General features: G+C 65.6%; 52 protein-coding genes and 1 tRNA gene (2 of these 53 cut by a window edge). 29 read left to right on the top strand and 24 right to left on the bottom strand.

The features are described 5' to 3' along the window. The 7 genes from HALO32_RS16485 to HALO32_RS16515 form a co-directional block, all read right to left on the bottom strand. Window positions 1–696 carry the 5' portion of an MFS transporter gene (locus HALO32_RS16485; protein ID WP_407646893.1) on the bottom strand. It extends 528 nt beyond the left edge of the window, so 696 of the gene's 1224 nt are visible here — the first part of the coding sequence; its start codon is at window positions 694–696; its stop codon lies off the left edge, out of view. Then, window positions 680–1231, bottom strand: coding sequence for a hypothetical protein (locus tag HALO32_RS16490; RefSeq protein ID WP_151444982.1), 552 nt, complete (start codon window positions 1229–1231; stop codon window positions 680–682). Before HALO32_RS16490 ends, HALO32_RS16485 begins: the two co-directional genes overlap by 17 nt. Window positions 1232–1241: 10 nt before the next feature. After that, window positions 1242–1742, bottom strand: coding sequence for a hypothetical protein (locus tag HALO32_RS16495; protein ID WP_151444983.1), 501 nt, complete (start codon window positions 1740–1742; stop codon window positions 1242–1244). An 88-nt stretch (window positions 1743–1830) separates the two neighbouring features. Then, window positions 1831–3138: a DEAD/DEAH box helicase gene (locus tag HALO32_RS16500; protein WP_151444984.1), complete on the bottom strand. Its 1308-nt coding sequence runs from the start codon at window positions 3136–3138 to the stop codon at window positions 1831–1833. 141 nt (window positions 3139–3279) lie between these two features. Beyond that, complete coding sequence (locus tag HALO32_RS16505) at window positions 3280–3867, bottom strand: PqiC family protein (protein ID WP_151444985.1); 588 nt, start codon at window positions 3865–3867, stop codon at window positions 3280–3282. Between the two features lie 25 nt (window positions 3868–3892). Beyond that, window positions 3893–5578, bottom strand: coding sequence for an intermembrane transport protein PqiB (gene pqiB, locus HALO32_RS16510; RefSeq protein ID WP_151444986.1), 1686 nt, complete (start codon window positions 5576–5578; stop codon window positions 3893–3895). Beyond that, window positions 5575–6888: a paraquat-inducible protein A gene (locus HALO32_RS16515; RefSeq protein WP_225810116.1), complete on the bottom strand. Its 1314-nt coding sequence runs from the start codon at window positions 6886–6888 to the stop codon at window positions 5575–5577. Before HALO32_RS16515 ends, pqiB begins: the two co-directional genes overlap by 4 nt. A gap of 163 nt (window positions 6889–7051) precedes the next feature. Here HALO32_RS16515 and HALO32_RS16520 point away from each other — a divergent pair, with 163 nt between their 5' ends. The 7 genes from HALO32_RS16520 to HALO32_RS16550 all read left to right on the top strand — a co-directional run bounded on the left by HALO32_RS16520 (window position 7052) and on the right by HALO32_RS16550 (window position 17032). Beyond that, the gene (locus HALO32_RS16520; RefSeq protein ID WP_151444988.1) at window positions 7052–8038 is read left to right on the top strand and encodes a calcium/sodium antiporter; all 987 of its coding nucleotides are present in this window, start codon (window positions 7052–7054) and stop codon (window positions 8036–8038) included. 283 nt (window positions 8039–8321) lie between these two features. Further along, a complete protein-coding gene (locus HALO32_RS16525; RefSeq protein WP_151444989.1) occupies window positions 8322–9731 on the top strand; it encodes a cytochrome ubiquinol oxidase subunit I in 1410 nt (469 codons plus the stop codon). A 3-nt stretch (window positions 9732–9734) separates the two neighbouring features. After that, complete coding sequence (gene cydB / locus HALO32_RS16530; RefSeq protein ID WP_151444990.1) at window positions 9735–10736, top strand: cytochrome d ubiquinol oxidase subunit II; 1002 nt, start codon at window positions 9735–9737, stop codon at window positions 10734–10736. A gap of 4 nt (window positions 10737–10740) precedes the next feature. Beyond that, a complete protein-coding gene (cydD, locus tag HALO32_RS16535; protein WP_151444991.1) occupies window positions 10741–12441 on the top strand; it encodes a thiol reductant ABC exporter subunit CydD in 1701 nt (566 codons plus the stop codon). Continuing rightward, complete coding sequence (cydC, locus tag HALO32_RS16540; protein ID WP_151444992.1) at window positions 12425–14161, top strand: thiol reductant ABC exporter subunit CydC; 1737 nt, start codon at window positions 12425–12427, stop codon at window positions 14159–14161. The genes cydD and cydC overlap by 17 nt, the downstream gene beginning before the upstream one ends. 29 nt (window positions 14162–14190) lie before the next feature. Continuing rightward, entirely contained in the window at window positions 14191–15186 is a 996-nt protein-coding gene (locus tag HALO32_RS16545) for an adenosine deaminase (RefSeq protein WP_151444993.1), read from the top strand. Between the two features lie 157 nt (window positions 15187–15343). After that, window positions 15344–17032, top strand: a complete 1689-nt coding sequence (locus HALO32_RS16550) for a GGDEF domain-containing protein (protein WP_151444994.1) — start codon at window positions 15344–15346, stop codon at window positions 17030–17032. A 70-nt stretch (window positions 17033–17102) separates the two neighbouring features. Here the strand turns inward: HALO32_RS16550 and HALO32_RS16555 are convergent, their stop codons facing one another. From HALO32_RS16555 to xdhA, 5 genes are all read right to left on the bottom strand, one after another. Then, on the bottom strand, window positions 17103–18092 hold the full coding sequence (locus HALO32_RS16555) for a cytochrome-c peroxidase (RefSeq protein WP_151444995.1): 990 nt from the start codon (window positions 18090–18092) through the stop codon (window positions 17103–17105). Window positions 18093–18380: 288 nt separating this feature from the next. Beyond that, window positions 18381–19718, bottom strand: a complete 1338-nt coding sequence (guaD, locus tag HALO32_RS16560) for a guanine deaminase (protein ID WP_151444996.1) — start codon at window positions 19716–19718, stop codon at window positions 18381–18383. Between the two features lie 11 nt (window positions 19719–19729). After that, window positions 19730–20623, bottom strand: a complete 894-nt coding sequence (gene xdhC, locus HALO32_RS16565; RefSeq protein ID WP_151444997.1) for a xanthine dehydrogenase accessory protein XdhC — start codon at window positions 20621–20623, stop codon at window positions 19730–19732. Then, window positions 20620–23139, bottom strand: coding sequence for a xanthine dehydrogenase molybdopterin binding subunit (gene xdhB / locus HALO32_RS16570; RefSeq protein WP_151444998.1), 2520 nt, complete (start codon window positions 23137–23139; stop codon window positions 20620–20622). The genes xdhC and xdhB overlap by 4 nt, the downstream gene beginning before the upstream one ends. Beyond that, on the bottom strand, window positions 23123–24592 hold the full coding sequence (gene xdhA, locus HALO32_RS16575; RefSeq protein WP_151445170.1) for a xanthine dehydrogenase small subunit: 1470 nt from the start codon (window positions 24590–24592) through the stop codon (window positions 23123–23125). The genes xdhB and xdhA overlap by 17 nt, the downstream gene beginning before the upstream one ends. Before the next feature lie 177 nt (window positions 24593–24769). Between xdhA and HALO32_RS16580 the strand changes: the two genes are divergently transcribed. Together HALO32_RS16580 and hrpB are read left to right on the top strand one after the other, a co-directional pair. Beyond that, the gene (locus HALO32_RS16580; RefSeq protein ID WP_151444999.1) at window positions 24770–25453 is read left to right on the top strand and encodes a TetR/AcrR family transcriptional regulator; all 684 of its coding nucleotides are present in this window, start codon (window positions 24770–24772) and stop codon (window positions 25451–25453) included. Window positions 25454–25460: 7 nt separating this feature from the next. Then, complete coding sequence (hrpB, locus tag HALO32_RS16585) at window positions 25461–27890, top strand: ATP-dependent helicase HrpB (protein WP_225810117.1); 2430 nt, start codon at window positions 25461–25463, stop codon at window positions 27888–27890. A gap of 27 nt (window positions 27891–27917) precedes the next feature. On the opposite strand, the gene HALO32_RS16590 is transcribed toward hrpB, so the two are convergent. Further along, window positions 27918–30644: a cation-translocating P-type ATPase gene (locus tag HALO32_RS16590; protein WP_151445001.1), complete on the bottom strand. Its 2727-nt coding sequence runs from the start codon at window positions 30642–30644 to the stop codon at window positions 27918–27920. 104 nt (window positions 30645–30748) lie between these two features. Continuing rightward, window positions 30749–33541: a cation-translocating P-type ATPase gene (locus HALO32_RS16595; protein ID WP_151445002.1), complete on the bottom strand. Its 2793-nt coding sequence runs from the start codon at window positions 33539–33541 to the stop codon at window positions 30749–30751. A gap of 220 nt (window positions 33542–33761) precedes the next feature. Between HALO32_RS16595 and rluF the strand changes: the two genes are divergently transcribed. After that, window positions 33762–34685, top strand: coding sequence for a 23S rRNA pseudouridine(2604) synthase RluF (rluF, locus tag HALO32_RS16600; RefSeq protein WP_151445003.1), 924 nt, complete (start codon window positions 33762–33764; stop codon window positions 34683–34685). Window positions 34686–34735: 50 nt separating this feature from the next. Then, the gene (locus HALO32_RS16605) at window positions 34736–35341 is read left to right on the top strand and encodes a DUF938 domain-containing protein (protein WP_151445004.1); all 606 of its coding nucleotides are present in this window, start codon (window positions 34736–34738) and stop codon (window positions 35339–35341) included. A gap of 19 nt (window positions 35342–35360) precedes the next feature. On the opposite strand, the gene HALO32_RS16610 is transcribed toward HALO32_RS16605, so the two are convergent. The 8 genes from HALO32_RS16610 to HALO32_RS16645 all read right to left on the bottom strand — a co-directional run bounded on the left by HALO32_RS16610 (window position 35361) and on the right by HALO32_RS16645 (window position 39868). Beyond that, on the bottom strand, window positions 35361–35552 hold the full coding sequence (locus tag HALO32_RS16610) for a hypothetical protein (protein WP_151445005.1): 192 nt from the start codon (window positions 35550–35552) through the stop codon (window positions 35361–35363). 11 nt (window positions 35553–35563) lie between these two features. Continuing rightward, window positions 35564–36823: a TRAP transporter large permease gene (locus tag HALO32_RS16615; RefSeq protein WP_151445006.1), complete on the bottom strand. Its 1260-nt coding sequence runs from the start codon at window positions 36821–36823 to the stop codon at window positions 35564–35566. Then, window positions 36820–37362 (bottom strand): TRAP transporter small permease, encoded by a 543-nt coding sequence (locus HALO32_RS16620; RefSeq protein ID WP_225810118.1) that lies wholly within the window; start codon window positions 37360–37362, stop codon window positions 36820–36822. Before HALO32_RS16620 ends, HALO32_RS16615 begins: the two co-directional genes overlap by 4 nt. After that, entirely contained in the window at window positions 37363–38358 is a 996-nt protein-coding gene (locus HALO32_RS16625; protein ID WP_151445007.1) for a TRAP transporter substrate-binding protein, read from the bottom strand. It lies immediately after the preceding gene. Window positions 38359–38440: 82 nt separating this feature from the next. After that, window positions 38441–38929 carry a GNAT family N-acetyltransferase gene (locus tag HALO32_RS16630; protein WP_151445008.1) on the bottom strand — a complete coding sequence of 163 codons (489 nt, stop codon included), beginning with the start codon at window positions 38927–38929 and terminating at the stop codon, window positions 38441–38443. An 88-nt stretch (window positions 38930–39017) separates the two neighbouring features. After that, window positions 39018–39218 (bottom strand): DUF2188 domain-containing protein, encoded by a 201-nt coding sequence (locus HALO32_RS16635; protein ID WP_151445009.1) that lies wholly within the window; start codon window positions 39216–39218, stop codon window positions 39018–39020. Window positions 39219–39383: 165 nt separating this feature from the next. Next, the gene (locus HALO32_RS16640; protein ID WP_151445010.1) at window positions 39384–39632 is read right to left on the bottom strand and encodes a hypothetical protein; all 249 of its coding nucleotides are present in this window, start codon (window positions 39630–39632) and stop codon (window positions 39384–39386) included. A gap of 159 nt (window positions 39633–39791) precedes the next feature. Further along, window positions 39792–39868 (bottom strand) — tRNA-Pro (locus HALO32_RS16645). Between the two features lie 211 nt (window positions 39869–40079). On the opposite strand from HALO32_RS16645, the gene HALO32_RS16650 reads away from it, so the two are divergent. After that, window positions 40080–40457, top strand: a complete 378-nt coding sequence (locus HALO32_RS16650; protein ID WP_151445011.1) for a CidA/LrgA family protein — start codon at window positions 40080–40082, stop codon at window positions 40455–40457. Next, window positions 40454–41185 carry an LrgB family protein gene (locus tag HALO32_RS16655; RefSeq protein WP_151445012.1) on the top strand — a complete coding sequence of 244 codons (732 nt, stop codon included), beginning with the start codon at window positions 40454–40456 and terminating at the stop codon, window positions 41183–41185. The genes HALO32_RS16650 and HALO32_RS16655 overlap by 4 nt, the downstream gene beginning before the upstream one ends. 136 nt (window positions 41186–41321) lie before the next feature. Here the strand turns inward: HALO32_RS16655 and HALO32_RS16660 are convergent, their stop codons facing one another. After that, window positions 41322–41678 (bottom strand): hypothetical protein, encoded by a 357-nt coding sequence (locus HALO32_RS16660; protein WP_151445013.1) that lies wholly within the window; start codon window positions 41676–41678, stop codon window positions 41322–41324. Window positions 41679–41907: 229 nt separating this feature from the next. Here HALO32_RS16660 and HALO32_RS16665 point away from each other — a divergent pair, with 229 nt between their 5' ends. The 5 genes from HALO32_RS16665 to HALO32_RS16685 all read left to right on the top strand — a co-directional run bounded on the left by HALO32_RS16665 (window position 41908) and on the right by HALO32_RS16685 (window position 46489). Then, on the top strand, window positions 41908–42081 hold the full coding sequence (locus tag HALO32_RS16665) for a DUF2970 domain-containing protein (protein WP_151445014.1): 174 nt from the start codon (window positions 41908–41910) through the stop codon (window positions 42079–42081). A gap of 123 nt (window positions 42082–42204) precedes the next feature. Further along, window positions 42205–43329, top strand: a complete 1125-nt coding sequence (coxB, locus tag HALO32_RS16670) for a cytochrome c oxidase subunit II (RefSeq protein WP_151445015.1) — start codon at window positions 42205–42207, stop codon at window positions 43327–43329. A gap of 47 nt (window positions 43330–43376) precedes the next feature. Continuing rightward, entirely contained in the window at window positions 43377–45008 is a 1632-nt protein-coding gene (ctaD, locus tag HALO32_RS16675; RefSeq protein ID WP_151445016.1) for a cytochrome c oxidase subunit I, read from the top strand. A gap of 30 nt (window positions 45009–45038) precedes the next feature. After that, window positions 45039–45629, top strand: coding sequence for a cytochrome c oxidase assembly protein (locus HALO32_RS16680; RefSeq protein ID WP_151445017.1), 591 nt, complete (start codon window positions 45039–45041; stop codon window positions 45627–45629). Beyond that, window positions 45626–46489: a cytochrome c oxidase subunit 3 gene (locus HALO32_RS16685; protein WP_151445018.1), complete on the top strand. Its 864-nt coding sequence runs from the start codon at window positions 45626–45628 to the stop codon at window positions 46487–46489. Before HALO32_RS16680 ends, HALO32_RS16685 begins: the two co-directional genes overlap by 4 nt. A 25-nt stretch (window positions 46490–46514) precedes the next feature. Here HALO32_RS16685 and HALO32_RS16690 read toward each other — a convergent pair whose 3' ends face one another. Next, window positions 46515–46709, bottom strand: a complete 195-nt coding sequence (locus HALO32_RS16690; RefSeq protein ID WP_151445019.1) for a DUF2909 family protein — start codon at window positions 46707–46709, stop codon at window positions 46515–46517. Between HALO32_RS16690 and HALO32_RS16695 the strand changes: the two genes are divergently transcribed. The 11 genes from HALO32_RS16695 to pheS form a co-directional block, all read left to right on the top strand. After that, complete coding sequence (locus HALO32_RS16695) at window positions 46699–47454, top strand: SURF1 family protein (protein WP_325063462.1); 756 nt, start codon at window positions 46699–46701, stop codon at window positions 47452–47454. The two genes, HALO32_RS16690 and HALO32_RS16695, sit on opposite strands and share 11 nt — an antisense overlap. Next, complete coding sequence (locus HALO32_RS16700; RefSeq protein WP_151445021.1) at window positions 47451–48011, top strand: hypothetical protein; 561 nt, start codon at window positions 47451–47453, stop codon at window positions 48009–48011. Before HALO32_RS16695 ends, HALO32_RS16700 begins: the two co-directional genes overlap by 4 nt. Then, window positions 48001–49083, top strand: coding sequence for a COX15/CtaA family protein (locus HALO32_RS16705; protein WP_151445022.1), 1083 nt, complete (start codon window positions 48001–48003; stop codon window positions 49081–49083). The genes HALO32_RS16700 and HALO32_RS16705 overlap by 11 nt, the downstream gene beginning before the upstream one ends. Next, window positions 49076–49996 carry a heme o synthase gene (locus HALO32_RS16710; protein WP_151445023.1) on the top strand — a complete coding sequence of 307 codons (921 nt, stop codon included), beginning with the start codon at window positions 49076–49078 and terminating at the stop codon, window positions 49994–49996. The genes HALO32_RS16705 and HALO32_RS16710 overlap by 8 nt, the downstream gene beginning before the upstream one ends. Window positions 49997–50278: 282 nt before the next feature. After that, window positions 50279–50746: a DUF2489 domain-containing protein gene (locus tag HALO32_RS16715; protein ID WP_151445024.1), complete on the top strand. Its 468-nt coding sequence runs from the start codon at window positions 50279–50281 to the stop codon at window positions 50744–50746. A 298-nt stretch (window positions 50747–51044) separates the two neighbouring features. Continuing rightward, window positions 51045–51845, top strand: a complete 801-nt coding sequence (locus HALO32_RS16720) for an OmpA family protein (protein WP_151445025.1) — start codon at window positions 51045–51047, stop codon at window positions 51843–51845. A gap of 218 nt (window positions 51846–52063) precedes the next feature. Continuing rightward, window positions 52064–53965 (top strand): threonine--tRNA ligase, encoded by a 1902-nt coding sequence (thrS, locus tag HALO32_RS16725; RefSeq protein WP_151445026.1) that lies wholly within the window; start codon window positions 52064–52066, stop codon window positions 53963–53965. A gap of 34 nt (window positions 53966–53999) precedes the next feature. After that, a complete protein-coding gene (gene infC, locus HALO32_RS16730; protein WP_267902502.1) occupies window positions 54000–54542 on the top strand; it encodes a translation initiation factor IF-3 in 543 nt (180 codons plus the stop codon). Between the two features lie 105 nt (window positions 54543–54647). Continuing rightward, window positions 54648–54842 carry a 50S ribosomal protein L35 gene (gene rpmI / locus HALO32_RS16735; protein WP_132041111.1) on the top strand — a complete coding sequence of 65 codons (195 nt, stop codon included), beginning with the start codon at window positions 54648–54650 and terminating at the stop codon, window positions 54840–54842. Between the two features lie 37 nt (window positions 54843–54879). Further along, the gene (gene rplT / locus HALO32_RS16740; RefSeq protein ID WP_021817421.1) at window positions 54880–55233 is read left to right on the top strand and encodes a 50S ribosomal protein L20; all 354 of its coding nucleotides are present in this window, start codon (window positions 54880–54882) and stop codon (window positions 55231–55233) included. 125 nt (window positions 55234–55358) lie between these two features. Then, on the top strand, window positions 55359–56301 hold the 5' portion of the coding sequence (pheS, locus tag HALO32_RS16745) for a phenylalanine--tRNA ligase subunit alpha (protein WP_151445028.1). The gene runs 77 nt beyond the window's last position; the window shows 943 of its 1020 coding nt (coding positions 1–943); it begins with the start codon at window positions 55359–55361; the stop codon falls past the right edge of the window.

Raw genomic sequence — 56301 nt, forward strand, 5'->3', positions numbered from 1 at the left:
GATGTAGGCCAACGACGACTGGCTGCCCATGAACAGCATCACTTGCCAGGCCAGTGGCTGGCTCAGCAGCTCCCGGGTGGACCCGCCACCTTCGGGCAGGTGGGTGGCGGTATCATGGCGTGGCATCAGCCACTGCCAGGCCACCAGGGCGATCAGCGCCAGCAGGGACCAGCTGGCCAGCCCGGCAGGCCAGCCGCCCAGGGTGTCGGCCAGGGGGATGCTCAGGCCCGCCCCCAGGGCGCCGCCGAGGCAGAGTGCCATGGTGTAGACCCCGGTCATCAGGTCGGCACCGGCAGGCAGCTCGCGTTTGACCAGCGCCGGGAGCAGGGTGCCGGCCACGCCGATGGCGGCGCCGACCATCAGGGTGCCGCCGAACAGCGCGATGACGGCCGGCACGCCACGCAGCAGCAGGCCGCCGGCCAGCAGCAACAGGGCGGCGGCCAGGGTGTTCTCGGGGCCGAAGCGCTTGGCCAGCCAGGGCGCCAGTGGGGCAAAAATCCCCAGACAGAGTACCGGCAGGGTGGTCAGGCCGCCGATGGCCAGTGGTGAAAGCCCCGTATCCTGCTGGATGCGAGTGAGTACCGGGGCCAGGCTGGAGAGGGCAGGGCGCAGGTTGAGCCCGACCAGCACCATCAGGCCGATAAACAGCGCCAGCTGGCGGGATGCAGGCCGAGACGCCTCAGTGCCGTTCATCATCATCGCGCCGCTCTGGTCGGGCCGTCGGTCGGATAAAGCGGCGCTCGTCCCGCTGCTTGTTGGCCGAGGGGGGCTCGAGTTCGTCGTCCGCACGGAAGGTCGTCGCGCCAGGCGGCTGCGGGGCGTGGCGGTCGACGCGGCCGCGAATGCCGGAGACATCCTCGCTGCTGACCAGGGCCGGTCCCTGGATAGTGCCCCCCGGCTGGGCGGTCAGTCTGCCCTCGAAGCCCCAGCAGCGCTGAGGCACCTGGGAGACCCGCCACAGATGCCCCTGCCAATACGCCTGGCCGTCATCGGTCAGCGTCAGGCCCTCCAGCGGCACCAGGGCGGCGAACAGCCTCGCGTTCAGCACCAGGCCGCCGCCGGCCATGCGTACGCCGCCCTGGAACTGGCCCTTCGCCAGGGATGCAAGCACGGCCTTGCGACTTTCCCGACTTTCGAGGATGCCCTGGCCGCAGAGGTGCAGCAGGCCATCGTCGACCTGCTTGATGACCCACGCCTCCACGGGGGACTTGCCGAACAGCTTCTTGAACATGATGAGCTGCTTACTGCATATGGCGACGCAGGTCGCCTCGCACGCTGTCCAGCAGGGTGATAAAGCGGGTGTCACGGTTGCCGTCGATGCGGTCGACACGCACCACGGTGCTCATGCCGCGGTCGAGGTTCAGCTGGTCGAAGATCTCCAGGGTAACTTTCTCCGCCGGATGGCTACCGGGCTCGATGCGGCCCTCCTCCAGGGTGAAGGTGGTCAGCAGGGTGGCACGCACGCGTGTCGAGCCGCCCTCTGCCAGCACCCGGCGCACGAACAGCCAGCCCTCGCAGGCCAGCGCCGTGTCGTCGTGGTCACGCAGGAAGAGGGTGCGATAGCTGGCGCCCTCGCTGGCGGCCTTGGCGGCCATGCTGCGGTAGGCCTCGGTCATGCGCGTCGACGATACCTTCGATTCCTCGAGCTTCTGGCGGGCGCCGTGATGTTCATGATCCAGCCGAGCCTGCTGCTGGAAGGTCAGCCAGCGTCGGTAACTGGTGACAAGATTCTTTTCATCCATGGAAGTGTCCTGCCTTGCATGGTGGAAGGAGTGCGGGGATCAGCGGGCGACATTCCCCTATTGCGATGCAGCCCGCCAATTGCGCGAATCAGGCCTGACGTGAGCCGGAGCGGCCGTCGCGCCGTCGACGCGGCGCATGGGCCTCGTCGCCACCGCTGCGTTGGCCGGCGGCCTGCCCCGGGCCTCGCTTGCCCTGGTTGCCGTTGCGTCCCCCCGCGGAGCGCTTGCCACGACCGTTCTCGATGGGCTCCGGCTTGGCATGGGGATCGGGTTCGAAGCCCGGCTCGATGCGCTTCTCCAGGTCGCGCTTGATCAGCCGCTCGATGCCCTTGAGCAGGCCGTGCTCGTCGACGCAGACCAGCGAGACCGCCTTGCCCTCGCTGCCGGCGCGGCCGGTGCGGCCGATGCGGTGGACATAGTCCTCGGCCACGTTGGGCAGCTCGAAGTTGACCACGTGGGGCAGCTCCTCGATATCGAGGCCGCGGGCGGCGATGTCGGTGGCCACCAGCACCTGGAGGTCACCGGTCTTGAAGGCGGCCAGTGCCTTGGTGCGGGCCGACTGGCTCTTGTTGCCATGGATCGCCATGGAGGGGATGTCCTGCTTGGAGAGCTGCTCGGCCAGACGGTTGGCGCCGTGCTTGGTGCGGGTAAAGACCAGCACCTGCTGCCAGTCGTGCCGGGTAATCAGGTGGGCCAGCAGGTCGCGCTTCTTCTCGCGGTCGACGCGGTAGATCGCCTGGTCGACGAGTTCGGCGGTGGTGTTGCGCCGTGCGACCTCGATCATCTCCGGCTTGTCGAGCAGCTTGCCGGCCAGCGCCTGGATCTCGTTGGAGAAGGTCGCCGAGAAAAGCAGGTTCTGGCGCTTCTCGGGCAGCGCGCGCAGGATCTTCTTGATGTCGTGGATGAAGCCCATGTCGAGCATGCGGTCGGCTTCGTCGAGTACCAGGATCTCGACCTTCGACAGATCCACGTGCTTCTGCTGGTGAAGGTCCAGCAGGCGGCCGGGGGTGGCGACCAGCACGTCCAGGCCGGCGCGGATGGCGTCCACCTGTGGCTGCTGGCCGACGCCGCCGAAGATCACGTGGGAGCGCAGGGTCAGGTGGCGGCCATAGTCGGCCACGCTCTCTCCGACCTGGGCAGCGAGCTCGCGGGTCGGCGTCAGCACCAGGGCACGGATCTGGCGCTTGGCAGGGCGCGGGCCGTCGGCCAGGCGCTGCAGCATCGGCAGGGTGAAGCCGGCGGTCTTGCCGGTACCGGTCTGGGCGCTGGCCAGCAGGTCACCTCCCTTGAGCACGGCGGGAATCGCCTTGAGCTGGATCGGGGTCGGAGTGGTATAGCCCTGTGCCTCGACGGCACTCAGCAGTTCGGCACGCAGGCCGAGATCGGAAAAGGTCATGCGGTCTCCGCAGAGACGCCCCGGTCGCGCCGCGTCGAGATACGACGTGGTCAGTCCCTGGCCAAGGCGTGTAAAAGGAATCTGGCGCGGCAGGAGGGACCAGCGATCGCCGCGTGCCGATAGTATGCCACAGTGTGCGACTTAGCGCAGCCGTCGGATTTCCGCGGCGATCTCGCCGGCCACTTGGTCCCAGCTCCGGCCCAGCGCGCGTACCAGGGCAGGATAGCCGTCGGCCTCGAGCTCTTGCTCCACGGTAAAATCCTTCAGTGCCAAGAGCTCACCGCCATCATCACGCAGCTGCCAGCGACCGGCGGCCACGGCCAGCCCGTCGGCGCGACCCTGGAAGCGGTCGATTTCCACGTGTAGCCGATAGGCAGCGGCATCGCGTTGCTCGCTTGCGGCGAGCACCACCCGGGTATCCGCCAGCCGGTCGGCGAGGCTGTCCCGCAGGCCGCGCCCGAGCTGGTCGCCCAGGGGGTCTGCCCAGCGATGCTCGCGTGCCTCGACCAGGGTGATGTCGTCAAGCTGATAGACGATACCCTCCACATCCAGAAAGCGTGCTAGCTGGGGTGGGCGAATCAGCAGCCGATGTTCGGCATCGATACCTGCGGTCCCGCTGGCCAGGTGTCCTGTCGGTAGCGCGTAGCGGCTGGCGGGAGGAGTGGGGCTGGCGCATCCGCTCAGCCACAGGATGGTGGCCAGGGCGGCGACCCAGGATGTCATCCTCATGGCGTCTCCTGTGGAGTGTTGGCGCTCATTGAGAGGCCCCTGCATTCCTGCTGGGCGCTCGGGGTATCGGGTCCCGGGTGTCTAGGCTGTCGAATAGCAGCGCCCGGGGATTCTCGTCCAGGGTACGCGCAACGGGCTGAAGGTCACGCAACAGCCGTTCCAGCTGCGCCAGGGTGGCGGTCAGGTCGCGGTAGGCGCTCGACTCGGGGGACACTCCTTCCAGTGTACCCTGCAGTGATTCCAGGGTGCTGTTCAGGTTGCCGGCGACGGCCCGGGTGTCGGGGTCGTCGATCAGAGTGCGCATGCTGGCGGTGAGTTCGCGCACTTCGGCGAGCATGGCCTCGGACGTCGCCAGGTTGCGGTCGAGCCCCTCCAGCAGGGGTTCGACTTCCAGGTCGTTGAGCTTTTCGAGCAGTGCGGTTACCTGGGCCTCGATCTGGGCGAAACCGCTCGAGCTGGTGGGGAAGACACGGCGTTCGGCAAAGGTCTCCGCGACATGCTCTCCGGCCAGGTCGCGGTTGAAGTTGATATCGACGAACATCATGCCGGTCAGGAGGTTGCCGGTCTTGAGTGAGGCGCGCAGGCCCTGATTGAAAAGCCGATCGAAGCGGTCCCGCCATTCGTCGATATTCAGGTCCTGGTTGTCGATACCCAGGCGTTGAGGCTCGATGCGCATCAGCACCGGGATGGCGAAGCTCGAGCGGGAACCCGGCTGGGGCGCGGTGAAGTTCCAGGGTACGGCCGCCACGGTGCCGATACGCACGCCACGGAACTCCACCGGGGCGCCGCGGTTCAAGTCGCGCACGGAGTCTTCCACCAGCAGCACGTATTCCAGATAGCGGTTGAAGGTACCCTGCTGCGCGCTGTCCTCGTCCGGATAGAGGTCGAAACTGGTATCCGGCCCCACGGGCTGACCACGCATCAGGTCCTCGGGGACGCCGAAGGTCGCCCCGCCGCCGAGCAGCACCTCCAGGGATTCCAGGTTGGCGCGGAAACCCCCCGAGTCCACCCGCAGATCGAAACCGCTGGCGGTCCAGAAGCGCGTATTGTCGGTCACCAGCGTATGATAGGGACTCTCGATGAAGATGCGGTGGTCCATGCGGCGCGTCTCGACATCAAAGTTGGCTTCCTCGACACGACCCACGATGAGGCCCTGGTAGGTGATCGGATCGCCCACGCTCAGGGAGTTTCCCAACTGGCTGACCAGGTTGATACGCAGCCCCTCGGCCCCTGCCGGGGAGACCGGCGGCTGGTCGCTGACCTCGAACTCCCGGGCGTCGATCTCGCTCTGGCCCGGCTCGAGCTGGATGTAGGCGCCGGAAAGCACGGTGCCAAGCCCGCTGATACCCTCACGGCCGATGCGGGGCTTGACCACCCAGAAGCGGCTGTCCTCGACCAGCATGTCGTCGCTGTCGGGGCTCATGCGGGCGGTGATCACCGCGCGGGAAAGATCCTCCGATAGCTGGACCTGTTCGACTCGTCCCACCTCGACGTTGCGCGTCTTGATCAGGGTGCTGCCGGCCTCGATGCCCTCGGCGTTGTTCATGACCAGCGTGATCTGCGGGCCGCGACTGCGATAGTTGTCGTAGACCAGCCAAGCGCCTATCAGGAGTGCCACGAGGGGCACGATCCAGATCGGCGACAAGCGTGCCTGGGGAGTGGCGCGGGCGCGGTGGCTGTCCCGTTCGGGGGTCTCGGGTGAATCGGTCATCGCGGGCTTCCTTGTCCTGTCACGGCGCTTGCGGAGCGGGACTCACGGGGCAGGGGAGGGTCCCAGAGCAGTCTCGGGTCGAAGGTCATGGCGGCGAGCATGGTGCTGATCACCACGGCACCGAAAGCCAGAGCGGCAGGCCCCGGGGTGATCGACATCAGCGCGCCTGCCCGTATCAGGGCCACCAGGATCGCCACCACGAAGATATCGACCATCGACCAGCGGCCAATGAACTCGGTGAGACGGTAAAGGCGGGTGCGGGTCGCGGCGTTGAGTTCGTCGCTGCGCTTGACCACCAGGCAGAGCCAGGCCAGCGCTACCAGCTTGCCTACCGGCACGATCACACTGGCCATGAAGATGACCGCGGCCACCGGCCAGGAGCCCATCTGGGCCAGTTCCACCACGCCGCCGATGATGGTGGAGGGGCTGGCATGACCCAGGCTGGTGGTGGTCATGATCGGGTAGAGGTTGGCCGGCACGTACATGACCGTGGCAGCGGCCAGCAGGGCCCAGGTGCGCTGCAGGCTGTGGGGTAGACGTGCATGCAGGCTCTCGCCGCAGCGTCGGCAGCGACCCTGGCCGCGGTGATCCAGGCGGTTGACCAGCCCGCAGGTGGCGCACCCGGCGAGTCCCTGCGGCGAAGCGGGCTCGCCGGTGCGGGCCCCCGCCGGCGCGAGAGGTTCTCCGGCCAGTGAGAACCACATCCAGTCGGCGTCCAGTGACTGGGTGGTAAACAGCAGCATTAGAGCGAAGGCACAGAAGGCCCAGAAGGCGATGCCCAGCTCGATATCGGCCATGCCGGCGATCTTGATCAGGCTCACCAGGGCACCGACGATGAAGACATCGGCCATCATCCAGGGGTGCAAGTGGGCCAGCGAGCGGGCGATGCTCCGGCTGGCTGGCAGTGGGGCCTGGCGCATCAGGCCGAACTGCAGCCAGATCACGCCGGCGAGATAGACGGCGGGCAGCACGGCAATGGTCAGCAGCACGGCGATGGCCACCAGCGGCTGGTCGAAACCGATCAGGGTGGTGGCGGTCTGGGAGAGCTCGATGCGGTTGCCGACTCCGCTGACGCTGAAGCTGACGAAAGGAAACGAGATCGCCAGCGCAAGTGTGACAAGAGCGGCCAGGGCCAGTGCCATGCTGCGCTGGGCCGGGCGGAAATGGCGGCTGGCCAGCGTATGGTCACAGCGCGGACAGTCGGCCTTCTCGCCGGGGTGCAGCGGTGGTAGGGCCACCAGCCAGTCGCACTCGTGACAGGCCCGCAGTCGTCGCCGTGAAGTGCGCGTCTCCGGTGGCGAGCGATCCACCAGCGGTTCTCCCCGGGGCAGCAGAGCAGGGGCACGAAAGACAGGCCTGGGCACCGCGATCGGATCTCCTTCAAGCAAAAAATGTCGGATCGCCAGTTTGGCATGTTGACGCAAGCGACACCATAAACAAACATGCGGTCCTGAATGTTCCCGAGGAGACGACATGTTACTTCCCGCCGTGGCGGTCTTGGCAGGCCTGGTCCTGCTGGTGTGGAGCGCCGAGCGCTTCGTCGACGGGGCGGCGGCAACGTCTGCCCGCCTGGGCCTGTCACCGCTGCTGATCGGCATGCTGGTGATCGGCTTCGGGACTTCCGCTCCCGAGCTGGTGGTCTCGGCTCTGGCGGCCGGGCAGGGCAACCCCGGCCTGGCGCTGGGCAACGCCTACGGCTCCAATATCGCCAACATGGGGCTGATCCTGGGGCTGGTCGCGCTGATCTCGCCGCTGGCGGTGCATTCCGGCGTCGTGCGTCGGGAGCTGCCGGTACTGGGCGGTGTGACGCTGCTCTCGGCGTTGTTGCTGTGTGGCGGCATCATCGGCCGCCTCGAGGCACTCCTGTTGCTGGTGCTGCTGGCCGTGTTCATCGGTGTCTCCATCTACCTGGGGCTCCGTGCCAACCACGATCCGCTCGCCAGCGACACTCAGGAGAGCCTGGCCGTCCATCCCATGTCGCTCAAGATGGGGCTCGTCTGGACCGGGGTCGGCCTGGTGCTGCTGGTGATCAGCTCGCGCATTCTGGTGTGGGGCGCGGTGGCCATTGCGCAGGGGTTCGGCGTCAGTGATCTGGTGATCGGGTTGACGGTGGTGGCGGTGGGCACCTCGCTGCCGGAGCTGGCCTCTTCGGTCAGTGCCCTGCGGCGTGGCGAGCATGATCTGGTCTTGGGCAACGTGGTGGGCTCCAACCTCTTCAACACCCTGGGCGTGGTGGGTCTGGCCGGCATGATCGCACCGATCGAGGTCGGTCGCGAAGTGCTGCTTCGTGACTGGAGCCTGATGATGGTCATGACAGTGATGATGACGGTCTTCGCCATGGGCTGGCGTGGCCGCCAGGGCCGTATCAACCGGGCAGAGGGCGCTGCCCTGCTGGCGATGTTCCTCGGTTATACCGTCTACATGATCAGTATGGTCATTCGATCCGGTACGGCGGGGTAAGCCCGGTGCGACACCGCGACACAGCGCGCGTGCTGGTCGTGCCCGTTCGGTGAGAGCAGGATAGGCAGCGTGCCCGCTTATAACGTCATGTTGTCTGGTGCTGGAAGAATCCACGACGGTCTCGTCATCAGGCTGGACTAGTCTGGGCATGTGCAAGGAGGAATGCGGCAAGGCGCCATGAGCATGGCGGACCCACGTACAAGAGCACCGGTGAGTGCCGTGCGCATCCCTTGATGACTCTGTCTTCGCGGAACGACGTTTCCGCCGCAATCTGGAGGGCGTGATGGAACTGGATCCCCTGCTGCTGTCGCGACTGCAATTTGCCTTCGTGGTCGCCTTTCACGCCATCTTTCCGGTGTTCACCATCGGGCTGGCGTCCTACATTGCACTGCTCAACGGCCTCTTCTTTAAGACCGAGAATTCCGCCTGGGACCGCTTGGCCCTGTTCTGGACCAAGGTCTTTGCCGTGGTATTCGGCATGGGGGTGGTGTCGGGCATCGTCATGTCCTTCCAGTTCGGTACCAACTGGAGCAACTTCTCCCTGGCGTCGTCGAACTTTCTCGGCCCGGTATTGAGCTACGAGGTGGTGACGGCCTTCTTCCTGGAGGCGGCTTTTCTCGGCGTTCTGCTGTTTGGCCGCGGCAAGGTGCCCCAGGGTGTGCATCTGTTTGCCGCCATCATGGTGGCAACGGGCACCTTCATTTCCTCGTTCTGGATCCTGTCGGCCAACAGCTGGATGCAGACCCCGGCCGGCGTGGAACTGATCGATGGTCGTTTCCACGTGACCTCCTGGAGCGAGGCGATCTTCAACCCCTCCTTCTGGTATCGCTTCTGGCACATGGTGCTGGCCTCCTTCCTGACCGGGGGGTTCGTGGTGGCGGGGGTCAGCGCCTGGTACCTGCTCATTCGGCGCGACGTCGAGGCCAATCGCAAGGCGCTCTCCATGTGCCTGTGGCTGCTGCTGGTGCTGGCGCCTGCCCAGGCCGTGCTGGGCGACTTCCATGGCCTCAATACCCTGGAGCACCAGCCGACCAAGGTCGCCGCCATGGAGGGCAACTGGGAACGGAGCGCCAATGTGCCGCTGCTGCTGTTCGCCTGGCCCGACCAGGAGGCTCAGGCGAATCGCTTCGAGGTCGGCATCCCGAGCCTCGCCAGCCTCATCCTGACCCACCAAACCGATGGGGTGGTGCCGGGCATCAGCGAGGTGCCCCCCGAGGAACAGCCCCCGGTGTGGCTGGTGTTCTGGTCCTTCCGGGTGATGGTGGGCATCGGCCTTGCCATGATCGCCGTCGCCCTGGCGGGACTCTGGCTACGCCGCGGCGGACGAGTGTACGAGCACCGCGGCTATCTGCAGCTGTTGCGGGTGATGACGGTGACGCCTTTCATCGCAGTGCTGGCGGGCTGGTTCGTCACCGAAACCGGCCGTGCCCCTTGGCTGGTCTACGGCATGATGACCCATGCCGAGGGGCTGACGCCGTCGCTTACCGGCGGGATGGCGCTGTTTACCCTCATCGGCTACATCGCCGTCTATGCCGTGGTGTTCTGGGCCGGTATCTACTATCTGACCCGGGTGGTACGCCAGGGCATGTTGCCCGAATCGCCCCATGACCACGGGGTGGAGCGGCCCAAGCGTCCGATGTCAGCCGCCCATGCGACCTTCGATGACGCCTCTCGCCAACCGGGAAGGAGCTGAGCCATGGAAGCATTCGACCTGACAGTGATCTGGGCCCTGATCATCGGCTTCGGGGTAATCATGTACGTGCTGATGGATGGCTTCGACCTGGGCGTGGGCATCCTCTTTCCCTTCGCCCCTAACGAGGAGTCGCGCGATCTGATGATGAACTCGGTGGCCCCGGTCTGGGATGGCAACGAGACCTGGCTGGTGCTCGGCGGGGCGGGACTGCTGGGGGCCTTTCCGCTGGTCTACTCGGTGTTCCTGCCGGCCCTCTACCTCGGGGTCTTCCTGATGCTGGCCGGCCTGATCTTCCGCGGCATTGCCTTCGAGTTCCGTTTCAAGTCGCAGCGTAACCGCCGCTGGTGGAATCGCGCCTTCTGCGGGGGCTCCGCCGTGGCGTCCTTCGCCCAGGGTGTGGTGGTTGGGGCCTATATCCAGGGATTTGCCGTGGAGGACTTCGTCTATGTGGGCGGCCCCCTGGACTGGCTGACACCCTTCACCGTGCTGACCGGCCTGGGCCTGATGGCAGGTTATGCCTTGCTGGGTGCCACCTGGCTGATCATGAAGACCGAGGGAGCGACCCAGGCGTGGGTCTATCGGCTCGCGCCTCGCCTGCTGTTGGCGGTGCTGGGGGTTTTCGCGATCATCAGCATCTGGACCCCCTTCGTCGATGTCGGCGTTCGCGAACGCTGGTTCGGCCACCTGCACCTGATCTGGGTCTTCCCGCTGCTGGCACTGGTCTGTGCTGCACTACTGTGGCGTGCCATCCTCCAGCGTCGCGAGGGCCAGCCCTTCATCGCCACCCTGGGTCTGTTTCTCTTCACTTACCTCGGGCTGGTGGTCAGCAAGTGGCCGGTCATCGTGCCACCCGACTACACCATCTGGGATGCCGCCTCGGATCCGGGCTCGCAGCTGTTCCTGCTGATCGGGGTGCTCTTCGTTATTCCCATCGTGCTGGCCTATACCGCCTGGACCTACTGGGTGTTCCGCGGCAAGGTCCGCCCCGGTGAGGGGTATCACTGAGCCGATGAGCTCACCCGGTGCGGCGACAGCCGACCTGACCGCGCGCCGCTACCTGACGGACCTGGCCGCCGGCGAACGCCGGCGGCTGCGTCTCGCCGTCCTGGCAGGAACCGTGGCAGGCCTGCTGACCATCGCGCAGCTGGTGCTGCTGGCCAGTTTCATCAGTGGCCTGCTCGTTGAAGGGGAATCGCTGCCTGCGCTGACACCCTTGTTCTCCGGGCTGCTGGTCGTGCTGCCACTGCGTGCCCTGGCGCTCTATCTGCAGGAAACGCTGGCACAGTCGGCAAGCCTGCGGATTCGTCAGCGCGCCCGGCGGGGACTGCTCGATCACCTGGCGCGATTGGGACCGGTGAAACTGACGTCGCGGCACAGCGCCTCCCTTGCCAGCCAGTTGGTGGAGCAGGTGGAGGCCCTGGATGGCTACTTCGCCCGGTTCCAGCCGCAACTCTGGCTGGCCGGGCTGGTGCCGCTGCCGGTGGTGATGGTGGTGCTGTGGCTGGATTGGCTGGCAGCCATCTTCCTGCTGATCTCTGCGCCGTTGATCCCGATGTTCATGGCGCTGGTGGGCATGGGGGCACAGCGGCTGAATCGAGAGCAGTTCGCCGCCGTGGCGCGGCTTTCCGGGCATTTCATCGATCGCGTGCGTGGCATCACCACCCTGCAGTTGTTCGGCCGCACGACCCAGGCCACCCACGAGGTGCATGACGCCGCCGATGATTACCGGCAGCGCAGCATGCGTACCCTGCGCCTCGCGTTTCTCTCCTCGGCGGTGCTGGAGTTCTTCGCCTCGGTGGCGATTGCCGTGGTGGCGATCTATGTGGGCTTCGGTCTGCTTGGCTACATCGACTATGGTCCCGCCGATGAGCTCACGCTCTTCAGCGGTCTGCTGGTACTGCTGCTGGCCCCGGAATTCTTCCAGCCGCTGCGCAGCCTGTCCCAGCACTATCATGACCGGGCGGCGGCGCTGGGGGCCGCGGAGGGGCTGGTGGCCCTGCTCAACGAGCCCCCCGATCCCCGGCGTCGGTCGGGCGGAGCGGTCCCCGCTTCCGCGCGCGATCTGCTGGTCGAGCTCGAGGGCGCCAGCGTCGAGCATCCCGGGCGGGGCCGCGTGCTGGAGTGCGTCGACCTGACGCTGGTCGCGGGCGACGTGGTGGCCGTCACCGGGCCCTCGGGTGTCGGCAAGTCCACCCTGCTGCAGCTGCTGGCCGGCTTCGTGGCGCCCGCCAGCGGCCGCATGCGGCTGGCCGAGGGACTGAGCCTTGCCTGGATGGACCAGCGCCCGCTGCTGATCCAGGGCAGCCTGGCGGACAACCTGCGCCTGGCGGCTCCCGACGTCGGCGAGACCGAAATGCGCGAGGCACTGGCCCGGGCCGGCCTTGGCGAGCTGCTGGCGGCGCTGCCCGACGGGCTGGAGACACGCCTCGGCGAGCGCGGTGTCGGCCTCTCCGGCGGTCAGGCACAGCGGCTCGCCCTGGCCCGGGTCTTTCTCTCTCGAGCCCAGCTGGTACTGCTTGACGAGCCCACGGCAAGCCTGGACGCGGAGACGGAGGGCGACATTGTCGAGGCGCTCCAGGCGCTGGCCGATGAGGGAAGGACCCTGGTCATCGCGACTCACCATCCCGCGCTGATGGCAATGGCGAAGCGGCGTCTGTCCCTCGAGGGCACGGCAGCATCGCGGGAGGAGAGCCATGATGCCACCTCATGATGCCTCGCTCTGGGGCAGCCTGCGGCCCTGGCTTGTCCTGCTCGGACAGCGTCGCGACCGGCTGTTCCTGGGCGCCCTGTTGATGGGTTTGACCCTGCTCTCGGCCATCGGCCTGCTGGCTCTTTCGGGGTGGTTCATCACCGCGACGGGGCTTGCGGGCCTTCTGCTGGCGGCGGGCATGGCGGCTAGCCTGGACGTCTATGTGCCAGGGGGCGGAATACGATTCTTTGCGGTGACCCGCACGGTGTCGCGCTATGTGGAGCGCCTCTACAACCATGACACCGTGTTGAGACTGCTGGCCGACCTGCGGTCACGGCTGTTTGCCGTGCTCTCCGGCCTTGATGCCCATGCCCTGTCGCGACGGCGCGCCAGCGACTGGCTGAACCGGCTGACCGCGGATATCGACACCCTGGACAGTCTCTATCTGCGCCTGCTGGCGCCGGCGCTGGTGGCCTTGCTGGTGATCCTTGGCCTGGCCGTATTCCTGGCCCTCTGGGCACCGCGGGTCGGCGTGGCGACCGGCGCGCTGCTGCTGCTTGGCTGGCTCTGGTTGACACTGGGGCAAGCCCGTCTGGGCATGACCGCCAGTCGTCGTCAGGTGGGGGATCTCGAGCAGCTCAGGGGGCGATTGATCGAGCAGCTCCAGGGCCTGGCGGAGCTGGAGGCGTATGGCAGCCTGGCGGACCATCGTGTTCGCCTGGCCGCCATCGAGGCGCGGCTCTATCGGGACCAGCGTCGTCTGGGACAGCGGGTAGCGCTGGGCAATGCGCTGGCATCGCTGGTTGTGGGGCTGGCGATGCTCCTGGCCCTGTGGCTTGCGGCCGAGGCCTGGAGCGCCGGGATACTGTCCGGGCCGCTGACGGTGATGATGCCGCTGGCGGTGCTGGCCATCAGCGAAGCGCTGGCACCCCTGCCTGTCGCCTTCACCTGGCTGGGAGCCACCTGGGGCGCCGCCGAACGTCTCAATGCGTTGGAAGCGCAGCAGGAGGAGGTGGCCACACCGCTCGCCTCTGTGCAGCTGCCAGCGGGAGCGCTCTCGGTGACACTCGAGAACGTCACCCTGACCCATGCGGATGCCCTGGTGCCGGCCCTTGCCGAGATCAGCTTCGATGTGGCGCCCGGCCAGCGGCTGGCCCTGTGCGGGGTATCCGGCGCGGGCAAGTCCAGCGTGGCCGGGCTACTGACACGACAGCTCAAGCCGGAGGCGGGCGAGGTGCGGCTGGCGGGCGTGGCGCTGGGGGCATGGCCGGCGTCGGCATTGACGACGCGCGTCGCTCTGCTGACGCAGCAGACCGATCTGTTCGACGATACCCTGGCCGCCAACCTGCGCCTGGCCGACCCCGAGGCAAGCGACGCCCGGCTGTGGCGAGCGCTGGGGATGATGGAGCTCGCCGATTGGGCCAGGGCCTTGCCCCAGGGCCTTGATACAAGAGTAGGAGAGGGCGGCCGGCGGCTGTCCGGCGGCCAGGCTAGACGCCTCGCCCTGGCCCGGCTGCTGTTGCGCGAACCGGATCTGGTGCTGCTGGACGAACCCTTCGCTGGACTCGATGCCGAGACCGCGACTCGAATCGCGACCCGCCTCGATGAGTGGCTGGCGGGCCGAACCGTCATCTACCTGGTGCACCAGCTTGGCGATACCGTCGACCCGCCCGGCATCGACCGCTGCCTGACCCTGCGTAGCGGTCGGCTTTGCACGAATGGTCAGGATGTTTCAGGATGAGACCAACGATCTCCCTGACGAGGTATGCCATGCGTGATTTCCTCAAGCGCCTGCCCAAGGCCGAACTCCATCTGCACATCGAGGGCTCGCTGGAGCCCGAGCTGATGTTTTCCCTGGCCGAGCGCAATGGCGTCAGCCTGCCCTATGCCTCCGTGGAGGAGGTCCGCGCGGCCTATGATTTCACCGACCTGCAGTCCTTCCTCGACCTCTACTACCAAGGCATGAGCGTGCTGCGCACCGCCGAGGACTTCCACGACCTGGCAATGGACTACTTCCGCCGTGCCAGCGCCGAGGGGGTGGTGCATGTGGAGATGCATTTCGATCCCCAGGCCCATCTGGTGCGTGGCATCGAGCTGCCGGTGGTGATGGAGGGGCTTTCCCTGGCGCAACGCCGGGCGCAGCGCGAGCTGGATCTGTCCTCAGCGCTGATCATGGCCTTCCTGCGCGACCGACCGGCCGAGGAGGCGGTGACGTTGATGGAGAGTGCAGCGCCCTACTGGGAGATGCTTGACGCCGTGGGGCTGGACAGCGCCGAGCAGGGCAACCCACCAGCGAAGTTCGTCGAGGTGTTCGAGCGGGCACGACAACTGGGCATCCCGCGGGTGGCCCATGCCGGTGAGGAGGGGCCCCCCGCGTACATCCGCGAGGCCCTGGACCTGCTGGATGTCTGCCGCATCGACCATGGCGTGCGCTGCCTGGAGGACCCGGAGCTGGTGGCCCGGCTACGGGACAAGGGCGTGGTACTCACTGTGTGTCCGCTCTCCAATGTGCGACTGCGTGTCGTCGAGCGGATGGCCGACCATCCCCTTCCGCAGCTGCTCGATGCTGGCCTGCGCCTGACCCTCAATTCGGATGACCCGGCCTACTTCGGCGGCGGCATGCTGGCCAACTTCGAGGCCTGTGCCGATGCCTTCGGCTGGTCGAAGGAGGTCTTCATCCAGCTGGCCGGCACGGCCATCGACGCCGCCTTCCTCAGCGAGACGCGTCGCCTCGCGCTGCATCGCCAGCTGGCGGACTGCCTCTAGGCGCCTGATGGCCACCTCGCACCGAGTGGCCGTGGTGGGCCATGCCGTCGTCGACATCCGGGCGGACCAGCGTTGATGGGTTGTCGTGCAACGGTGTGTAATATCGTGTAAAAAAAGGATTCTCATCCTGCCATCGGGCTGATCGGGGAGAGCCTTCTTGAGCCTTAAGACCCGTTTCCTGCTGCTGGCCGCTTGCCTCGTGCTCGTGGCGTCGGCGGCCGCCTGGACCGTCTTCCACCGCATTACCGAGGGCATCATCGAGCAGTGGGGCGAACGCGTCGCGGCCATCCAGGTGCAGTACGATAGCGGTCGCCTGTTACAGCCCCTGGAGCGCGAGATAGCCCTGGCGCGCCAGATGGCCGACTCCATCGTGTTGCAGCGCTGGGCAAACGCCCCGGACGATCCCGAGCTCGAGGGGCAGGCCTTTGACGAGATGGAAAGTTTTCGTCGCAATTTCCGCGACAACAGCTATTTCGTTGCGCTGAGAGGTAGCGGCGGCTATTACCACAACAATGCTGCCGGCGATTACACCAGCGAACGCCTACGCTACCGGCTGCGGCCGGATCGACCGGCTGATGCCTGGTTCTATCGCCTGATCGAGGAGGGACGGGATTTCCACCTCAACGTCAATCCCGACGTGGAGCTTGGCGTCACCAAGCTGTGGATCGATGTCCTGATGCGAGACGCCGACGGCGAGATCCTCGGGGTGGTGGGCACCGGCATGGAACTCGAGAGCTTTCTTCAGGAGATCATCGATATCCAGCAGCCCGGCATCACCACCCTGTTTGTCGACTACAACGGTGCCATCCAGCTCTACCGCGATCGACGGCTCATCGACTATGCCAGTTTCATCAAGCCCGAGGGGCAGAAGCGAACCCTGGACTTGCTGGTGGATCTGCCCCGCGATGCCGAGGCGCTCTCCGGCATCATGCAGGAGCTGCGTGACGCCCCGGACCAGCAGCCTAGCGTGCGCACCGAGTTTGTGACCGTCGAAGGCAAGCGTCACCTGGCCGGTCTGGCTTTCCTGCCGGCCCTCGGCTGGTTCGAGGTAACACTGCTCGACCTGGAAACCCTGATGCCCCTTGGCGGTTTCACGCCGGTGGCAGTGGTGTTCGTACTGACCCTGCTGGTCACCCTGCTGGTCTTCCATCTGGCGCTGCGCCGCCAGTTGTTGGCGCCCATCGCGGCACTGGAGGCCGCCATGCAGCGAGTCAAGGAGGGGGACCTGTCGGCTTCCGAGCTGCCCCGGGGCCGGGGCGAGATGGGCCGGCTGATGCACCACTTCCGTTCGATGGCCGAGGCCATCCAGCGCCATACCCGGGACCTCGAGGAGCGGGTCCGTGAACGCACCGAGGAACTCGAGGCGGTGGCCACACGTGATGTGCTGACCGGCCTCATGAATCGACGCGGCATGCAGCAGTGGCTGGAGGAGCAGATCCTGAGAGCCACCCGGGAGAGCAGCCACTTCGGGCTGCTCTGGCTGGATATCGACCGTTTCAAGGAGCTCAACGATGGTCTCGGCCATGCGGCAGGGGACAAGGCCCTGGTTCGCGTCGCCGAGGCGCTGAGTGACGGGCTGCGTCCCTACGACCGGGCCTCGCGCTGGGGCGGGGATGAATTTCTGGTGATACTGTCGCCCTGTGACGCCCCGACCCTTGCGGGGGTGGCCGAGCGCCTTCGGCACGCCGTCGCTGAAATCGAAGTGGAGGGGGTCCCGGTCACGATCAGCGTGGGGGCCTGCATGGCCAATCCCGGCGAGGATCTTGACCTCCTTCTCAAGCGGGCCGATGAGGCGCTCTATCAGGCCAAGGCCGATGGGCGCAACCAGGCCCGGGTGGCTGTCTAGTGCAGAGCGAACGAAAACCCGAGAACCCCGGCAGAGACCGGGGTTCGTGTCGTCCGAATGATGACCCGAATCAGGGCAGGGCGGGAACCTCGAACTCGGGCATCTCGCCGGTCAGGGTGTGCAGGAAGGCGGTGATGTTGTCGATCTCTTTATCCTCGAAGTCGCGGCCCAGCATCTCCTGGCCCATGATGGATACGGCTTCCTCCAGCGTCTCGGTGGCGCCGTTGTTCATGTAGGGATAGGTGACGGCCACGTTGCGCAGGGTCGGGGTACGGAACTTGTACTTATCGCTCTCCTCGCCGGTGACGACGTAACGCCCCTCGTCCTCGGAGCCCGGCACCTGGATGGCGTGGAAATTGCCATCGCTCAGGTTCGGCCCGCTGTGACAGGCGACACAACCGTTGTCCACGAAGGCCACCATGCCGTCTTTCTCCTGTTCGTCCAGGGCGTTCATGTCGCCGCGCAGGTAGCGGTCGAAGGGCGAGTTCGGGGTGTTGAGGGTGCGCTGGAAGCTGGCCAGGGCCTGGGCCAGGTTGTCGCCATTGATCGGGTTCTCGTCGTCCGGATAGGCCTCGGAAAATCTCCGCTGGTAGACATCGAAGCCTTCGAGGCGCTTCAGCGCCTGATCGAGGTCCATGGCCATCTCGACATCGGCCTCGATGGGCCCCAGTGCCTGCTCTTCCAGATCAGCAGCACGGCCATCCCAGAACTGGGAATCGAGGAAGCCCGAGTTGAGCACCGTGGGCGTGTTGCGCTCGCCGACCTGGCCGTCATGGCCGGTGGCCCGCGGAATACGGTCACTCCAGCCCAGGGCCGGGTTGTGACAGGTGGCACAGCTGATCACGCCACTCGAGGAGATGCGCGGCTCGAAGAACATCATCTTGCCCAGCTCCACCTTCTCCGGGGTCAGGGAGTTGTCCGCGGGGATAGGCGGCAGGTAGGGGAGCGGCTCGAAGCGGTCGCGGTAGTCACCCAGGCCGTCGTCGGCCATGGCGGGAATGGAGACGGCGAGAGCCGACCCCAAGGCGATGGCTGATACCAGCAGGCGTTTACGGATCATGACAGTTCCCCTTGTGGTGGTGATTCGGGTGAGTGGCGTGTGCAACCCACCAGTCACCCTCTATCAGCAGAGTAGTGCGATCACTTGACGCCAATCAACCTAGTAAAAGTGTCGGATAACGGCCACTCTTGAGCTAAATCAAGTTTTACCAATGGTTTATATTTTTGGCTGGACGCGTCGCTGTTCCACCCGTGAGGCTGGAGCTAAAGGTGCGCGCACCGGACTCGATATCGCTGCGGCAGTCATCCGGTGCCCCTTCCGCTGCACTCAGAAGAGGATGGCTGACCGTCAACCTGCCATGGGGGATTGGTTGTCGCGTCGGTGCTGGAGGCGCCCGCCGGCCCAGGTCTCGGCCACGCTGCGATCGTCGCCGAGCATCATCAGCGCGAAAAGCGTCTCGGCAAGCGAACGACTGCGGGCCGTGCGTCGTGCCAATAGCGGAGTGGCGGCTGGGTCGAGCACCACCAGGTCGGCCTCCATGCCTGGGGCGAGGCGGCCGATATGGCCGTCGAGCGACAGCGCCCGGGCGTTGCCCAGCGTCAGCCCGAAGAACCCCTGCCAGGCAGTGAGCGGCTGACCCTTGAGCTGGCCTACCTGGTAGGCGGCCTTCAGCGTCGCCAGGCCGGAGAGGTCCGTACCGCCGCCCACGTCGCTGGCATAGCTGATGTTGAGGTCCATCTCGCGGGCCGCCAGCCGGTCGAAGAGGCCGCTGCCGAGGAAGAGGTTGGAACTTGGGCAGAAGGCGAGGTTCGCCCCCCGCTCGGCCAGCCGGCCGCGCATCGCCTGGTCCAGGTGGATGCCGTGGGCGAAGGTGCTGCGCGGGCCGACGAGCCCCGACTGTTCATAGACTGCCAGGTAGTCGCGGCTGTCGGGAAAGAGCTCTGCCACCCAGTCGATCTCGCCGGTGTTCTCGGCCAGGTGGGTCTGCAGCCACAGGCTCGGGTCGTTGCGCATCAGGCCCCCGGTGGCGTCCAGCTGCGCTCGACTGGAGGTAGGGGCGAAGCGCGGGGTCAGGCTGAAGCCCAGCCGTCCCTTGCCGTGCCAGTCGGCGATCAGCCGCTCGCTGTCGCGGATGCCGCCCAGGGTGTCGTCGCAGAGCGCGTCGGGGGCGTGGCGGTCCATCAGCACCTTGCCGGCCAGCATGCGCAGCCCGCGCCGGTGGCTGGCCGAGAAGAAGGCATCGACGGAGACCGGGTGGCTCGAACAGAACACCTGGGCGGTGGTGGTGCCGACCCTCAGCATCTCGTTGAGGAAGGCTTCCGATAGCAGCTCTGCGTGTTCCTGCGCCGCGAAACGACACTCCTCGGGGAAGGTGTAGTCGCCCAGCCAGTCGAGCAGCTGTCGGCCGTACGAGGCCATGATCTCCAGCTGCACATAGTGCACATGGCTGTCGATGAAGCCGGGGACGATCAATTTCCCCCTGTGGTCGATGATGTCGATTCCTTCGGGCAACTGCGGCGCCAGGGTGGCGTAGTCCTCCACCGCGCGGATGCGGCCGTTCTCGATCCACAGGGCACCGTCCGCAAGGTGGCATACGCTGCCCTCGGCGGGCGTATCGGCCTCGCCGGGGTCGGCATCGAAGCTCAGCAGTTCGGCGCGCAGCACGCGTGAGTCGTTATGGGTCATTTCGTCAGGGCTCATCGAAATGTTGTGGGAGCGTTGTCGGTGAAGATGTGTCGCAGCTCGCGGGGGTCGAGGCCGCGCTGGTCGTCTCGCTCGCGCGACTCGACCCGCGGCAGCAGCTCGGCGAGGGTGGCCAGGGCGATGGCGTAGGGCGTCTTGTCGCCCCCGGTGCCACCGGCCGCCATGCCGATGGGGCAGCGCACTCGCGCCAGGGCCTCCTCGCCGTGACCGGCGTCGCGCAGCCGGCGGCGGAAACTGGCCCACTTGCTGCGCGAGCCGATCAGGCCCAGCGAGGCCGTGTCGCCGCGGGCGAGCAGGGCGTCCACCAGGGCCTGGTCCTCGGCGTGGTCGTGGGTCAGCACCAGGGCGTGGACGCCGGGCGGCAGGGCGGCCACGGCCTCGGCCGGGTCGGGAGCATGGCGACAGGCGAGGCGCGGCTGGTCCGACGCCCAGTCGGGGAAGGCGTTCGCCCGGCTGTCGTGCCAGCGCACTCGCCAGGGAAGCGGCGCGGCCAGGCGCACCAGCTCCCGGCCCACATGACCGGCGCCGAAGATCGCCAGCGTGGTGGCGCTGCCGGGAAAGACCTCGAGCAGCACGTTGACGAAGCCGCCGCAGCACTGGCCGCTGCGCCCGCCCAGGCTAAAGGCTTCCAGGCTCATCCCGGCCTGGCACTCGCCATCGGGGCCCGCCAGGCGCCGGCGGGCCGCTGCGATGGTCTGCCACTCGAAGGTACCGCCGCCCAGGGTGTCGTAGACCGCATCGGCGGTGATCACCATGCGTGCCCCGGGCTCCCGGGGCGTGGAACCGGCACTGGTCACCTGGGTGGCCAGAACGTGGGGCAGGCCCTCGCGCTGCAGGCGATGCAGGGCGGCATGCCAGCTCTCGGGGCGTGTATCCTCGGCCGTCATTCGGGTTCACCCGCAGCAGGTGGCCAGGGGGGGTGACGCGAGCGCAGCGCTTCGGCGGCCATCAGCACCCGCTCCGGCGTGGCCGGCGTGTCGAGGCGCGGCGCCTCTCGGTAGCCGGCCAGGCTCGAGAGGGCGTCGCGCAACGCTGCCCATACCGAGATGCCGAGCATGAAGGGCGGCTCGCCAACCGCCTTGGAGCGGTAGATGCTGGCCATGGAGTTGGGGTGGCCCTGGAGCAGTTCGACGTTGAACACCGGCGGCAGATCGCCGTAGGTGGGAATCTTGTAGGTGGCCGGACCGTCGGAGATCAGCCGGCCGGCATCGTTCCACCTGAGCTCCTCGCCGGTCAGCCAGCCCATGCCCTGGATGAAGCCACCCTCCACCTGGCCCATGTCGATGGCCGGGTTCAGGGAGTCGCCTACGTCATGCAGGATGTCGACCCGGTCGACCTGGGTCTCGCCGGTCAGGGTGTCGACGCTGACTTCGCTGACCGCCGCGCCGTGTGCGAAGTAGTAGAAGGGGCGCCCCTGGCCGGTGGTGCGGTCGTAGTGGATCAGCGGGGTGGCGTAGAAGCCCTTCTCGGAGAGCGAAACCCGGCCCAGGTAGGCGGCCTGTACCAGCTCGCCCCAGGGGATGCGCCGCTCGCTCTCGCCGGTGCCGGCCACCAGGTGACCGGTCTCCAGGCGCATGCCTTCGCGGTCCAGGGCGTAGTGCTCGCTGGCGAAGTCGAAGAGCCGTGTCTTGAGGCTGAGGCAGGCGTCGCGGGCGGCCATGCCGTTGAGGTCGGCGCCGCTGGAGGCCGCCGTGGGTGAGGTGTTGGGCACCTTGTCGGTACGGGTGGCGGTGATGCGCACCGTGTCGACGTCGAGGGCGAGTTCGCGGGCCACCACCTGGCAGATCTTGGTGTGCAGGCCCTGGCCCATCTCGGTGCCGCCGTGGTTGATCATCACGCTGCCGTCGGTATAGACCTGCAGCAGGGCACCGGCCTGGTTGAGGTGCTTGGCGGTGAAGGAGATACCGAACTTGACCGGCGTCAGCGCCAAGCCTCGCCGAATGACCGGGCTCTGCGCGTTGAACTCGGTGATTTCCTGGCGGCGTGTCCAGTAATCGGAATCGGCCTCGAGCCGCTCGACGACATGGTGCAGCAGGGCGACCTGTTCCACCGTCTGGCCGTAATGGGTGATATCCCGGCGAATGACGTCCGGCTCCGTGCGATAGAGGTTGCGCTTGCGGATCGTCAGTGTGTCCTCGCCGAGGCGTCTGGCGATGTCGTCCATTGCCGCCTCGATCACCATCATGCCCTGGGGACCGCCGAAGCCGCGGAAGGCGGTGTTGGAGGCGGTGTGGGTGCGCGCCCGGTGGCCGGTGACCCGCGCCTCCCCCAGCGAGTAGGCGTTGTCGGCGTGGAACATGGCCCGGTCGACGATGGCCTCGGAGAGATCCGGCGAGTAGCCACAGTCGCCGATCAGGGTCAGCTCGCCGCCCTGGATGACGCCCGTCTCGTCGATGCCTAGACGGTAGCGATTGTGGAAGGGATGGCGCTTGCCGGTGACCCGCATGTCCTCGGCGCGTGGCAGGCGCAGGCGGACGGTACGTCCGGTTCGCCGGGCGACCAGCGCGGCCATGCAGGCCCAGGGCGAGGCCTGGGTCTCCTTGCCCCCGAAGCCGCCGCCCATGCGACGTACCTCCACGGTCACCGCGTGGAAGGGAATGCCCAGCACCTCCGCCACCAGCTTCTGGGTCTCGCTGGGGTGCTGGTTGGAGGTATGGACGATTACCCCCTCGTCTTCGGTAGGCTGGACCAGGCAGGCCTGTCCCTCCAGGTAGAAGTGCTCCTGACCGCCGACGAACTGCTCGCCTTCGATGACATGGGCCGCGGTCGCGAGCGAGCGTTCCCAGTCGCCGCTCTGCTGAACATGGGTCGGGCGCACGAACTCGTGGCGTTCGGCGGCGACTACCGGGTCAAGGCTGGCGGGCTGCTCGTCGATTTCGACGAGCGCTTCCGCCCAGGCGGCGCTCACGGCCTCCCGGGCGGCGCGATGAGTCTCGGCCGCCACGGCGAAGAGCACCTGGCCGGCATAGCGGATCTCGTCCTCGACAAAGAGCGGGTCGCCGGGGAAGACCGGACCGATATCGGTATGCCCTGGTACGTCATCGAAACCGACCGCGTCGACCACGCCGGGCATGGCCCGGAGCGTGTCGAGATCGAGGCGGATCAGGTGGCCGTGGGCTACCGGCGAAAGCGCGAGTGCCAGGTGGAGGCAGTCTGCCGGTGCCTGGAGATCGTCGATATAGGCGGCACGTCCGGTGACGTGCTTGACCGCACTCTCATGGGCGCTGGCGCTACCGGCGCTGCCGCGCGTTCTGGTGGTCTCGATCTCGCGGAATTCCGTGTCCCGTGCCAGGGGGCCGTCGCCCTTGATGCGACCCTGCTGCTCGTCGCGCACTCGTATCGTGGCGTCATCGAGGTCGGTCGTATCCCTGGACGGAACGTCCAGTTTAGTGAGCGTACGCATGGAGCATCACCTCCCGGGGAGCATCGGTCGTTTCCTGTGCCATGACCAGGCGCAGGCGTTCGAGCAGATTGGCGGCGGAGAGCTGGCGATAATGGGCGCTGCCACGCACATCGCTCATCGGCTGGAAGTCTCTCGCGAGAGCGAGCCTGGCGGCCTGGAAGGCGGCGGTGGAGGGCGCCTGGCCCTCCAGCGCGGCCTCGGCCGCGATGGCCCGTTTGGGTGTCGCCGCCATGCCACCGAAGGCCAGGCGGACGTCGCACAGCAGGCCGTCTTCCAGGCGCCAGCCGAAGGCGCCGAGCACGGCGGAAATGTCGTCCTCACGACGCTTGGACAGCTTCCAGACCCTGAGGTGTCGGCCCGGCTCGGGGCGGGGCAGGAAGATCGCCCGGATCACCTCGCCCTCGCGCAGGTCGGTCCGCTTGTAGTCGAGGAAGAAGTCGTCGAGGGGCAGTTCGCGCTCGCCCTCCGGCCCGGCCAGCCACAGCCGGGAGCCCAGGGCCAGCAGCACCGGCGGCGTGTCGCCGATGGGCGAGGCGTTGGCGATATTGCCGCCCAGAGTGCCGCGGTTGCGGATCTGGGCGGAGCCCAGGCGGTGCAGCAGATGGGCGAAGGTCGGGTAATATTCGGCCAGCAGCGGTTCCAGGCGCGAGTAGGTCACGCCGCCGCCGATCCACCAGCCCTCGCGGCCGTCGTCCAGCGTGGCCGCTTCGATGACCTGGAGCTCGGCGACGCGCGTAATGTCGACCACCCGCGGGAAGCGGGCCAGGCGCTGGGTGACCTCGAGCCAGAGGTCGGTACCGCCGGCGACGATGGGCGCCTCGGGGTGGCGGGTGCGTTCGTCAAGCAGTTCGACCAGGCTTTCCGGCTGGACGAAGGTGCTGTCGGCATCGCGCTCGACGGGAGGTGACGTGAGCGATGCCGCGGCGTCTGTGCACTTCTCCAGCCATGCCGGACGCGCGTGGGGGTAGTCGCCCATGGAGAGCGCCGCGTCGCGGATCGGCCGATAGCCGGTGCAGCGGCAGAGGTTGCCGCCCAGCGCCGCTTCGAGACGCTGTTGTGTCAGCGGCGCCGGCGCCCGTCGCTGCTCCTCGTGCAGAGTGAAGAGCGACATGACGATACCCGGGGTACAGAAGCCGCACTGGCTGCCGTGGCACTCGACCATGGCCGCCTGGGCGGGGTGCAGGGCATCGCCCGAGGCCAGGCCTTCCACGGTGACCAACGACTGCCCCTGAAGCTGATGGGCCGGGGTGATGCAGGCGTTGGCGCTGTGATAGTGGACGTTGCCATCGGGGTCGGCTTTGCCGATGGCCACCGTGCAGGCGCCGCAGTCCCCGGAGGCGCAGCCCTCCTTGGTGCCGGTCTGGCCGAGGGAATCGCGCAGCAGCTCGAGCACGCTGGTGTCGGGCGAAGCCGCGCAGTGGCGGAGCTGCCCGTTGAGCAGGAAGTCGATCATCGCCTTGTCTCTGTTGTTGGCGTGGAAGCGCTTGTTCAGGGGTCTCACTTCTTGACCGTTCGGTCAGGATAATCTCAGCTTGGTCCAGATTCGCTCACTTTGCAAGCCCGTTTGCACCTGGCACGGGGCTGGGGCACTATCCTTGGCTTTGATCCGCCATGGGCACTGAGGTGGTCGATGACAGAGGGGAGCGCGCCCGTCGAGCGAGGGGCGAGAGAGCAAGGCGAAGCCAACGGGGTGACCCGTCGGCGCAACGAGCGCGAGATCCTGGCCGCGGCCGAACGGGTCTTTGCCCGCTACGGCTACCGGGGGGCGAGCCTCCAGGCGATTGCCGAGCAGGCCGGCCTGCCCAAGTCCAATGTCCTCTACTATATGGGCAGCAAGCGTGGTCTCTATGTCCGCTTGCTGGAGCGGATGATGGAACGCTGGAATGCCCTGCTCGACGATATCTCGGTGGAGGATGACCCCGCCGAGGTGCTGGAGGCTTTCATCCGCAGCAAGATGCAACTGTCGCGGCGTCATCCCGAGGGATCGCGCCTGTTCGCCGCGGAAATCCTCGGCGGTGCCCCCTTCCTGCAGGAGTATCTGCGCGGTGAACTGCGTGACTGGGTCCAGGCCCGGGCGCGGGTTTTCGAGCAGTGGGCCGAACGCGGGTTGATGGATCCCGTCGATCCGGTGTGGCTGATCTTCCTGATCTGGTCGGCCACTCAGCACTACGCCGACTTCGAAGCCCAGGTGCTGGGCATCACCGGCCGTGACGAGCTGAGCGATGCCGATGTCGAGGAGATCACCACCTTTCTCACCCGGGTGATCCTCAAGGGGTGCGGCGTGCGCTCACGGGATGCCGCCCCTGCCCGCTGAGCCGCCCATGACGTTGCCCATCGATTCTCGCCTCGACGCTATCCTCGATGCCCTCGAGAGGCATTCGCGCGCCCTGCTGGTGGCCGAGCCCGGTGCCGGCAAGACCACCCGCGTGCCGCTGGCGCTGCTTGACGCCCCCTGGGCCCGCGAGGGAAAACTGCTGCTGCTCGAACCTCGGCGTGTGGCGGCCCGGCTGGCTGCCGGCTTTATGGCCGATAGCCTGGGGGAAAGGGTCGGGGAGACCGTCGGCTATCGCATGCGCGGCGAAAGCCGAGCGGGGCCGGATACTCGGCTCGAGGTGGTCACCCAGGGCGTGCTGACGCGCATGCTTCAGGACGATCCCATGCTCGAGGGCGTGGCCGGGGTGATCTTCGACGAGTTCCACGAGCGAAGCCTGGAGGCGGACCTGGGCCTGGCCCTGGCGCTTGATGCCCAGCAGGGCCTGCGCGAGGACCTGCGCCTGCTGGTGATGTCGGCGACCCTGGATGTCGACGCCTTGCTCGGCGTATTGGGTGGCGCGACTCCCGTCATCGACTGTCCGGGTCGCGTCTATCCCGTCGAGACCCGCTATCGGGCGCTCAATAGCCGTGAAGAGGCTGCGGCTCAGCAGGCCAAGGCGCTACTCGAGGCCCTGCAACAGCAGGCAGGCGACGCCCTGGTGATCCTGCCCGGCGTGGGGGAGATCCGTCGACTGGCCAGAGAACTTGCGCTCCGCGTTCCAGAGCTTGTGGTGATGGAACTGCATGGTCGCCTGCCGCTCGATGCCCAGCGCCGGGCGCTGCGTCCCGACCCGAATGGGCGCCGGCGGGTGGTGCTGGCCACGGCGATTGCCGAGTCCAGCGTCACCGTGGACGGCGTGAGCCTGGTGGTGGATGCCGGCCAGGAACGGGTGCCGGTGTTCCAGCCACGCACCGGGCTCACCCGGCTGGAGACGCGTCGCGTCAATCGGGCCAGTGCCGACCAGCGCCGTGGTCGAGCCGGTCGCCAGGGGCCAGGGCTCTGCGTGAGGCTCTGGCCCGAGGAGCAACCGCTGGTGCCGCATGGCGAGCCGGAAATCCGCCAGTCGGACCTCGCGCCGCTGGCTTTCGAGCTGGCGCGCTGGGGTATCACCGATCCGCAGCGGCTGACCTGGATGACGCCCCCTCCCGACGCCGCGCTGGCGGCCGGTCGTGACCTGCTGGCCCGGTTGGGCGTGCTGGATGAGGCGTATCTCCTCACCGAACTGGGGCGTGCCTGCGTGCGATGGCCGACCCACCCGCGCCTGGCGGTGATGCTGGAACGCGCCGCCGAACGCGACGCGCAACCCCTGGCCTGTACCCTGGTGGCGCTGCTCGAGGGGCGCGGCCTGGACGAGGAGCGCGATCTCGAGCGTACACTCAAGGCGCTGCTCAAGGCTCCCCGAGAGCACCGCCAGTGGCAGCGCGATGCCGAACGGCTTGCGCGACTCGCCGGCGTGGCATTCGAGGTCGTGAACCTGGCCCCGCTGGGTGAGCTGCTGGCGCTGGCCTACCCGGAGCGAGTGGCGCAGCGGCTCGAAGCGGGCCGCTTTCGTCTGGCCGGCGGAGGGCTGGCGACCCTTGCCGAGCGCCACCCCTTGTCCCATGCCGACCTGCTGGTGGCCGCCGAACTCGACGGCGAGGCGAGCGGGGCGCGTATCTTCCGCGCCGTGGCGCTTGATCGCGACCGCCTCGAGGCCCTGTATCCCGAATGCGCCGAGTGGCGAGCGAGCCTCGAGTGGTCCGACGACCAGGGCCGGCTGGTGGGCGAGCAAGTGCGCGGCCTGGGCGCCGTGGTATTGGCGCGAAAGCCCCTCGCCAAGCTGCCACCGGAGGCGGTCAGGGAAGCGCTGCTCGAGGCGCTGCGCCGGCGCGGCTTGCCGCAAGAAGACGAACGAGAGCAGCTGCAGGGGAGGGTGGCGCTGCTGCACCGGACGCTGGGCAGCGAGTGGCCCGACTGGTCCGAGGCAACGCTGCTCGACACCCTGGCTGACTGGCTGGGTCCGCATCTCGACGGCATTACCCGGCTAGAGGCGGTCGAGCGTCTGCCGCTGGCGCGCCTGCTGCTTGACAGCCTCGACTGGCCGCTGCGCTCACGCCTCGACGCGCTGGCGCCGTCGCGCCTGGCAGTGCCCAGCGGCTCGGCCCATCGGGTGGACTATACCCCCTGCCTGGTGGGCAAGCCGCCGGTGCTGGCGGTGAAGCTGCAGGAGTGCTTCGGCTGGCAGGCCTCGCCGCGCGTCGTCGACGGTCGGGTGACGGTGCTGTTGCACCTGCTCTCGCCGGCACGCCGCCCCCTGCAGGTCACCGCCGACCTGGCGAGTTTCTGGGCCCATGGCTACCCGCAGGTGCGCCGCGAGATGCGCGGTCGTTACCCCAAGCATCCCTGGCCGGAGGACCCCATGACCGCCGAGGCCACCGCCCGTACCAAGCGCCGGTAGGGTTAAGACGCTTTTAGTCCCTTGCCGTCAGGGGCGTCTTGGCTGCCCCCGGCTACCACGGGTGCGCAGCACGCGCTTCTCGATCTCGACGATCAGGTAGATGGCCAGACTGCCGGCCAGTATCACCCCCCAGTGGCCGAGGCCCAGTCCCTCGCTGCCGAAGATCACCTGCATGAAGGGCAGGTAGGTCCAGCCCAGCTGCAGCATCACGATGATGCCGATGGAGGCCCAGACAGGGCGGCTGCCGAAGATACCTGCCAGAGAGAGGGTGCTGCGCCGCAGGTAGCGGCTGTTGATCAGGTAGGCGGCGCTGCCCATGACCAGCATGTTGACCGCCCCGGTGCGGGCCAGCATCTCGCTGCCGCCATGCTGGAGGATCCAGCTGAACATGCCGAACACACCGACAAGCAGCAGCAGGGAGACGAACACCACCCGCCACAGCAGGAAGAGATCCAGCAGCGAGGCGTCGGGGTCCCGGGGCTGGCGGGTCATGATGTCCTGCTCGGCGTGCTCGAAGGCCAGCGCCAGGCCGAGCGTGACCGCCACCACCATGTTGACCCACAGCGCCTGGAGCGGCGTCACCGGCAGAGTGGAGTTGGCCAGCACCGCCAGCATGATCGCCAGGCCCTGGCCGCCATTGGTCGGCAGGATGAAGGTGATGGTCTTGCGGATATTGTCATAGACCTTGCGGCCCTCGCGGATGGCGCCGACGATGGTGGCGAAGTTGTCGTCGGCGAGCACCATCTCGGCGGCCTCCTTGGCGGCCTCGGTGCCCTGGATGCCCATGGCCACGCCGACGTCGGCGCGCTTGAGCGCCGGACCGTCGTTGACCCCGTCGCCGGTCATGGCGCAGATGCCGCCCTTGGCCTGCATGGCCTGAACCAGGCGCAGCTTGTGCTCCGGCGCGGCGCGGGCAAAAACGTCCACCTCGAGAATGATGTTCTCGAGCTCGGCGTCCGACATCGCCTCGATCTCGCGGCCGCTGATGGCGCGTTCGGTATGGGCGAAGCCCAGCTGCCTGGCAATGGCCAGGGCCGTGACCGCATGATCGCCGGTGATCATTACCGGGCGGATACCGGCGGCCAGGCACTCCTTCACCGCCTCGATCGCTTCGTCCCGGGGCGGGTCGAGCAGGCCGACGAGCCCCAGCAGCACCAACTCCTCCTCGGCGTGTTCGTCGGCCAGCTCGTGGACGTCGCTTACCCGCTTCTCGGCCAGCGCCAGCACGCGTAGCCCACGCTCGGACAGCGCATGGATGCGCGCCTCCCACTCCTCGTGATCGACTTCGGCCTCGCCGGATTCGGTGCGCACCCGATGGCACATCTCCAGCAGCCGGTCCGGGGCGCCCTTGACCATCAGCAGCTGCTCGCCGTCGACCTTGTGAAGGGTAGCCATGTACTTGCGTTCGGATTCGAAGGGGATGGCATCATGGCGCGAGTGGTCGCCGCGAAGCTTCGCGTGCGTCAGTCCGGCCTTGGCCGCAGCCACCACCAGGGCGCCCTCCGTGGGATCGCCGTGAATCTTCCAGCGGCCCTCCTCTTCCGCTAGCTCGGCGTCGTTGCACAGCACCCCCACCTTGAGGAAGTGGCGCAGGGCGTGGTTCTCGTCCAGGTCGAGTGCCGACTGCTCGGGCTCACCCTCGCTGACGCGGTGGAAACTGCCCTCCGGGGCGAAGCCGATGCCCTCGATATGTACCTCGCCCGTTGGCAGCCAGATGGCCTGGGCGGTCATCTCGTTGCGGGTCAGGGTGCCGGTCTTGTCGGAGAAGATGGTGGAGATGGAGCCCAGGGTCTCCACCGCGGGCAGGCGGCGGATGATGGCATGGCGGCGGGCCATGGCCTGCACGCCCAGGGCCAGGCCGATGGTGACGATGGCCGGCAGGCCCTCCGGGATGGCGGCCACCGCCAGGCCGACCGCGGCCATGAACATCTCGTCCACCGGCTGGTCGTGCACCAGAGCGCCGAAGACGCCGGTGAGCACTGCGGCAGCGAGGATGAAGAACGCCAGCACCTGGCCGGCACGGTCGATCTGGCGCAGCAGCGGGGTCTTGAGCTGCTCCACGCCTCGCAGCATCTCCGAGATGCGTCCGATCTGGGTTTGGGCGCCGGTCTCCACCACCAGGCCTCGGGCATTGCCCTGGACCACGATGGTGCTGGCGTAGGCCATGCCCCTGCGGTCGCCCAGGTCGGACTCCGCCTCCACGGCCGTCGTATCCTTGTCCACCGGGGTCGACTCGCCGGTCAGCGAGGCCTCCTCGGTGCGAAAGCGTCGTGCTTCCAGCAGGCGCAGGTCGGCCGGCACCCGGTCACCGCTCTCGACCATGACGATATCCCCGGGCACCAGCTCTTCGGCGGGGATAGTTTCCCGCCGGCCCTCACGCAACACATTGGCCCGGGGAGAGAGCATCTGGCGAATGCTCTCCAGCGCCTGCTCGGCCTTGCCCTCCTGGATGAAGCCGATCAGGGCGATGATCACCACCACGCCGAAGATGGCCGCAGCGTCCAGGGTATGGCCCAGGCCGAGGCTCGCCACGGCGGCGACCAGCAGGATCAGCATCAGGATGTTGTTGAACTGCTCCAGCAGGCGCTTCCACCAGGGCCGGGACTCGGCCTGCTTGAGCTGGTTGGGGCCATGCTCGGCCAGACGACGCTCGGCCTCCGGCCTCTCCAGACCCTCGGCGCGGCTCTCGAGGCGAGCCAGGGCCTCTTTGGTGGAAAGGGCGTGCCAGTCGGTGGGCTGAGCGGGGTCGGTCATGATGCTTCTCCGGCGTGGAGCAATAGGTCAAGCTCTATCACATGCCATGCTGCGCTGCAAAAAATAAGCGCGATGACATCCCTGAAGTCAGTGGGAAGCAGGCGTCACGACACCTGGCGGGATGCACGCTCGCGGCCTGGAGCCTGCTTCCCTGACATCAGGTTGAAGTGTCGCAGTATCCATTTTTCCAGCTCCACCACCAGAAAGAGAGCAAGGCCCGTCGCAAGGATGAGACCCCAGTGAAGCGGGCTCAGCCCTTCGGCTTCGAACAGCAGCTGCATGAAGGGCAGGTAGGTCCAGCCAAGCTGGATCAGGATCACAAGGCCGATGGCGATCAAGACGGGACGACTACCGAAGATCCCCTGGAGGCTCAGGGAGCGGCCCACCAGGAAGCGGCTATTGAGCAGGTAGACGATTTCGCCCATCACCAGCATGTTCACTGCGCCCGAGCGGGCCAGCTCGAGACTGCCGCCCTGGCCGAGGATCCAGAAGAACAGACCGGCGACCGCCGCCACCAGCACTACCGAGACGAAGACGACCCGCCAGAGCATGAACAGAGACAGAAGGGGAGCATCGGGATCCCGCGGCTGGCGGCGCATGATATCGGGCTCGGACGACTCGAACACCAGCGCCATCCCCAGGGTTACGGCCGTGACCATGTTGACCCAGAGAATCTGTAACCCGCTGATGGGCAGCGTCATGCCGCCGAGCATGGCGAGGAGCACGGCCAGACTCTCGGCACCGTTGGTGGGCAGCAGGAAGGTGATGGTCTTGCGGATGTTGTCGTAGACCTTGCGTCCTTCCTCGATGGCCTTCTCGATGGTGGCGAAATTGTCGTCGGCGAGCACCATTTCCGAGGCCTCCTTGGCGGCCTCGGTGCCCTGGACGCCCATGGCCACGCCCACGTCGGCGCGCTTGAGGGCCGGGCCGTCGTTGACCCCGTCGCCGGTCATGGCGCAGATGCCGCCCTGGGCCTGCATGGCCTTGACCAGGCGCAGCTTGTGCTCGGGGGCCGCCCGGGCAAAGACATCCACCTTTCGGACGCAGTCCTGGAGCTCCTCGTTCGACATCTCTTCGATGTCGCGGCCGGCGACGGCTCTCTCGGTCTGGGCGAAGCCCAGCTTCTCGGCGATGGCCCGGGCCGTCTGGGGGTGGTCGCCGGTGATCATCACCGGGCGGATGCCGGCCTCAAGGCACTGCTTCACGGCCTCGATGGCCGCTTCTCGGGGCGGGTCGAGAAGACCTGTCATGCCCAGCAATACAAGACCCTGCTCGACATCGTCGCGGTCCAGCTCCTCGCCGTCGCCGACGCGCTTCTCGGCAATGGCCAGCACTCGCAGACCCCGTGATGAAAGCTCCTCGATGTGGTCTTCCCACGCCTCGGTATCGAGTGCCACCTCCTCACCTTCACGACGCACCCGGTCACACATTTCCAGAAGTCGATCCGGCGCGCCCTTGACCAGAATATGCTTTTCGCCATCGATCTCATTGAGAGTGGCCATGTAGCGGTATTCCGACTCGAAGGGCAGGGTGTCCAGGCGGGGATGGGCCTCGCGCAGGTTCGAGGCATCGAGATCGGCCTTGGCCGCCGCCACCACCAGCGCTCCCTCGGTGGGGTCGCCCTCGATGTGCCAGCGGTCGTCCTCGTGCTTGAGTTCCGCCTCGTTGCAGAGCACGCCGGCGAGCAGCAGATGCTCGAGGTCGGGATGGTCAGAGAGCTTGAGTGTCTCGCCTTTCTCTTCTCTTGCCTCGTGTTCCGGCTCGTCCCCGGCCTCCTCGGAGACCTCGTGGAGGCTGCCTTCAGGCGAGAAGCCCACCCCCGAGAGGCGCACTTCCTTGTCCTCGAGGCGGATGGCGCGGGCGGTCATCTCGTTGCGGGTCAGGGTGCCGGTCTTGTCGGTGAAAATGGTGGAGATCGAGCCCAGGGTCTCGACGGCCGGCAGGCGACGAATGATGGCATTGCGCCGCGCCATGGCCTGGACGCCGATGGCCAAACCGATGGTGACGATGGCCGGCAGGCCCTGCGGGATAGCGGCCACCGCCAAGGCGACGGCCGCCATGAACATCTCGGTGGCGGCCTTGCCGTGCACGAAGATACCGATGGCCGCGGAAAAGGCAGCGCCACCGACGATGAAGAGGGCGAGCATGTTGCCGGCCCGGTCCAGCTGGGCGAGAAGCGGGGTCTTCAGCTTCTCCACGTCCTGCAGCATCTCGGAGATGCGGCCGATCTGAGTGTGGCGGCCGGTTTCCACCACCAGACCCCGGGCATTGCCCTGCACGACCAACGTGCCGGCATGGGCCATGCCGCTGCGCTCGGCCAGGGGCGCCTCTTCATCGACGGCGTCGCTTGACTTGTCGACGGGCTCGGATTCGCCGGTGAGGGGCGCTTCCTGGGTGCGCAGGCGCTGGCTCTTGATCAAGCGCAGGTCGGCGGGTACCCGGTCACCGCTCTGAATCAGTACGATATCGCCGGGAACCAGCTCCGTGGCATCCAGGGTGGATCGCCTGCCGTCGCGCAGGACCTTGGCCCGTGGCGACAGCATGTTGCGGATGCTGTCCAGCGCCCGCTCGGCCTTGCCCTCCTGGAAGAAGCCGATCAACGCGATGATCACCACCACTGCGAGAATGACGGCAGCGTCCAGGCTGTGTCCGAGAAGCTGGCTCGCTACCGCGGCAACGATGAGGATCAGCATCAGGATGTTGTTGAACTGCTCCATCAGGCGTTTCCACCAGGGCCGCGATTCTGCCTGCTTGAGCTTGTTGGGGCCATGCTCGGCCAGCCGATCGTCGGCCTCCCTGCTGTCCAGTCCCTCGGCGCTGCTGTCGAGACGCTTAAGGGCCTCCTCGGTCGAAAGGGCGTGCCATTCGGCATGCCCGTTCTGGGAACGATTCGCCATGCTGTTTCTCCGGCCGGGAGCAAGAATCAAAGGGTACTGCACAGCATGTTGCACTGCAGTGATCCAGCGCAAGACTTGCTCGCCAAGTCCCTTCCACTGAGAGCCGCAGGTCGCGGAAATGGCCTGACGGACGGCTGGTCGTCGGCCAGTTCACCCCTTACACTGCCCGACACAGGGCCGTGCCAGCACGGCTTTTCCCTTCACATTCCGGACGCGTTCCATGGCCCAGACCCTCTCGAAACGGATCAACAAGTACATCAGCGAGAGCGGCCTTTGCTCCCGCCGAGAGGCAGACCGCTACATCGAACAGGGCAATGTGCATATCGACGGCAGACGCGCCACTCCCGGTGACCAGGTCTTCCCGGGGAGCGTGGTGAAGGTCAACGGCCAGATTATCGAGCCGCTGGCACTGGAAGACCAGGACCTGGTGTTCATCGCCCTCAACAAGCCGGTGGGCATCGTCAGCACCACCGATCCCGCCGAGAAGGCCAATATTGTCGATTTCGTCAAGCATGGCGCCCGCATCTTTCCCATAGGGCGGCTGGACAAGGATTCCCAGGGGCTGATCTTCCTGACCAACAACGGCGACCTGGTCAATCGCATCCTGCGGGCGAGCAACCAGCACGAGAAAGAGTATCGGGTCACCGTCGACAAGCCGATCACCGAGGACTTCATCGCCGGCATGGGGGGAGGCGTGCCGATCCTCGGCGAGGTCACCCGCAAGTGCCGCGTGGTCAGGGAGTCGCGCTTCGTCTTCAATATCACCCTGGTCCAGGGGCTCAACCGTCAGATTCGCCGCATGTGCGAGGTGTTCGGCTATGACGTCGTCAAGCTCGAGCGAATCCGCATCATGAACGTGTCGCTCAAGGGGCTGGCACCGGGGGACTGGCGGGATCTGACGCCGGCCGAGGTGGCAACGATCCTCTCCCTGACCGAACACTCCACGTCCGAGGCCCAGCCGCCCCGCCAGCGATCGGCCCGGCGCAAGGCAGGGGAGGGCGCCAGGACCGGTAGCGGCAAGCAGAAAGCGCAGAAGCCCGGCACGCCGTCCCGGGGAGGGAGAGGAAAGCCCGGCAGAAAGTCGGGAAAAGGGTCTCGCCCCAATACCGGTGGGCCATCCCGCAAGCCCAGGGGGCGGAAGTAGCCGTCTCCCGAGGAACCGGCCAGAACGCGGCACCGGCCATAAGGAGCACCATGAAGGATCCACGCCTGAAAAGCCCCGCCGTGGCGCGCAATCGCCAGCCGATCCTCGAGGTGTTGCAGGACGTGCTGCCCCAGAGGGCGCGAGTGCTGGAGGTGGCCAGCGGCAGCGGCGAGCATGCCGTGCATTTCGCCGGCGCCATGCCCGACTGGGCCTGGCAGCCCAGCGACCCCAACCCCCATGCACTGGCCTCCATCGACGCATGGCGCGTAGAGGCCGGGTTGCGCAACCTGGCCGCGCCGTTCCGGCTCGACGTATCCGTTCCCGGCGACTGGCCCGAGGGCCCCTTCGAGGCGGTCGTGGCCATCAACCTGCTGCATATCTCGCTCTGGACGGTTACCGAGGCGCTGATGGCAGGTGCCGGGACTTCCCTGGTGCCGGGTGGGGCGCTCTACCTCTACGGGCCGTTCAGGCGCGAGGGGCGCCATACGGCCCCTAGCAATGCAACCTTCGATCTGGACCTCCAGGCCCGCGACCCGCGCTGGGGCATCCGGGACCTGGACGCCGTGACGTCCGAAGCCGAACGACGCGGCCTCGACCTCGAACGGGTGGTGGCCATGCCGGCCAATAATCTCAGCGTGGTGTTACGCAGGCCATAGGAGCGGAACAGGGCTGTCGTCACTCGGGGATCTCGCCGGGTTGGCGGTACTGAACGCCCTCGGCCTGGCGCTCCTCTCGGGTCCTGGTCTCATCCTCGGCGGGAACACCCCATACGGTTTCTCGGCGGCCATCCTCCCAGGTGTAGGTGGTGCAACCAGCGAGCAAGGCCAGCACGAGCATGCCGGCGGCAGGCGTTATCGATCGATGCATCACTAATTCTCCTAGCCGGAAAGCCCCATCAGTATCGGGACATAGACCACCAGCAGCAGCACACTGATCAATCCCAGCAGGTAGGGAATGATGGCGCGGGTGATACGTTCCAGCGGCAGTTGGGTGACCGAGGAGGCCACATAGAGGTTGATCGCCACCGGCGGTGTGATCATGCCGATGGCCAGCCCGACCACGATGATGAGACCGAAGTGGATGGGGTCGATACCCAGCTGGGTCACCAGCGGCAGCAGCACCGGGGTCAGGATGATCAGGGCACTGGCCGTCTCGATGAACACGCCGGTGAGCAGGATCACCGCCACCACCAGCAGCATGATCACGAACGGGTTGGTGGAGAGCGACAGCACTGCCTGGGCGATGGCGCCGGGGACCTGCCAGCTGGAAAGGGTCCAGCTGAGGACCGCCGAGGTGGCGATCACCAGCATGATCACCGAGGTGGTGATCGCCGAGCGGATCAGGACCCGGTAGACGTCGGCCAGGCTCAGGTCACGGTAGACGAACAGTGACACCATCAGCGCGTAGTTGACGGCTACCACGGCTGCCTCGCTGGGAGTGAACACCCCCGAGAAGATGCCGCCGAGGATGATCACCGGCGTTGCGAGCCCCCAGCTGGCGCTTTGGAATGTGCGCCAGATGGTGGCCGGCGAAAAGGCGGTACCGCGCGGATAGTTGCGCCGATAGGCCTGGACGATGGCGATGGTGGCCAGCCCCAGGCCCATGGCGATACCCGGCAGGATACCGTTCAGGAAGAGTTTCGAGACCGACTGCTGGGCGATCACCGCGTAGATGATCATGGGTACCGAGGGGGGAATCACCACGCCGATGGTGCCGCTGGCGGCGATCAGACTGGCCGCCGAGGCCGGCTCGTAGCCCTTCTTGCGCAGTTCCGGCACCAGGCTCGAGCCCACCGCGGCGGTAGTCGCGGCCCCGGAGCCGGAGATGGCGGCAAAGAACATGCCGGCTCCCACCGAGACGATGGAGAGCCCGCCCTTGAGGAAGCCGAACAGCGAGTCGGCGAAGTCCACCAGTTTCTCGCTCACCTTGCCCTGGGCCATCAGGTCGCCGGCCAGGATGAACATGGGTACTGCCACCAGGGCGAAGGAGTTGATGCCCTGGAACATCTGCTGGGTGACCACCATCAGCGGGACACCCTGGGCATTGAGGGCCAGCAGGGTGCTGGCGCCGATGGCCAGGGCGATGGGCACGCCCAGCAGCATGAAGAGGAAGAACAGTACGAACAGCAGGCCCGTCATGTGGGGGGCCCCTGGGTGTTGCCGCTGTCATCGTTATCGCTGGCCGCTCCCTCGATGATCAGTTCCAGCAGGTCGACCAGCGCACACCACGCCATGATCGCCGCGGAGAGCGGAATCACCAGATAGATCCAGGTCATGGAGATGCGCAGCGAGGCAGATTTCTGGAAGCTCTGGACCTGCATGTATTCCCAGCCGATAGCCACCAGGGCGGCCAGAAAGCCCAGTGCCACCAGTAACGCAGCGATGCGCGCCAGGCGGCGCGGCCGGCCGGGCAGGGCATCGACGACGAACGTCACGGCGATATGCCGGCCCCGGCGAAAGGCCAGGGTTGCGCCGAGGAAGGTGATCCACACCAGCAGGAAACGGGCCACCTCCTCGGTCCAGCCCACGGCAGTAAAGAATACCCGCGAGACGACCTGCAGGGTGATCACTGCAATCAACGCCGCCATCGCCGTGAAGACCACGGGGGCGATGACGGCGTCCAGGGCGCGCTCACTCCACCGCAGCGGTCGCAGCAGGGAATGGGCGAGGTCAGGCACTTACTTCAGCGCCTCCTGGATGCGCGGCAGATAGTCGCCGAACTGCTCTCCGTATTTCTCGTAGACCGGGGCCACGGCTTCCTGGAAGGCCGCGATATCAGGCTCCTCGACGATCTGCATGCCCGCCTCGCGCAGTTCCGCCAGCTGCTCGGCTTCCATCTCGGCGTTGACCCGGCGCTCGTGCTCGGCGGCTTCCTGGGCGGCCTCCTCCATCACCACCTGGGCGGCCTCGGGCAAAGCGTTCCAGACCGGCATGCCCATCACGAAGATCGCCGGCGCATAGGTGTGGCGTGACAGCGTCATGTGGTCCTGGGTCTCGTAGAGCTTGAAGGAGTGGATGACGTTGACCGGGTTCTCCTGGCCATCGATGGTGCCCTGCTGCATGGCGGTCAGCGCCTCGGTCCAGGCCATGGGCACGGCGTTGGCCCCCAGTTCGCGGAAGGTGTCGACGTAGACCGGGTTCTCCATCACGCGGATGCGCAGGCCGTCGATATCCGCGGGGCTTTGCACCGGCCGCTCGCTGTTGGTCAGGTTGCGAAAACCGCGCTCGGCGTAGGCCAGACCCTTGAGATTGACTTCACTGAGCCTATCCAAGAGCTCCTGGCCGATCTCGCCGTCGAGGACGTCGTAGGCTGCCTCGGGAGAGGGGAACAGGAAGGGCAGTTCGAACACCGCCATCGGCTCGAGGAAGTTGGCCACCGGGCCGTTGGTGATCACGCCCATGTCGATGGTGCCGATCTGCATGCCCTCGAGCAGGGTGCGTTCGTCACCCAGGCTGGCGTTGGGGTAGAGCTCGATATCGACCTTCTCCTCGGTGCGCTCCTCGACCAGTTCCTCGAATTTCTCGGCGGCGATATGGAAGCCGTCCTGCTCATTGACCACGTGGGCCAGGCGCAGGGTCACGGGGTCCATGTCAGAAAACTCGCTGGCCTGGGCGCCGGCGGCCACTGCCAGTGAGATGGAGAGTGCCAGCGTGCAGCGTGCAAAACCTTTCATTGTGATTTTCCTTCGGTGAGTCAGGTACTTGGTGAGCATGCCCGAACCCGACGCTGGCGGTCAATCAGCGCATGGGCATGGTTCACAGCAACCGGTACATCACATGGGCATCCGTCAGGCCCTGCGAAGGGTGGCGGAAGGCCCCGGGGAGGGTACCGATGATCGAGAAACCCTGCTTCAGCCATTGCCGGATAGCCGCTTCGTTGCTGGCCACCACCAGGTTGTACTGCATGGCAAGGAAACCCATCTCCCGGGCCAGTGTCAGGGAATGCCGGCACATATCCCCGGCGAGGCCCTGACCTCTGGCCCATTCGGCGACCACATAGCCGCAGTTGGCCACATGGTCACCGGGGCCGGCCTGGTTGGCCTTGAGAAAATAGGTGCCCAGCAACTCGCCGGCGTCATCGACGGCCACGCGTACGGCACGGGGCAGCTCGATCCACATCCGATGGGCGTCCTGCTCACTGATGTCGCGGGGCACCGCATAGGTCTCGCCGGCGCGGAAGACCGGTTCGAGAATGGCCCACAGGGACGGCCAGTCCTCGGGCTGGTAGGGGCGGATGTGGATCATTCGGTAGCTCCCGGGCCGTGACATGCCCTCGGGCGATGATCTCATCAGCAGCGCTGCCGAGCCAGGCCTCTGTTGTGGGTGGTCGGGGCTAATCCTGGACGTTGCAGGAAGGCGAACTCCCGTCATCGCGATGAATCACCAGCACGGTCTTCTGGTTGAAACTGACCTGCCGGCCATAGGCCTCGGCGGCCTTCTTGGTAGCGAAATGCCGACAGTTTCGAGAGCCGCCTCTGCGTACGTTCCAGCCTCCCTTGGCATTCGGTACTACGTGATGCGTCGTCCGGTTCATGGTGTTGTCCCTCCTGTGCGGTGGGCGCTGCCGGGATGGGGATGGACTCTATCGAATTATAGCCTTCTCGCCGAGGGGGCAGTTGATTTCGCCGCCTCTGCATGATTCAGATCATGCAGAGGCGGCGATCCAAGAAAGCGGGCCACCGCGGCGTACGGTAATCCCTCATACGAAGTCAGGATCTTCCGTCCTGACGGTAATCGCCTCCTCCTCCCCGGGCACCATCACCGCGAACTCGCCACCCCCGAGATGGGTGACCGAGTGGCCCTCCCGGGTTCGAAAGGAGGAGGGCCCGTCGCTGATGGCCCCGGTGTGTTGCAGGTCACTGAGATCCCTGACGCTGACGAACATGTCGATGAAGTACTCGTTGCCGGCCGGGTCGAAGGCCAGGATGGTTTTCTCGCTGTGGGGCATGGGGGCACCTCGGGTAGGAAAGCCTGCTGATCATTCTAGCCATCGCCTTCGAGAGTCTTCCAACATCTTCGGCCATGGCCGCTGATAGCTCTGATGGAAACACAACGAAAAACCGCCACCCGGTTATGATCCGTAAGTGGCGGTTTTTCCTGATATTTCTGGTCGGAGCGACAGGATTCGAACCTGCGACCTTTGCAACCCCATTGCAACGCGCTACCAAGCTGCGCCACGCTCCGATGCGGCTTTCGGGCTGCCCGGCCTGTGGCCCCTGGCTCCCGAGAACGTGGCGTATACTAGCGCGTTGCAGGGCAAATGAAAAGTCTCTTTTGCGCTTCCTTTTCAAATGCTTGAGGGGTTGACTCGGCGAGGCCCCGGATCCTGCCGCTTCTGTCACACTGATGGTGTCGAGAATCTGCTTGTCGATGAACTGCCTAGAGGAGGGCGGTTATGCCATTGATCATGGGAATGTGTGTGCTCTTGGCGTGCCAGTTTGCCGGAGAGCTGGTGGCAAGGGGGCTTACGCTGCCGATACCGGGGCCGGTGATCGGTATGGTGATCCTCTTGGTGGCGTTGATGATCCGCGGCAGGGTGCCGGCGAGCCTGCGCCTGACGGGGGAGGGGCTGCTGCGCTATTTGACGCTGCTGTTCGTGCCGGCCGGGGTTGGGCTGATGGTTCACTTCGAGTTGATCGGTGCCGATCTCTGGCCAATCGCGGTGACCCTGGTGGCGTCCACGGCATTGACCCTGGGAGTGACGGCCTGGGTGCTGCAGCGCCTGCAGCATGGCCATGCCCGACGCAACGGTCGGCCAGGAGACAAGGCATGAATGTCGCCTCCCTCGATCAGCTGTGGGTCTATCTCTCGGGTAATCCGCTTCTTTCGCTGCTGATGACCCTGCTGATCTTTGCCTTGGCGGTGAAGATCAATCGCGCCATGGGTGGCACCCCGTTGCTTCACCCGGTCACGCTCTCCATCGCCATGCTGATCGCCTTGCTGCTGCTGGCGGACATGGAGTACCGCACCTACTTCGAGGGGGCTCAGTTCATCCATTTCCTGCTGGGGCCGGCCACGGTGGCCTTGGCGATCCCCCTGTATGATCATCGCGAGCGGGTACGCCGTCTGCTGTGGCCGCTGCTTCTGGCGTGCGGCGTGGGAATCGTCACGGCGGTTGTTTCCACCCTGGGCTTGGCCATGCTGCTCGGTGCGCGCACCGAAACGCTGCTTTCCCTGGCGCCGCGCTCCGTGACCTCGCCGATCGCCATGGGCATCGCCGAGCAGATAGGCGGTATACCCTCGTTGGCCGCCGGCCTGGTGTTGTTGACCGGCTCGATCGGCTGCGCCCTGGGTCCCTGGATCTTTCGTCTGCTGGGGATCAGGGACCCGGAGGTACAGGGCTTCACTCTCGGGCTGGCGGCCCACGGTTTCGGCACCGCTCACGCCTTTGCTCGTCTGGGGGCCGTGGCCGGTGCCTTTTCCGGCCTGGCCATGGGGTTGACGGGCCTGCTGACGGCCTTCCTGTTGCCGCTGATCACTCGGCTCTTCGGGTTCGGCTGAGCTTGGCGGTCCGGTTTTCCGCGGACTGGCTCGGGGTATGTGCTACCCGGCCAGACCGAACGGGACGGCAGGTTCGCTTCTGCCGCCCCTTGCTTGTTCCGGATTCCCTTGGGTTCTGGTTTCCCTCGAGGCCGTTTCAGACCTCTTCCCAGACGCGGCGGCGGAAATCATTGGAGAGCTCAGTGGCCTTCTTCATGCGCTCCATCTGGGCTTCAGTGAGATCGGAGACAAGCTGCTGGTAACGTTCCTGCATCTCGGCCGGTGTCTGTGGGGTATCGCCGCTCAGGGATTCAGCCATCTTCTGGCCGCTCTCCGCCAGTGCCCGGAGGAATTGCGCCTCGAATTGCATGGTATCGGCCATGCTTTGCATCCAGGCCAGTTGCATGCGGGTCATCGGAGTGGTCCCCTGAGTGAACTGACTCTGCCACCACTCCATCATTGGTGCGGCCGCAGTCAGGGCGGGGTTGGCGGTAGTGTCTTTTTGCTTGGTCATGGTCGGTCTCCTTCGGTTTCCGTTCAGGATTCCAGGCGGGACGCTGGAACCTGCTCAACTCTCACTTTGAGTATAGAAGATGAATGCAGCTTAATGCGTTGCAGCGAAAGTGGTATCTCATCCCTCGGCAAGCGTGGAATGCCTCTACGGACCGATCCGGGTGGCATGGTCTAGAGTCCACAAGCTAGGGTCGAAAGCAGTCGATGGCAATACAAGGAGGTGAGCCGAGATGTGGCAAGCGATCAAATCGGTGCTGGCGGCCTTTCTGGGGGTGCAGAAAGATTCGCGGCGTCGCGAGGATTTCGCCTCCAATCGGCCGGGGATCTTCATTGCGGCGGGGTTGCTTGTGGGGCTGGTGTTCGTGGTGCTGGTGGCGCTCGTGGCGGTACTCGCCGCACGATGAGCGAAGAGCGTTGATTTCCCCGTTTACCTGCCCGCAGGTGGCAGGGGTGACGATCTGTCGCGCATCCCTATAATATTCACTGCTAAGAACCCGCTAATACAACAATGACCCGAGGAGGCGCCGATGCGCACGTTGCTCGTGTGGATGGCGGGGGGGCTGGCCAGCGCCGCCTTGACCCCGGTTGCGCTGGCCAATGGCTGGAACATGCCCGTCGGTGTCACGGCGCTCAGCCGTGACATCTACTCCCTGCACATGATCATCTTCTGGATCTGCGTGATCATCGGGGTCATCGTCTTCGGTGCGATGTTCTATTCGCTCTTTCGCTATCGTCATTCCAAGGGCGCCAAGGCCGCCACCTTCCACGAACATACCAGCGTGGAAGTGATCTGGACGGCGATCCCCTTGCTGATCCTGGTCGGCATGGCGGTTCCTGCCACCGCCACTCTCAAAAACATGTACGACACCTCCGAGGCCGATCTCGACGTCATGGTCACCGGCCAGCAGTGGCGCTGGCGCTACGAGTATCTCGGTGAGGATGTCGCCTTCACCTCCAACCTGGGCACGCCTCGCGAGCAGATCGATGGCACTGGTGAGAAAGGGGAGCACTACCTGCTCGAGGTCGACAAGCCGCTGGTGCTGCCGGTGGGGCAGAAGGTCCGTTTGCTGCTGACCTCCGATGATGTCATCCATTCCTGGTGGGTTCCCGATCTGGCCGTCAAGCAGGACGCCATCCCCGGTTTCGTCAACGAGAACTGGGTACGCATCGAGGAGCCCGGTATCTACCGCGGTCAGTGCGCTGAGCTTTGCGGCAAGGACCACGCCTTCATGCCGGTGGTGGTCGAGGCCGTCGAGCAGGAACGCTTCGATGAGTGGCTGGCCGAGCGCCAGCAGGCCGCGGAGGAGGAGGCGTCCAGTGCTGACCGAGAGTGGTCAATGGACGAGCTGATGGCGCGTGGCGAACAGACTTATGGTGCGGTGTGCGCCTCCTGCCACCAGGCGGATGGTCAAGGAGCCGGCAATTTCCCGGCACTGGCCGGCAACGAGGCAATGCTCGAGGATATCGACTGGCATATTGACCGAGTCGTCAACGGCGTCTCGGGAACCGCCATGGCATCCTTCCGCAACACCCTCAGCGCAGTGGAGATCGCCGCCGTGGTCACCTACGAACGCAATGCCTGGGGCAACGATTCAGGCGATAGCGTGCAACCGTCGGAAATCGCCGAGCAACTCGCCGAGCAGGGTGAGTGACCGGCCTTTCCGTTTCTCTTTCGTGATGGCTAACAGGGAGATTTCCGATGGCTTTCCACTTGCCACCCAAGCCGACCCCGCAGCACAGCACGGCCACCGCCGGTGGCGTGGCCGAGCCCGGTCATGCCAAGCCCCACTGGTTGATGCGCTGGCTGCTAACGACCAACCACAAGGAGATCGGCAGCCTCTACCTGATCTTCTCACTGACGATGTTCTTCATCGGGGGGATCTTCGCCCTGGTGGTGCGCGCCGAGCTGTTCCAGCCCGGCCTGCAATTGGTGAGACCCGAGTTCTTCAACCAGATGACCACCATGCATGGCCTGATCATGGTGTTCGGGGCGATCATGCCCGCCTTCGTGGGGTTGGCCAACTGGATGGTGCCGCTGCAGATCGGCGCGCCGGACATGGCCCTCCCGCGCTTGAACAACTTCAGTTTCTGGCTGTTGCCGGTGGCCTTTGGCCTGCTGCTCAGTACCCTGCTGATGCCGGGGGGTGGGCCGAACTTCGGCTGGACCTTCTATGCGCCGCTCTCGACCACCTATGCGCCGCCGTCGACCACCTTCTTTATCCTTTCGCTGCATATCGCCGGCATCAGCTCGATCCTCGGCGCCATCAACATCATTGCCACCATCCTCAATCTGCGCGCCCCGGGGATGCGCATGATGGACATGCCGCTGTTCGTCTGGACCTGGCTGATTACCGCCTTCCTGCTGATCGCGGTGATGCCGGTGCTGGCGGGGGTGATCACCATGATGTTGATGGATATCAACTTCGGCACCAGTTTCTTCAATGCGGCCGGCGGCGGTGATCCGGTGCTGTTCCAGCACCTGTTCTGGTTCTTCGGGCATCCCGAGGTCTACATCATGATCCTGCCGGCCTTCGGCATCGTCTCCGCGATCATCCCGACCTTCTCCCGCAAGCGGCTTTTCGGCTACGCCTCCATGGTCTATGCCACGGCAGCCATTGCCCTGCTGTCGTTCCTGGTCTGGGCGCACCACATGTTCGTGGTCGGTCTGCCACTGGTGGCGGAGCTGTTCTTCATGTACACCACCATGCTGATCGCGGTGCCCACCGGGGTGAAGATCTTCAACTGGGTGGCGACAATGTTCCGCGGCTCCATCAGCTTCGAGCCGCCGATGCTGTTCGCATTGGCCTTCGTGGTGCAGTTCACGGTCGGTGGCTTTTCGGGGCTGATGCTGGCCATCTCGCCGGCCGACTTCCAGTATCACGACACCTACTTCGTGGTGGCGCACTTCCACTATGTGCTGGTGCCCGGCGCGCTCTTCGCGATCCTGGCCGGGGCCTACTACTGGCTGCCCAAGTGGACCGGGCACTACCCCCATCTGCGGCTCTCCCAGTGGCACTTCTGGCTGTCGGTGATCGGCGTGAACCTGACCTTCTTCCCGATGCATTTCTCGGGGCTCGCCGGCATGCCGCGACGCATTCCCGACTATGCTCTGCAGTTCGCCGACTTCAACATGGCCGCGAGCCTGGGCGCCTTCCTGTTTGGCGCCTCCCAGCTGCTGTTCGTGCTGGTGATCATCAAGTGTGTTCGCGGTGGTGAGAAGGCGCCGGCCAAGGCCTGGGAGGGGGCCGAGGATCTGGAGTGGAGCGTGCCCAGCCCGGCACCGCTGCACACCTTCGAGACACCTCCGGAGTTTCATCCCGATCGGCATTGAATCGCGTCGCCAGTGACGCAGGAGAGCGGCATGTCCAATGAGCAGGCAACGAACAGGGAAGGGGTGCGCCGCACCGTGACCCGCACCCTGGTGGTGCTGGCCGGCATGTTCGCCTTCGCCTTCGCGCTGGTGCCGCTCTACGACGTCTTCTGCGAGGTCACCGGCCTCAACGGCAAGACCAGCAACACTGCCCAGATGCTGGTGCACGAGGAAGTCGATACCTCGCGGATGGTGACAGTGCAGTTCATTACCCGTGCCAGCGCCGGCCTGCCCTGGGAGCTCGATGTACAGACACGCCAGGTTAGGGTGCATCCGGGGCAGAGCAACGAGGTGTTCTTTACCTTCCGTAACCGGGGTGGCGAGGCCAGTCGGGCCAAGGCAGTGCCTAGCGTGTCCCCTTCGGAAGCCTCGGTGCACCTGCGCAAGCTCAGTTGCTTCTGTTTCCAGGAGCAGCGCCTGGCAGGTGGCGAGCGCCTGGAGGCACCGCTGGTCTTTCAACTGACTCGGGATCTGCCGGCCGACATCAAGACGGTGACCCTGGTCTACACCCTCTATCCCGTGCAGCCGGCGCAGGCAGCCGTGTTGCCCCGCGGGCCGATCGAAGAAGGAGACAGCGCATGAGCGGTGGCAGCTACTATGTTCCCGAGTCCAGCAAGTGGCCCATTCTGGCGTCGCTGGCGCTGGGGGCGATGATGATCGGCACCGGCACGGTGCTGGTGTACGGATCGGCCGGCATGCCGGTGATGGCGCTCGGCCTGGTCGGCGTGCTGGCGGTGATGGCGCTGTGGTTCCGCGATGTGGTGCTCGAGTCACGTGGCGGTCTCTACGACGCCCAGATGGATCGTTCCTTCCGCTGGGGGATGGCCTGGTTCATTTTCTCGGAGGTGATGTTCTTCGCTGCGTTCTTCGGGGCGCTCTTCTACGTGCGGACCTTTGCGCTGCCCTGGCTTGACGGTGAGGGCGCCAAGGGGGTGGCGTCTCTGCTGTGGCCGGACTTCACCGCTAGCTGGCCCCTGCTCAATCCCCCGGGAGCCGATATCGAGGGGCCTAGAGAGACCTTGAGCCCCTGGCATCTGCCGCTGGTCAATACCCTGATCCTGGTTTCTTCCAGCATCACCCTGACCATCGCTCATGAGGGGCTCAAGGAGGGGTTTCGCGACAGTGCCCGCTTCTGGCTCTCCGTGACCGTGCTGCTGGGCCTCTGCTTCATTACCATCCAGGGAGTGGAGTACTACGAGGCCTACGCCCATTACGGCATCACCCTGCAGGCGGGCATCTACGGCGCCACTTTCTTTCTGCTCACCGGCTTCCACGGGCTGCACGTGATCATCGGCACCATTATCCTGGCCGTCATGTTGTGGCGGGTGTTTCGTGGGCATTTCACGGCCGACGACCATTTCGGCTTCGAGGCGGCGGCCTGGTACTGGCACTTTGTCGACGTGGTGTGGATCGGGCTGTTCCTCTTCGTCTATGTGTTCTGATCCCGCGCTTTCAGCCACCTCCTGATCATCCGCCGAGCCCGCCCAGGGTATAACCGTAGCCGAGCAGGGCAAGCAGCAGGGCGGCAAGAGCAACCCGAACCTTGAGGGAGATCAGCACGCGTCGTGAGCGGCTGCCGTCCCGGATCAGGAAGCCGGCACCCATTGCCAGGCTCGTGACCATGGCCAGGAAGACAAGGGCAATCAAGATCTTGAGTAACATTCACGGCTCCAAGGAAGAATCGACATCGGGCGGGCATCGTGGCTTTTCAGGGACCCGCCGGCTGGGCTGGTGGGGCTTCTGGTCCTGCCTGGTGGTGCTGGGCCTCGCATTGGGACTATGGCAGTGGGAGCGTGCCGCCGACAAGCGTGACTACCTGGCTCGCCTGGCGGCAGCGCCGCGTATCGAAGCGCCGGTGACGGCTCCACCCACGGGCTCTCAGCTGGTCCTGGATGGCGAGTATCTTCCCGATCAGACCCTGTTCCTCGACAACCGCACCCATGAGGGCCGCCTCGGGGTGGCGCCGTTGACCCCGTTTCGCGACGTCAATGGACGTTTGTGGCTGGTCCAGCGTGGCTTCATGCCGACCGGCCCCAGCCGTGACGATCCGTCCGTCGAGACGCCCGCCGGCGGGGTGACCCTGGAGGGTCGCTGGCAGACGGCCGGCGAGTCGGCACCGCTGTTCGGCCCCAACCGGGAGGGCAAACGCTTGCAGCGTATCGACCCTTCGGCCTGGGACCTGGAACAGGCATTTGCACATCCCGGCTGGTTGCATCTCGAGCAGGGGCCGGGCCATCTTGAATCCTGGTGGCAGCCCAGCGTGGTGCCGCCGGAGCGCCATCTGGGCTATGCCTTTCAGTGGTGGGGGTTGGCCCTCGCCGCGCTGGTGATCATGCTGGTGGGCGCGCGGCGCCAGTCACGCCGCCCTGGTCCGATATCCATCCCCAACGAGGAGACTCCCCGATGACACATGCCGCATGCCAGCGTCTCAAGTTGTTGGCCTTCTTCGCGATCTTCGCGCTGCCGGTGGCCGTGGCCTGGGGCATGGTGGAGTGGCGCATCGGGATTCCCGAGGAGCGCACGGCCCATGGCGAGCTGCAACTCTCGCTGCCCCCCCTGTCACAGTGGCCGTTGACGTCCGCGAAGAAACAGGGGGAGAGCGACTGGTTGCTGGCCTTCGACTGCCCCGAGGCCTGTGACGACAATGCCGACCGCTGGTGGCGCCTGCACCGTGCCCTGGGGCGCGAGGCCGACCGGGTCAGTCGCCTGCGCATCGGCGGTGGCGGCGAGCCGCTTCCCGGCGCTGCCGTTGCTCGGTGGACCGGAGAGGCCGGCTGGCGCTCTCCCCATCGTCTCTGGCTCCTCGACCCCGAGGGCCGTCCGGTGCTCGGCTACGCCCCGGATGTCGCGACTGCCGACGTGCTCGACGACCTGCGACGCCTGTTGCGCATGAACCCCGAGCCTCCCATGGCCCGGTTCGACCAGTCCTCGAGCGTGGTGGGAGGCGGCGCCGATGACGAGTAGCGCTTTGCTGGCAGATGAGGGCCGACGTCTTCGCTGGCTGGTGGGGCTGAGCCTGGCAGGGGTTGTCTTCACCGCCGTGGTGGTATTGGTGGGGGCCTGGACACGACTGGTGGATGCCGGCCTGGGGTGTCCCGACTGGCCGGGCTGCTACGGGGCCCTGGTGGTACCGGATGCCGAACGCGCCCTGGCACACTCCCCCGAGGTGCCGCTGGAATCCGCCAAGGCCTGGGTGGAGATGGTTCACCGCTATCTGGCCTCGGCCCTGGGACTGCTGGTTATCGCCCTGGTGGTACTGGGCGCGCGCTGGCGCCGTGAAGCGGGGTTTCCCTGGGTCAACAGCCTGGTGCTGCTGGCGGTGATCCTGATGCAGGGCGCGTTCGGGGCCTTCACGGTGACGCTCAAGCTATGGCCTCAGGTGGTGACCCTGCACCTGCTCGGTGGCCTGACGGTGATGGTGCTGTTCCTGTGGCTGCATCTGCGCCTGCGCCGGTTCTCGTCCGGAGCGGGTCCTGCAGTGCCGCGCCGGCGGCTGACGCCGCTGTGGGGGTTGGCCTTGCTGTTGCTGGTGGGGCAGTTGGCGCTGGGTGGCTGGGCCTCGAGCAACTATGCCGGTATTGCCTGCCAGGGATTTCCCACCTGCAATGGCCAGTGGTGGCCGGCGATGGACTGGAGCGAGGGCTTCCACTTGACTCAGATGGTGGGGCCCAACTACCTGCACGGCCAGTTGCATGCCGAGGCACGCACTGCCATCCAGGTCGGCCATCGGCTCGGCGCCCTGGTCCTGGGCCTGAGCTTGCTGGTACTTGGCATGCGTCATTGGCAGGCGGCGAGCATGCGTCCATGGCTGGCACTGCTGGCCGGGGCCTACGCTGTTCAGGTGGTGATCGGCATTGCCAACGTGCTGGCCTGGCTGCCGCTGTGGCTGGCCCTGCTGCATACTGCGGGTGCGGTGCTGATGGTCGTGGCCATGACCCTGTCTCTGTGGCACTGGCGCTGGTCGAAGGACTCGGTAACCGAGGAGCGGTCGGACCCGGATAAAACTGCAACAAAAGAGGAGTTGGCGCATGTCTGAGGTCATGATGGAGCGTGGAACGGTTGGCCATCTTGCCGGCTGGGGCTGGCGAGACCTCTACACGCTATGCAAGCCCCGGGTCGTGGCCGTTATGCTGGTCTGCACCCTAGTCGGCATGCTGTTGGCGGCGCCGTTGCCGGACCCCGCCGCCGTGGTATTCGGTCTGATCGGCATCGGCCTGGCCGCCGGAGGCGCCGCGGCCTTCAATCATGTGGTCGACCGTCGCCTGGATGCGCTGATGCTGCGCACCGCCCGTCGGCCGCTGGCGACCCAGCGCATGCCCACGCCGCTGGCCCTGATATGGGCGACGCTGCTCTCGGCGTGTGGCATCGGGCTGCTGGCCTGGCAGGTCAACCTGCTGACGGCCTGGTTGACCCTGGGGTCGCTGATCGGGTATGCGCTGATCTATACCGCCTTCCTCAAGCATGCCACACCCCAGAACATCGTCATTGGCGGGGTGGCGGGGGCTGCGCCACCGCTGCTGGGGTGGACGGCAGTCACGGGTCAGTTGGGCCCCGAACCCTTGTTACTGATGCTGATCATCTTTGCCTGGACGCCGCCTCACTTCTGGGCGCTGGCGATTCACAAGCGCGATGAGTACGCCCGTGCCGGCGTACCGATGCTGCCGGTTACTCATGGCGAGGCGTTCACGCGATTGCAGGTGTGGCTCTATGGCTGGCTGACGGTGGCGGTAACCCTGCTGCCCTTCACCATCGGCATGAGCGGTGAGCTCTATCTGGTGGGGGTGATGGCGCTCAACCTGCGCTTCATGATGTGGAACTGGCGGGTCTGGCGAGGCCATGATCCGAAGGCACCCCTGGCGGCCTTCTGGTTCTCCATCCGCTACATTCTGGGCGTCTTCGGTGTATTGCTGCTGGATCATTACAGCACCGCCTGGATGCTGGCCGCCTGAGGATTTGCCGGACCGGATCTTTCTTTCAGGCAAGAGCCCGGCAATCTGGCCGGGCTCCTTGCTTCCTGGGCGTTGTCGGCCTATCACCAGTCAGCAAAAAACCGCGAGAACTCCCGCCTACTAGGGCGGGAGCAGTCACTCGATGGCGAGTTTCATGACGGTGGCCGCCGTATTGGCATCCCTCATGCTGAGCAACCCTGTGCCGGTTGTTCCGCTATTTTGGAAAGGCGCCTTGGCCGTGTATAATGTTTGTACATGTAAAGAATCGACTGGAATTCGTCAATGAGTACCACGCTGGCACTTACACTACTCGGTTTGGCTGTGGCCATCATCGTCGGCCTCGGAGCCTATGCCTATACCCTCTGGAAAGAGGTGAGGAAGCGCAAGGCCTTCCGGGAAGAGGAGTTGCAACGTGCCCATCGCAACTGTCTCGAGAACCTCGAGATAGTCGCTGCGGCGCTGGCGCAGGACCAGGTCGACATCACCGAAGGCAGTTGGCGCTGCAAGGTGCTGCTGGAAATTCTCGACGAGAGGTTGACCGAACGCCCTGACTTCCAGGCCTTCGACGAGGTGCATCGTCGTACCCGCCACCTGCATACCCATTCGGCTCGCAAGGCACTCAGCCCACGCGACCGCATGCGCGAGGATCGAGAGCGGCTGGCCGTGGAGGAGGAGTTCCGCGAGCCTGTCCTCAAGGCTGCGGCGGCAGTGGTGGAATTTCGCCGCGGCTGGCCTGGCAGTCTGCACTGATCGCCTGCTTTGCTTGCGCGAAACGAGTCGAATAGGTTTTTCGTGCGATAGCGTACAATCCTTTGATTGCATCCGACGGGTCTGTACTGCAAGCTTGTCGAGTCTTATCGATGGCTGATAAAGGGCTTTAGACCTGTGTCATCGGAGGGCGCACTGGATGAGAGAGCGCTTTCGTGCTTTCTTGATAGGTGCAGGAAGCGGGTCGGGGACCGCTTTCCTCGGGTCATTCCTCGGAACCCCGGATGACGAAGGCGTTGACCTGTCACACCGGGATGTCGTCAATAAGAAGGAGTCTTACATGAAAACATCCACGACTGGCTTGTTGCTCGGTTCCGCGCTGGTGGTCGGCCTGTCAGGCTGCGCCAGCTCTGCCTCTCAATCCAATGGGGGTGCGACGTCTGACAGTTCCATGCACCCGTTCGTTTGCGGCCTGGCCGGCGGGCTGATCGGCGGCGGCCTCGGCTATGCTGCTGGCAGCGATTCCGACGAGGATACTGGCGCAGCCCTCGGCACCACGGCGGGTGCCACCATCGGTGCGATGCTCTGTGCCGACACCTCGCCGGCTCCCGAGCCTGAGCCTCGCGATACCGACGGCGATGGTGTTATCGATGCCAATGACCAGTGTCCGGGAACGCCGGCTGGCGTGGCCGTGGATGCCGTGGGCTGCCCGCTGGACTCGGACAACGATGGTGTTCCGGACTTCCAGGACCAGTGTCCTGGCACGCCGGCCGGTGTCGAGGTCAACGCTCTGGGTTGCGAAGAGGACCTGGTGCTGCGTGACGTCAACTTCGAGTTCGATTCCGCGACCCTGACCATGGGCGCCGAGCAGATTCTCACTGGCGTGGCGCAGAAGCTGCGTGCCAACGAGAATGTTCGCGTCCGCATCGAGGGTCACACTGACTCCAGGGGCAGCGAGTCCTACAACCAGGACCTGTCTCAGCGTCGCGCCGACTCCGTGGCTGACTTCCTGGCCAGCCAGGGCGTTGATCACGAGCGCATGCGCACCGTCGGCTACGGTGAGTCCCAGCCGGTGGCCAGCAACGATACCGATGCGGGTCGTGCCGAGAACCGTCGCGTGGAACTGGGCGAGTGGGAGTAATCCTGCTCTGATCCGATCCATGGCCCCGGGCGAGTTCCGGGGCTGACGGCATATCGAGAGAAGGCGCCTTTGGGCGCCTTCTCTTGTGTTGCGCCCCCTGCGCGCCCATGGCGCCGCAGGGGGCGCTTCTGCTAGGCTAGGCGTCGTTTTTCCACGACCATTCTTCTGGCGACACGTGATCCCTGGTATGGATCACCACTGCGCACAAGGAACCCTTCATGCCCATCGTGACTCTGCCCGACGGCAGTCAGAGATCCTTCGACGCCCCTCTCACCGTGATGCAACTGGCCGAGAGCATCGGCCCCGGCCTTGCCAAGGCGTGCGTAGCCGGCAAGATCGATGGCGTTCAGGTGGATGCCGCCGATATCATCGACCGAGACGCCGAGGTGGCGATTCTTACCGCCCGCGATCCGGAAGGGCTGGAGGTCATCCGCCACTCCTGCGCCCACCTGATCGGCCATGCCGTCAAGCAGCTCTATCCCGAGGCCAAGATGGCCATTGGCCCGGTGATCGAGGACGGCTTCTACTACGACGTCGACTTCGGTCGTTCGGTGACCCCTGAGGATCTCGAGGTAATCGAGGCCCGCATGATGGCGCTGATCGACCATGAGTATGACGTGGTGCGGGAGTACGTCGATCGGGATCAGGCCATGTTGACCTTCCTGCATCGCGAGGAGCCCTACAAGCAGGAGATCGTGCGCGAGATTCCCGAGGGGGAGACCATTCGTCTCTACCACCACGAGGAGTACGTGGACATGTGCCGGGGGCCGCACGTGCCCAACACTCGGCACCTGAAGGCCTTCAAGCTGACCAAGCTGGCCGGTGCCTACTGGCGGGGCAATGCCGAGAACCCGATGCTGACGCGCATCTACGGCACGGCCTGGCCCGACAAGAAGCAGCTCAAGGCCTACCTCAAGCGGCTCGAGGAGGCCGAGAAGCGCGACCATCGCAAGCTGGCCAAGAAGATGGACCTCTTCCATCTCCAGGAAGAGGCGCCGGGCATGGTGTTCTGGCACCCCAACGGCTGGACCATCTATCAGGCGCTGGAGCAGTACATGCGTCGGGTGCAGGTGGAGAATGGCTACCAGGAGATCAAGACACCGCAGATTGTCGATCTCTCGCTGTGGAAGGCCTCCGGCCACTGGGGGCACTACAGCGACATGATGTTCACCACCGAGTCGGAGAAGCGCGACTACGCGGTCAAGCCGATGAACTGCCCCTGCCACGTCCAGGTGTTCAACCAGGGGCTGAAGAGCTATCGGGACCTGCCGCTGCGCCTGGCCGAGTTCGGTAGCTGCCACCGCAACGAGCCGTCCGGTGCGCTGCACGGTCTGATGCGGGTGCGTGGCTTCACCCAGGACGACGCGCATATCTTCTGCACCGAGGGCCAGATCCAGTCCGAGGCCGAGGCCTTCATTGCCCTGACCATGAAGGTCTACCGGGAGCTGGGCTTCGATGACGTGGAACTCAAGCTCTCCACGCGACCCGACGACGACTTCCTGGGCGAGCCGGAACTCTGGGACCGCGCCGAAGCCGGTCTCGAGGCCGCGCTCGACGCCACCGGTCTTGACTGGGATCTGCAGCCGGGTGAGGGCGCCTTCTACGGGCCCAAGATCGAGTTCTCTCTGCGCGACTGCCTCAACCGGGTCTGGCAGTGTGGTACCCTGCAACTCGACTTCAATCTGCCGGGGCGGCTGGGGGCCCAGTTCGTTGACGAGGACGGTGTCCGCAAGACCCCGGTGATGCTGCATCGCGCTATCCTTGGATCCTTCGAGCGCTTCCTCGGTATCCTGATCGAACACTATGCCGGGGCCATGCCGCTTTGGCTGGCGCCCCAGCAGGTGGTGGTCATGACCATCACCGATGCCCAGCGCGACTATGCCGTCTCGCTGGTGGAGCGTTTGCAGAAAGTCGGTCTGCGCGTCAAGTCGGACTTGAGGAACGAGAAGATCGGCTTTAAAATCCGCGAGCATACGTTGCAGAAGGTCCCCTATCTCCTGGTGGTGGGAGATAAGGAAGTCGAGTCCGACTCGGTGGCCGTGCGTACGCGCAGTGGCGAGAATCTTGGTACGATGGGGGTGGATGCCTTCATCGATCGTGTTCGGGCCGAGCGGCAATAACGACATCTTCCCAAGCTGAAGTGGAGACGGAACCATCAAGCGAAGCAACCCAAGAGGGCGTGTTCAAGACAAGCGCCCCCCCATGAACGAGCGGATTACCGAGGATCAGGTTCGCCTGATCGACAGCGACGGCGAGCAGCTGGGCATCGTGCCTACCAGCGAAGCGCTGGAGCGAGCCGAAGCGGCCGGTATGGACCTCGTGCAGATTTCCAATGCCGATCCGATCGTCTGCAAGATCATGGATTACGGCAAATTCGTCTTCGAGCAGAAGAAGCAGAAGGCTGCTCAGAAGAAGAAGACGAAGCAGATCCAGGTCAAGGAAGTGAAATTCCGGCCTGGCACCGACGAGGGTGACTATCAGGTCAAGATGAAGAATCTGATCCGTTTTCTCGAAGGTGGCGATAAGGGCAAGGTCACGTTGCGTTTTCGCGGTCGCGAAATGGCGCACCAGGACATCGGCCGCAAGCTGATGGAGCGGATCGCCGCCGATCTCGAGGAGATCGGGACCGTGGAGTCCTTCCCCAAGATGGAAGGGCGCCAGATGACCATGATCATTGCCCCCAAGAAGAAGCAGTAGCAGTAATAGAAGAAGTGATCCGATGGCCAGTCCAACGGGCGGAAGACAGCAAGGCCTTCCGTCGGCCGCGGGTTTTCTTAAGAAACCTCGAGCGGAGTTGACCTCATGCCGAAAATCAAGAGCAACAGTGGCGCTGCCAAGCGCTTCAAGAAGACGGCCAACGGCTTCAAGCACAAGCAGTCGTTTCGGAGTCACATCCTGACCAAGAAGTCCACCAAGCGGAAGCGTCAGCTGCGCGGTATGAAGCAGATTCATGACGCCGACAAGCCGCTCATCCAGCGGATGTTGCCGAACCTGTAACCCCTTGGGTGAACACACTTTTCGTCAGGAGTAAGTCATGACTCGTGTCAAGCGGGGCGTTGTCGCCCGTCGTCGTCACAAGAAGATTCTCAAGCAGGCCAAGGGCTACTACGGTGCTCGCAGCCGCGTTTTCCGCGTGGCCAAGCAGGCCGTCATCAAGGCCGGTCAGTATGCCTACCGTGACCGTCGCCAGCGCAAGCGCCAGTTCCGTGCCCTGTGGATCCAGCGCATCAATGCCGGTGCCCGTCAGCACGGCCTGTCTTACAGCCGCTTCGTCGGTGGCCTGAAGAAGGCCGGCATCGAGATCGACCGCAAGGTGCTGGCCGATCTGGCCGTTCACGAGAAGGCGGCGTTTGCCGCCATCGTCGAGAAGGCCAAGGCTGCCCAGTAAGGGACGTCGACCCTTGTTCGGCCGCGGTATACGTCGCCGGACCATGATCGTCGCAGGGGAAGAGCAGCCGCTCTTCCCCTGTTTTTTTTACGACCGCTTTTTTGAAAGACTTCGGAGTTCAACGGATGGACCATCTTCCCACTCTGGTTGCCGAGGCCCGCGACGCCATCCACGCCGCCGACAGTCTGGCCGCATTGGACGACCTGCGCGTTCGCTATCTCGGCAAGAAGGGCGAGATCACCACCCTGCTCAAGGGGCTCGGCAAACTGTCGGCCGAGGAGCGTCCGGCCGCGGGTGAGCGCATCAACGAAGCCAAGCAGGCCCTGAGTCAGGAGCTGGACGCACGGCGTCAAGCGCTGGAAAAGGCGGCGCTCGAGGCACGCCTGGCGGCCGAGCGACTCGACGTGACGCTGCCGGGACGTGGCCAGCCCAGCGGTGGCCTGCACCCGGTGACGCTGACCCTGGAGCGCATCGAGGGACTCTTCACTCGCATCGGTTATGACGTGGCGGTCGGTCCCGAGATCGAGGACGACTACCACAACTTCGAGGCCCTCAATATTCCTGCCCACCATCCGGCGCGGGGCATGGCCGATACCTTCTATTTCGATGCCACCCGGCTGTTGAGGACCCATACCTCGCCGGTGCAGGTTAGGACCATGAAGGAGGCCGTGCCGCCGATCCGTATCGTCTGTCCCGGGCGCGTCTACCGCAGCGATTCCGACCTGACCCATACTCCCATGTTCCATCAGGTCGAAGGATTGCTGGTCGATGAAGACGTCAGCTTCGCCGACCTCAAGGGCACTATTCAGGATTTCCTGCACGCCTTCTTCGAGCGTGATGACCTCGCGGTGCGCTTCCGGCCCTCCTACTTCCCTTTCACCGAGCCCTCGGCCGAGGTCGACATCCAGTGCGTGATGTGCAGTGGCGAAGGCTGCCGGGTCTGCTCCCATAGCGGCTGGCTGGAAGTGATGGGCTGCGGGATGGTGCATCCCGAGGTGTTTCGCCACTCCGGCATCGATGCCGAGCGCTACACGGGCTTCGCCTTCGGCATGGGCGCCGAGCGCCTTG

The organism is Halomonas lysinitropha, from assembly GCF_902500215.1.
GTDB lineage: Bacteria > Pseudomonadota > Gammaproteobacteria > Pseudomonadales > Halomonadaceae > Halomonas > Halomonas lysinitropha.

Bases quoted from the DNA above. Each gene is read 5' to 3' on its own strand.
- HALO32_RS16490 (WP_151444982.1), bottom strand. From the start codon at position 1,231: ATGTTCAAGAAGCTGTTCGGCAAGTCCCCCGTGGAGGCGTGGGTCATC.
- HALO32_RS16495 (WP_151444983.1), bottom strand. From the start codon at position 1,742: ATGGATGAAAAGAATCTTGTCACCAGTTACCGACGCTGGCTGACCTTC.
- HALO32_RS16500 (WP_151444984.1), bottom strand. From the start codon at position 3,138: ATGACCTTTTCCGATCTCGGCCTGCGTGCCGAACTGCTGAGTGCCGTC.
- HALO32_RS16505 (WP_151444985.1), bottom strand. From the start codon at position 3,867: ATGAGGATGACATCCTGGGTCGCCGCCCTGGCCACCATCCTGTGGCTG.
- pqiB (WP_151444986.1), bottom strand. From the start codon at position 5,578: ATGACCGATTCACCCGAGACCCCCGAACGGGACAGCCACCGCGCCCGC.
- HALO32_RS16520 (WP_151444988.1), top strand. From the start codon at position 7,052: ATGTTACTTCCCGCCGTGGCGGTCTTGGCAGGCCTGGTCCTGCTGGTG.
- HALO32_RS16525 (WP_151444989.1), top strand. From the start codon at position 8,322: ATGGAACTGGATCCCCTGCTGCTGTCGCGACTGCAATTTGCCTTCGTG.
- cydB (WP_151444990.1), top strand. From the start codon at position 9,735: ATGGAAGCATTCGACCTGACAGTGATCTGGGCCCTGATCATCGGCTTC.
- cydD (WP_151444991.1), top strand. From the start codon at position 10,741: ATGAGCTCACCCGGTGCGGCGACAGCCGACCTGACCGCGCGCCGCTAC.
- cydC (WP_151444992.1), top strand. From the start codon at position 12,425: ATGATGCCACCTCATGATGCCTCGCTCTGGGGCAGCCTGCGGCCCTGG.
- HALO32_RS16545 (WP_151444993.1), top strand. From the start codon at position 14,191: ATGCGTGATTTCCTCAAGCGCCTGCCCAAGGCCGAACTCCATCTGCAC.
- HALO32_RS16555 (WP_151444995.1), bottom strand. From the start codon at position 18,092: ATGATCCGTAAACGCCTGCTGGTATCAGCCATCGCCTTGGGGTCGGCT.
- guaD (WP_151444996.1), bottom strand. From the start codon at position 19,718: ATGACCCATAACGACTCACGCGTGCTGCGCGCCGAACTGCTGAGCTTC.
- xdhC (WP_151444997.1), bottom strand. From the start codon at position 20,623: ATGACGGCCGAGGATACACGCCCCGAGAGCTGGCATGCCGCCCTGCAT.
- xdhB (WP_151444998.1), bottom strand. From the start codon at position 23,139: ATGCGTACGCTCACTAAACTGGACGTTCCGTCCAGGGATACGACCGAC.
- xdhA (WP_151445170.1), bottom strand. From the start codon at position 24,592: ATGATCGACTTCCTGCTCAACGGGCAGCTCCGCCACTGCGCGGCTTCG.
- HALO32_RS16580 (WP_151444999.1), top strand. From the start codon at position 24,770: ATGACAGAGGGGAGCGCGCCCGTCGAGCGAGGGGCGAGAGAGCAAGGC.
- hrpB (WP_225810117.1), top strand. From the start codon at position 25,461: ATGACGTTGCCCATCGATTCTCGCCTCGACGCTATCCTCGATGCCCTC.
- HALO32_RS16590 (WP_151445001.1), bottom strand. From the start codon at position 30,644: ATGACCGACCCCGCTCAGCCCACCGACTGGCACGCCCTTTCCACCAAA.
- HALO32_RS16595 (WP_151445002.1), bottom strand. From the start codon at position 33,541: ATGGCGAATCGTTCCCAGAACGGGCATGCCGAATGGCACGCCCTTTCG.
- rluF (WP_151445003.1), top strand. From the start codon at position 33,762: ATGGCCCAGACCCTCTCGAAACGGATCAACAAGTACATCAGCGAGAGC.
- HALO32_RS16605 (WP_151445004.1), top strand. From the start codon at position 34,736: ATGAAGGATCCACGCCTGAAAAGCCCCGCCGTGGCGCGCAATCGCCAG.
- HALO32_RS16610 (WP_151445005.1), bottom strand. From the start codon at position 35,552: ATGCATCGATCGATAACGCCTGCCGCCGGCATGCTCGTGCTGGCCTTG.
- HALO32_RS16615 (WP_151445006.1), bottom strand. From the start codon at position 36,823: ATGACGGGCCTGCTGTTCGTACTGTTCTTCCTCTTCATGCTGCTGGGC.
- HALO32_RS16625 (WP_151445007.1), bottom strand. From the start codon at position 38,358: ATGAAAGGTTTTGCACGCTGCACGCTGGCACTCTCCATCTCACTGGCA.
- HALO32_RS16630 (WP_151445008.1), bottom strand. From the start codon at position 38,929: ATGATCCACATCCGCCCCTACCAGCCCGAGGACTGGCCGTCCCTGTGG.
- HALO32_RS16635 (WP_151445009.1), bottom strand. From the start codon at position 39,218: ATGAACCGGACGACGCATCACGTAGTACCGAATGCCAAGGGAGGCTGG.
- HALO32_RS16640 (WP_151445010.1), bottom strand. From the start codon at position 39,632: ATGCCCCACAGCGAGAAAACCATCCTGGCCTTCGACCCGGCCGGCAAC.
- HALO32_RS16650 (WP_151445011.1), top strand. From the start codon at position 40,080: ATGCCATTGATCATGGGAATGTGTGTGCTCTTGGCGTGCCAGTTTGCC.
- HALO32_RS16655 (WP_151445012.1), top strand. From the start codon at position 40,454: ATGAATGTCGCCTCCCTCGATCAGCTGTGGGTCTATCTCTCGGGTAAT.
- HALO32_RS16660 (WP_151445013.1), bottom strand. From the start codon at position 41,678: ATGACCAAGCAAAAAGACACTACCGCCAACCCCGCCCTGACTGCGGCC.
- HALO32_RS16665 (WP_151445014.1), top strand. From the start codon at position 41,908: ATGTGGCAAGCGATCAAATCGGTGCTGGCGGCCTTTCTGGGGGTGCAG.
- coxB (WP_151445015.1), top strand. From the start codon at position 42,205: ATGCGCACGTTGCTCGTGTGGATGGCGGGGGGGCTGGCCAGCGCCGCC.
- ctaD (WP_151445016.1), top strand. From the start codon at position 43,377: ATGGCTTTCCACTTGCCACCCAAGCCGACCCCGCAGCACAGCACGGCC.
- HALO32_RS16680 (WP_151445017.1), top strand. From the start codon at position 45,039: ATGTCCAATGAGCAGGCAACGAACAGGGAAGGGGTGCGCCGCACCGTG.
- HALO32_RS16685 (WP_151445018.1), top strand. From the start codon at position 45,626: ATGAGCGGTGGCAGCTACTATGTTCCCGAGTCCAGCAAGTGGCCCATT.
- HALO32_RS16690 (WP_151445019.1), bottom strand. From the start codon at position 46,709: ATGTTACTCAAGATCTTGATTGCCCTTGTCTTCCTGGCCATGGTCACG.
- HALO32_RS16700 (WP_151445021.1), top strand. From the start codon at position 47,451: ATGACACATGCCGCATGCCAGCGTCTCAAGTTGTTGGCCTTCTTCGCG.
- HALO32_RS16705 (WP_151445022.1), top strand. From the start codon at position 48,001: ATGACGAGTAGCGCTTTGCTGGCAGATGAGGGCCGACGTCTTCGCTGG.
- HALO32_RS16710 (WP_151445023.1), top strand. From the start codon at position 49,076: ATGTCTGAGGTCATGATGGAGCGTGGAACGGTTGGCCATCTTGCCGGC.
- HALO32_RS16715 (WP_151445024.1), top strand. From the start codon at position 50,279: ATGAGTACCACGCTGGCACTTACACTACTCGGTTTGGCTGTGGCCATC.
- HALO32_RS16720 (WP_151445025.1), top strand. From the start codon at position 51,045: ATGAAAACATCCACGACTGGCTTGTTGCTCGGTTCCGCGCTGGTGGTC.
- thrS (WP_151445026.1), top strand. From the start codon at position 52,064: ATGCCCATCGTGACTCTGCCCGACGGCAGTCAGAGATCCTTCGACGCC.
- rpmI (WP_132041111.1), top strand. From the start codon at position 54,648: ATGCCGAAAATCAAGAGCAACAGTGGCGCTGCCAAGCGCTTCAAGAAG.
- rplT (WP_021817421.1), top strand. From the start codon at position 54,880: ATGACTCGTGTCAAGCGGGGCGTTGTCGCCCGTCGTCGTCACAAGAAG.